47 protein-coding genes, 1 tRNA gene and 2 pseudogenes (2 of these 50 cut by a window edge) are annotated in these 57,671 nt (G+C 42.3%); 17 read left to right on the top strand and 33 right to left on the bottom strand.

Going from position 1 to position 57,671, the window contains the following annotated elements:
- The 3 genes from MA_RS09515 to MA_RS09510 form a co-directional block, all read right to left on the bottom strand.
- Positions 1 to 522, bottom strand: partial view of a transposase gene (locus tag MA_RS09515; RefSeq protein WP_226990814.1) — the 5' portion only. 285 nt of this gene lie to the left of the window's left edge; only the first 522 of its 807 coding nucleotides appear in the window; its start codon is at positions 520 to 522; its stop codon lies beyond the left edge, outside the window.
- Positions 523 to 975: 453 nt separating this feature from the next.
- Complete coding sequence (locus tag MA_RS26790; protein ID WP_226990813.1) at positions 976 to 1,245, bottom strand: hypothetical protein; 270 nt, start codon at positions 1,243 to 1,245, stop codon at positions 976 to 978.
- An 851-nt stretch (positions 1,246 to 2,096) separates the two neighbouring features.
- Positions 2,097 to 3,263, bottom strand: coding sequence for a tyrosine-type recombinase/integrase (locus MA_RS09510; RefSeq protein WP_011021830.1), 1,167 nt, complete (start codon positions 3,261 to 3,263; stop codon positions 2,097 to 2,099).
- 229 nt (positions 3,264 to 3,492) lie between these two features.
- Here MA_RS09510 and MA_RS09505 point away from each other — a divergent pair, with 229 nt between their 5' ends.
- A complete protein-coding gene (locus MA_RS09505) occupies positions 3,493 to 4,323 on the top strand; it encodes a mechanosensitive ion channel family protein (protein WP_048065231.1) in 831 nt (276 codons plus the stop codon).
- Between the two features lie 228 nt (positions 4,324 to 4,551).
- Here the strand turns inward: MA_RS09505 and MA_RS09500 are convergent, their stop codons facing one another.
- A complete protein-coding gene (locus tag MA_RS09500; protein ID WP_048065230.1) occupies positions 4,552 to 4,914 on the bottom strand; it encodes an Mth938-like domain-containing protein in 363 nt (120 codons plus the stop codon).
- 208 nt (positions 4,915 to 5,122) lie between these two features.
- On the opposite strand from MA_RS09500, the gene MA_RS09495 reads away from it, so the two are divergent.
- Positions 5,123 to 5,857, top strand: coding sequence for an AIM24 family protein (locus tag MA_RS09495; RefSeq protein WP_011021827.1), 735 nt, complete (start codon positions 5,123 to 5,125; stop codon positions 5,855 to 5,857).
- 334 nt (positions 5,858 to 6,191) lie between these two features.
- On the opposite strand, the gene MA_RS09490 is transcribed toward MA_RS09495, so the two are convergent.
- The 3 genes from MA_RS09490 to MA_RS09480 all read right to left on the bottom strand — a co-directional run bounded on the left by MA_RS09490 (position 6,192) and on the right by MA_RS09480 (position 9,910).
- Complete coding sequence (locus MA_RS09490) at positions 6,192 to 6,998, bottom strand: DUF166 domain-containing protein (RefSeq protein WP_011021826.1); 807 nt, start codon at positions 6,996 to 6,998, stop codon at positions 6,192 to 6,194.
- Between the two features lie 1,020 nt (positions 6,999 to 8,018).
- Positions 8,019 to 8,405, bottom strand: coding sequence for a 4Fe-4S binding protein (locus MA_RS09485; protein WP_048065229.1), 387 nt, complete (start codon positions 8,403 to 8,405; stop codon positions 8,019 to 8,021).
- 2 nt (positions 8,406 to 8,407) lie between these two features.
- Positions 8,408 to 9,910, bottom strand: coding sequence for an L-aspartate semialdehyde sulfurtransferase (locus MA_RS09480; RefSeq protein ID WP_011021823.1), 1,503 nt, complete (start codon positions 9,908 to 9,910; stop codon positions 8,408 to 8,410).
- Positions 9,911 to 10,240: 330 nt separating this feature from the next.
- Between MA_RS09480 and MA_RS09475 the strand changes: the two genes are divergently transcribed.
- Entirely contained in the window at positions 10,241 to 10,696 is a 456-nt protein-coding gene (locus MA_RS09475) for an adenylyltransferase/cytidyltransferase family protein (protein ID WP_011021822.1), read from the top strand.
- Between the two features lie 99 nt (positions 10,697 to 10,795).
- Here MA_RS09475 and MA_RS09470 read toward each other — a convergent pair whose 3' ends face one another.
- From MA_RS09470 to MA_RS09450, 5 genes are all read right to left on the bottom strand, one after another.
- Positions 10,796 to 11,938 (bottom strand): pyridoxal phosphate-dependent aminotransferase, encoded by a 1,143-nt coding sequence (locus MA_RS09470; RefSeq protein ID WP_011021821.1) that lies wholly within the window; start codon positions 11,936 to 11,938, stop codon positions 10,796 to 10,798.
- Positions 11,939 to 11,993: 55 nt separating this feature from the next.
- Positions 11,994 to 12,398, bottom strand: a complete 405-nt coding sequence (gene ribH, locus MA_RS09465) for a 6,7-dimethyl-8-ribityllumazine synthase (protein WP_011021820.1) — start codon at positions 12,396 to 12,398, stop codon at positions 11,994 to 11,996.
- A 40-nt stretch (positions 12,399 to 12,438) separates the two neighbouring features.
- On the bottom strand, positions 12,439 to 12,903 hold the full coding sequence (ribC, locus tag MA_RS09460) for a riboflavin synthase (protein ID WP_011021819.1): 465 nt from the start codon (positions 12,901 to 12,903) through the stop codon (positions 12,439 to 12,441).
- 90 nt (positions 12,904 to 12,993) lie between these two features.
- On the bottom strand, positions 12,994 to 14,145 hold the full coding sequence (locus tag MA_RS09455) for a pyridoxal-phosphate-dependent aminotransferase family protein (RefSeq protein WP_048065228.1): 1,152 nt from the start codon (positions 14,143 to 14,145) through the stop codon (positions 12,994 to 12,996).
- A 321-nt stretch (positions 14,146 to 14,466) separates the two neighbouring features.
- A complete protein-coding gene (locus MA_RS09450) occupies positions 14,467 to 15,030 on the bottom strand; it encodes a helix-turn-helix domain-containing protein (protein ID WP_011021817.1) in 564 nt (187 codons plus the stop codon).
- 430 nt (positions 15,031 to 15,460) lie between these two features.
- Between MA_RS09450 and MA_RS09445 the strand changes: the two genes are divergently transcribed.
- A complete protein-coding gene (locus MA_RS09445; RefSeq protein WP_011021010.1) occupies positions 15,461 to 16,747 on the top strand; it encodes a transposase in 1,287 nt (428 codons plus the stop codon).
- A gap of 351 nt (positions 16,748 to 17,098) precedes the next feature.
- On the opposite strand, the gene MA_RS09440 is transcribed toward MA_RS09445, so the two are convergent.
- From MA_RS09440 to MA_RS09410, 7 genes are all read right to left on the bottom strand, one after another.
- Positions 17,099 to 19,393 carry a CDC48 family AAA ATPase gene (locus MA_RS09440; protein WP_011021816.1) on the bottom strand — a complete coding sequence of 765 codons (2,295 nt, stop codon included), beginning with the start codon at positions 19,391 to 19,393 and terminating at the stop codon, positions 17,099 to 17,101.
- Positions 19,394 to 19,511: 118 nt separating this feature from the next.
- Positions 19,512 to 20,162 carry a flavodoxin family protein gene (locus tag MA_RS09435; RefSeq protein WP_011021815.1) on the bottom strand — a complete coding sequence of 217 codons (651 nt, stop codon included), beginning with the start codon at positions 20,160 to 20,162 and terminating at the stop codon, positions 19,512 to 19,514.
- Positions 20,163 to 20,592: 430 nt separating this feature from the next.
- Positions 20,593 to 20,913 (bottom strand): winged helix-turn-helix domain-containing protein, encoded by a 321-nt coding sequence (locus MA_RS09430; RefSeq protein WP_011021814.1) that lies wholly within the window; start codon positions 20,911 to 20,913, stop codon positions 20,593 to 20,595.
- A 175-nt stretch (positions 20,914 to 21,088) separates the two neighbouring features.
- Positions 21,089 to 21,162: transfer RNA gene (locus MA_RS09425), tRNA-Val, on the bottom strand.
- Positions 21,163 to 22,149: 987 nt separating this feature from the next.
- A complete protein-coding gene (locus MA_RS26785; RefSeq protein ID WP_157860146.1) occupies positions 22,150 to 22,323 on the bottom strand; it encodes a hypothetical protein in 174 nt (57 codons plus the stop codon).
- 638 nt (positions 22,324 to 22,961) lie between these two features.
- Positions 22,962 to 24,770, bottom strand: a complete 1,809-nt coding sequence (locus MA_RS09415; protein ID WP_048065226.1) for a replication factor C large subunit — start codon at positions 24,768 to 24,770, stop codon at positions 22,962 to 22,964.
- Positions 24,771 to 25,253: 483 nt separating this feature from the next.
- Positions 25,254 to 25,490 (bottom strand): hypothetical protein, encoded by a 237-nt coding sequence (locus MA_RS09410; protein ID WP_011021812.1) that lies wholly within the window; start codon positions 25,488 to 25,490, stop codon positions 25,254 to 25,256.
- Here MA_RS09410 and MA_RS09405 point away from each other — a divergent pair.
- Positions 25,485 to 25,670 carry a hypothetical protein gene (locus MA_RS09405; RefSeq protein WP_048065225.1) on the top strand — a complete coding sequence of 62 codons (186 nt, stop codon included), beginning with the start codon at positions 25,485 to 25,487 and terminating at the stop codon, positions 25,668 to 25,670. The genes MA_RS09410 and MA_RS09405 overlap by 6 nt on opposite strands.
- 119 nt (positions 25,671 to 25,789) lie before the next feature.
- On the opposite strand, the gene MA_RS26780 is transcribed toward MA_RS09405, so the two are convergent.
- The 4 genes from MA_RS26780 to MA_RS09395 form a co-directional block, all read right to left on the bottom strand.
- A complete protein-coding gene (locus MA_RS26780) occupies positions 25,790 to 25,954 on the bottom strand; it encodes a hypothetical protein (protein WP_157860144.1) in 165 nt (54 codons plus the stop codon).
- 451 nt (positions 25,955 to 26,405) lie between these two features.
- Positions 26,406 to 26,624 (bottom strand): hypothetical protein, encoded by a 219-nt coding sequence (locus tag MA_RS09400; RefSeq protein WP_011021811.1) that lies wholly within the window; start codon positions 26,622 to 26,624, stop codon positions 26,406 to 26,408.
- Between the two features lie 538 nt (positions 26,625 to 27,162).
- A complete protein-coding gene (locus MA_RS26775) occupies positions 27,163 to 27,342 on the bottom strand; it encodes a hypothetical protein (RefSeq protein ID WP_157860143.1) in 180 nt (59 codons plus the stop codon).
- A gap of 11 nt (positions 27,343 to 27,353) precedes the next feature.
- Complete coding sequence (locus MA_RS09395) at positions 27,354 to 27,689, bottom strand: hypothetical protein (protein WP_011021810.1); 336 nt, start codon at positions 27,687 to 27,689, stop codon at positions 27,354 to 27,356.
- A 263-nt stretch (positions 27,690 to 27,952) separates the two neighbouring features.
- Between MA_RS09395 and mtxX the strand changes: the two genes are divergently transcribed.
- The 4 genes from mtxX (at position 27,953) to MA_RS09375 (ending at position 31,884) form a co-directional block, all read left to right on the top strand.
- Complete coding sequence (gene mtxX / locus MA_RS09390) at positions 27,953 to 28,810, top strand: methanogenesis marker protein Mmp4/MtxX (protein ID WP_048065223.1); 858 nt, start codon at positions 27,953 to 27,955, stop codon at positions 28,808 to 28,810.
- Positions 28,807 to 29,400 carry a tetrahydromethanopterin S-methyltransferase subunit A gene (locus MA_RS09385; RefSeq protein ID WP_011021808.1) on the top strand — a complete coding sequence of 198 codons (594 nt, stop codon included), beginning with the start codon at positions 28,807 to 28,809 and terminating at the stop codon, positions 29,398 to 29,400. Before mtxX ends, MA_RS09385 begins: the two co-directional genes overlap by 4 nt.
- A gap of 257 nt (positions 29,401 to 29,657) precedes the next feature.
- A complete protein-coding gene (mtrH, locus tag MA_RS09380; RefSeq protein WP_011021807.1) occupies positions 29,658 to 30,590 on the top strand; it encodes a tetrahydromethanopterin S-methyltransferase subunit H in 933 nt (310 codons plus the stop codon).
- A gap of 937 nt (positions 30,591 to 31,527) precedes the next feature.
- Positions 31,528 to 31,884: a hypothetical protein gene (locus MA_RS09375; protein ID WP_048065221.1), complete on the top strand. Its 357-nt coding sequence runs from the start codon at positions 31,528 to 31,530 to the stop codon at positions 31,882 to 31,884.
- Between the two features lie 836 nt (positions 31,885 to 32,720).
- On the opposite strand, the gene ilvD is transcribed toward MA_RS09375, so the two are convergent.
- The gene (ilvD, locus tag MA_RS09370; protein ID WP_011021805.1) at positions 32,721 to 34,382 is read right to left on the bottom strand and encodes a dihydroxy-acid dehydratase; all 1,662 of its coding nucleotides are present in this window, start codon (positions 34,380 to 34,382) and stop codon (positions 32,721 to 32,723) included.
- 862 nt (positions 34,383 to 35,244) lie between these two features.
- Here ilvD and MA_RS09365 point away from each other — a divergent pair.
- The 3 genes from MA_RS09365 (at position 35,245) to MA_RS09355 (ending at position 39,580) form a co-directional block, all read left to right on the top strand.
- Positions 35,245 to 36,045 carry a class I SAM-dependent methyltransferase gene (locus MA_RS09365; protein ID WP_011021804.1) on the top strand — a complete coding sequence of 267 codons (801 nt, stop codon included), beginning with the start codon at positions 35,245 to 35,247 and terminating at the stop codon, positions 36,043 to 36,045.
- Between the two features lie 1,114 nt (positions 36,046 to 37,159).
- Positions 37,160 to 38,926, top strand: coding sequence for a PAS domain-containing protein (locus tag MA_RS09360; protein WP_011021803.1), 1,767 nt, complete (start codon positions 37,160 to 37,162; stop codon positions 38,924 to 38,926).
- Positions 38,927 to 39,130: 204 nt separating this feature from the next.
- Positions 39,131 to 39,580: a flavodoxin domain-containing protein gene (locus MA_RS09355; protein WP_011021802.1), complete on the top strand. Its 450-nt coding sequence runs from the start codon at positions 39,131 to 39,133 to the stop codon at positions 39,578 to 39,580.
- A 331-nt stretch (positions 39,581 to 39,911) separates the two neighbouring features.
- On the opposite strand, the gene MA_RS09350 is transcribed toward MA_RS09355, so the two are convergent.
- The 3 genes from MA_RS09350 to MA_RS09340 form a co-directional block, all read right to left on the bottom strand.
- Entirely contained in the window at positions 39,912 to 40,331 is a 420-nt protein-coding gene (locus MA_RS09350; protein ID WP_011021801.1) for a hypothetical protein, read from the bottom strand.
- 114 nt (positions 40,332 to 40,445) lie between these two features.
- Positions 40,446 to 41,243 (bottom strand): helix-turn-helix transcriptional regulator, encoded by a 798-nt coding sequence (locus MA_RS09345; RefSeq protein ID WP_011021800.1) that lies wholly within the window; start codon positions 41,241 to 41,243, stop codon positions 40,446 to 40,448.
- A 639-nt stretch (positions 41,244 to 41,882) separates the two neighbouring features.
- A complete protein-coding gene (locus MA_RS09340; protein WP_048065220.1) occupies positions 41,883 to 42,290 on the bottom strand; it encodes a DUF1699 family protein in 408 nt (135 codons plus the stop codon).
- A 735-nt stretch (positions 42,291 to 43,025) separates the two neighbouring features.
- Between MA_RS09340 and MA_RS09335 the strand changes: the two genes are divergently transcribed.
- Positions 43,026 to 43,220: a hypothetical protein gene (locus MA_RS09335; protein ID WP_048065219.1), complete on the top strand. Its 195-nt coding sequence runs from the start codon at positions 43,026 to 43,028 to the stop codon at positions 43,218 to 43,220.
- A 27-nt stretch (positions 43,221 to 43,247) separates the two neighbouring features.
- Here MA_RS09335 and MA_RS09330 read toward each other — a convergent pair whose 3' ends face one another.
- Complete coding sequence (locus MA_RS09330) at positions 43,248 to 44,693, bottom strand: MBL fold metallo-hydrolase (protein ID WP_011021797.1); 1,446 nt, start codon at positions 44,691 to 44,693, stop codon at positions 43,248 to 43,250.
- A gap of 345 nt (positions 44,694 to 45,038) precedes the next feature.
- Between MA_RS09330 and MA_RS09320 the strand changes: the two genes are divergently transcribed.
- The gene (locus MA_RS09320; RefSeq protein ID WP_011021796.1) at positions 45,039 to 45,446 is read left to right on the top strand and encodes a DUF3303 domain-containing protein; all 408 of its coding nucleotides are present in this window, start codon (positions 45,039 to 45,041) and stop codon (positions 45,444 to 45,446) included.
- 99 nt (positions 45,447 to 45,545) lie between these two features.
- Here MA_RS09320 and MA_RS09315 read toward each other — a convergent pair whose 3' ends face one another.
- The gene (locus MA_RS09315) at positions 45,546 to 46,043 is read right to left on the bottom strand and encodes a GNAT family N-acetyltransferase (RefSeq protein ID WP_011021795.1); all 498 of its coding nucleotides are present in this window, start codon (positions 46,041 to 46,043) and stop codon (positions 45,546 to 45,548) included.
- 565 nt (positions 46,044 to 46,608) lie between these two features.
- Between MA_RS09315 and MA_RS09310 the strand changes: the two genes are divergently transcribed.
- Positions 46,609 to 47,547: a DUF2156 domain-containing protein gene (locus MA_RS09310; protein WP_048065217.1), complete on the top strand. Its 939-nt coding sequence runs from the start codon at positions 46,609 to 46,611 to the stop codon at positions 47,545 to 47,547.
- A gap of 568 nt (positions 47,548 to 48,115) precedes the next feature.
- On the opposite strand, the gene thiC is transcribed toward MA_RS09310, so the two are convergent.
- Positions 48,116 to 49,402: a phosphomethylpyrimidine synthase ThiC gene (gene thiC / locus MA_RS09305; protein ID WP_011021793.1), complete on the bottom strand. Its 1,287-nt coding sequence runs from the start codon at positions 49,400 to 49,402 to the stop codon at positions 48,116 to 48,118.
- 911 nt (positions 49,403 to 50,313) lie between these two features.
- Between thiC and MA_RS09300 the strand changes: the two genes are divergently transcribed.
- Positions 50,314 to 52,845, top strand: a complete 2,532-nt coding sequence (locus MA_RS09300) for a DNA topoisomerase I (protein ID WP_011021792.1) — start codon at positions 50,314 to 50,316, stop codon at positions 52,843 to 52,845.
- A gap of 873 nt (positions 52,846 to 53,718) precedes the next feature.
- Here MA_RS09300 and MA_RS25385 read toward each other — a convergent pair.
- The 3 genes and pseudogenes from MA_RS25385 to MA_RS09285 form a co-directional block, all read right to left on the bottom strand.
- Positions 53,719 to 54,814, bottom strand: a protein-coding gene (locus MA_RS25385; RefSeq protein ID WP_085984840.1) for an IS1 family transposase whose coding sequence is annotated in 2 segments (ribosomal slippage) — positions 53,719 to 54,403 and positions 54,402 to 54,814 — 1,098 coding nt in all. Because the reading frame shifts where the segments join, the coding sequence is not laid out codon by codon here.
- A gap of 209 nt (positions 54,815 to 55,023) precedes the next feature.
- A pseudogene (gene tnpA, locus MA_RS25380) lies at positions 55,024 to 55,327 on the bottom strand (IS200/IS605 family transposase); the annotation flags it as partial.
- 74 nt (positions 55,328 to 55,401) lie between these two features.
- Positions 55,402 to 56,937: a transposase gene (locus tag MA_RS09285; protein WP_011021790.1), complete on the bottom strand. Its 1,536-nt coding sequence runs from the start codon at positions 56,935 to 56,937 to the stop codon at positions 55,402 to 55,404.
- 388 nt (positions 56,938 to 57,325) lie between these two features.
- On the opposite strand from MA_RS09285, the pseudogene tnpB reads away from it, so the two are divergent.
- Positions 57,326 to 57,671 (top strand): annotated as a pseudogene (gene tnpB, locus MA_RS09280) (IS200/IS605 family element RNA-guided endonuclease TnpB); it runs 767 nt beyond the window's last position.

Below are 57,671 nucleotides of genomic sequence, written 5' to 3'. Positions count from 1 at the left end.
AAGATCAGAGTTAAATTCTCGTATCTTCTGAATATGCGCAACAGCACTGATAACCGTATCAGAAAGTATCAATTGAGATATCTCATTGTAGGTAATCTTATCGTTATCTGGAATCTCTTCAATAGAACTGAATTCCTCATAATACCTCTTACTAACGTTTTTTAATTGATGAAACACACAAAAAGAATGAGTCACTTCAGGAAAGACCATTTTTACGGCTCCAATGATCGCTTTATCCTCATCAGAAACAATCTTTTTGATTTTATCTTCAGGAAATCGGTTCTTTATTCGTATAAAAAGAGGCATCAGAGCCTCAATTGTTGGTAACCTCTCAGTTACTTCAAAATCTAAAATGACCTTCTCTTTGGTAGCAACAACGTAAACAGATTTATATCGCATTTTTTTCCATTCTTTCTTTGTGAGTTTCGTTCCAATAAATTCTTCAAGCTTTTTTTTCCATCCATTCTTGATCCAATTCCCATCAACATACAATGTTTCTTCAAAGCTAACTCCTTGGTTCAAAAGTTCTTGCTTTGAAAGTTTTGCTAGTTTCTGTTCATATAACCACAATGAAGTGGGACAAGGAGCTCTTCCACAGACATTTATTACTCCTTCTGTATATGTTTCCCCAATTCGCCGAGAATTGTGCAGACTGCATCGTCCATCGTATCTGACATTTATTTGTGTATCATAATATTCAGAACTGTAATTTGCAGAACCCTGAACACCAATAACCTGATCATGATAATGTTTCTTCTTATATTCGGCAGGTCGACATTATGAATTAAATATTTTTGCTGATATTGTTTTTTAAACATTCTGCAAATTTGTAATATACTTGAAGCTGGTTAACATACGACTCAAATCTTACGCCCTATATAAGTAACGAACCATTTTTGCAGTAATGTTTAATGTGGAAGAAAATGTGTTTTCTAGCAAAAACGCTATCAGTAAAAATATTACGAAAAAAACAAGTTACCTGCCGAAAGCAGGTTTCTTACAAGTGGGACAAAGCCAGTATGTAACATTGAGAGATATAGTGCCGTAACGTGATATAATAAAACGAGTGTGATGAGAGTTAACATGTAATTTACTTCCACAACTATCACACTGAGTAGGGGAGAATATAGAGAACATAGGATAGTATCGATTTTCAACCAAAACTTTTGGCAAAGGAATTATTATTTTGCCGTCAACTATTGTTTTTATCATTGATTTATCTATTGCAATGTTTCCTTTTCCCATAAATAGAAAAAATATATCAATATAATTAAAATTTTATTGTTTTGCACGATATAGAGGGAAAACGAAAAACCAGAAAATAATAAAAAGTCTCTTAATTTTAATACATTTCCCAGTACTCATAGTAATAAACTTATTTTAATTCACCACATTTTCTTTTCAAACTTAAATCCTCCTTTTACTTGAGTCATATGATTTTTTTATTACATGATTGGTGAACAAATTATCATCTCATCCTTCAATATATAAGTATATCGGCCATTGAGGAAGCAAAAAAGTCTACCCTAAGCAGCGATTTAATGTGAATATTTTGGTAAAATATTTTCTACAGATATTTGCAATACAAATTTCGTCAATAATTTAGATGCCAACTTTTCAATTATTTTTGAGCATATGAGGTCATAGGTACCAAATTTCCACACTCTCATGTACTACTTCAAATAAAATTGTACTAAGATGGGCACTGATGTGGAAAATACTGACAGGATCTAGAAACCAAAAAAGTTATGAATTGTGCCAAAAAAATCCAAAATTTATTTTCAAATGTAGTGAATTGCAGCTCCCTCTATCAAAATCCTCTGAAGACTTATGATAAATATGGGAATACACAACCTGATATAAAATTATTATGACTGTTTGTTGACTGCTCTTTATTGCCGTGACCCCGACTTCCGGAGTAGAGTCAATTCCAGAGATTATAAGATAATTAGGGGAAATTTTATTAAAAAAAATAAACAATGTGCAAGCGAATAACATTAGCCTGAAAAAGAGAAAAATTGCGGATTATCAACCCGTAATATAAATTTCAAAAATTCTTTACTTCTGCAATTCGGTAGATTGCTTCTCTTAAGCCTTTACCCCTTGAGCTTCGTGAACTCCCTCATAAGTTCTTCTTTTAATGCAGAATTTTCAGTCAAGACTTTTAAAAGCATATCTTCCATTTCTTTGTTAACAGTTGTAACACTCTTTTCAGCTCCCTCTCTCAATGGTTGACCACATTTCCAGCAGTACATGGCTGATTCTGAATTAAGTTCTTTACATCTGGAGCATCTACCGACCCTCAAACCGTCTGCATGAGTCTCATCCATTATTATTCCATTCATCTTCAATATTGCATCATCGATATCCTTACCACTCAAATGAACATAAACAGAAGCCATGCTTGAGTTTTCAGTCCACCCTAGATATATTTTCATTTGCTGTTCAGTCAAATGCCCTGCAAGGTGTGTTGCTCTCGCATGTCTAAATGCGTGAGGATTGACTCGTTTTTTAACTCCTGCCCTCTTTGAAATTCTATCTAGACCTTCCTTAAGTGCAGTAGTAGATATTAAAGGATGGTCATCTCTTGAAGATACAAAAAGATATGAATCTCTATTATCTTTAGTGGGATGACATTCAATCCACTGCCTTAAATAAGAAGCTGCAAAAACAAGTCTAACCCTTCTTGCACCTGTTTTTCCTTCCGGCAGAGTTACAATGCATCCGTTTTCATCAAAAACTATATGCTTCAATCTAACCGAAAAAAGTTCGCCTTTTCTTGCTCCTGATTCATACAAAGTAGCTATGAGTGCTTTATCTCTAGGATTTCGTGCGGCACTTAATAATTTCTCAATATCTTCTTTACTCAGAATGTCTTCTGGAAGTTTCTTTGTTGCGGGGTTTTTACATTTAATCAATTTTGACAAACCTTCTTTTTCAATTATCCGCAAGAATTTCTTTAAAGCCATCTTATAAAGGTAAATACTGGTTTCAGAATAGTGTTTTATTTTCCCGTTCCTTTCATAGGTGTATGATTCTAAGTAATCAAAGTAATCATAAATGTCGTCTTCATCTAGTTCTGAAAAATCTTTATCGCACCATTTTGCAAAGATATTGAGCGCAACACACTGATTACGTAAGGTTGCTTCAGAAGTCGTTTCATTTTTTATTTTTCTAAGATATCTCTTAATAGATACATAGTTCTCCATAGATTCATCTTTATCTATGCTTATTTTATCCAACCACGGTATATTTTCTGTCATATATACATAATGTCCTCAAAGTATAGAAATATTCGTATTTCTTACATGTTATCTTCGATAAGTTACTTATAAAATCAATTTAACATATTTCATGCTGAATTCAATTCTAAATGGTATAGTCTTGAGCTACCAGCACAGGACTAACATCATTAGATATGCCCAACTAGCAGGATGAAAAGCCTTTTTGATCTTTTGTTTACCAGGGGATAAAAATCGAGGGAGACTAAAAATGGATAACGGAATAAGCAATGGAATAATGGGACAGGTAATCCCGTATACTGACGTAACGGTATCAAGGCTGATTTTTGCAGTAATAGTACTGATTGCAGGTTTTATTTTGGTGAAAATTCTTGTTTATATTTTCAGGAGAGGGATGCGGAAAACAAAACTGCCTGAACTTACGACTCAGTTTCTGGCAAATTTCCTGAGCATCCTTCTGTATGTGATAGTTTTCCTGATTTTTTTGAAGAGCCTGAATTTTGATGTGGATAGTTTTGTAGTGGGTCTCTCTGCGATAATAGGCTTGGTACTGGGCCTCGGGATGCAGGACACCTTTACCAATATAACAGCCGGGATATGGGTTGCGGCAATCAGGCCTATCGATACGGGAGAGGTCGTGACCGTAAACGGACAGACCGGAAAAATAAAATCCGTAAGTATTATGTCAACTGAACTTCTAACTCCTGACAACCAGCTTATAACAGTCCCTAATAAGCTCGTCTGGGGAAGCTCTATTGTTAATATGACACGAATGCCTACAAGAAGGGTTTCTGTCGATGTGGGTATAAGTTACTCTTCGGATCTTGAAAAAGCTATCCGGATAGCTCTTGACCTTATGAAAGGGCACCCTCTTGTTCTGCCTGACCCCGAACCTGCGGTTGTTACTACCGAACTTGCCAGTTCTTCCGTAAATTTGCAGCTCAGGGCCTGGACGAACACTGAGGACCTTTGGGGTGTAAAGAATGACCTGACGGCCGGGATTTTTGAAGCTTACGGAAGAGAAGGAATTGAAATCCCCTTCCCGCAGATAGACGTACATGTGAAGGAAACAAAGGAATGAAGAAAACAAAGGAAACAAAACAATAAAGGGAAAAATGCCGTAGAACAATACTGCAGAACAATGGTGCAAAACAATTCTGCGGAAAAACATAACTATACGAATTAATTGCAGGGCAGGGCTATTTCAGTAAAAATAAGACAGCTCTGCCTCGTTAAAATGAATTATCTGTTAGTTTTCTGTTAAGCCTGTAATTATGTGTTAACTATCTGCCTGTGATCTTTTTATCCCTCAGCATGTTACATGGAACATTGCAGAGACCCTGCCTTCAATTTCATTCCAGCGTTCAATTGCCCAGGGAGTCGGGAAAAGTTCGATCCCGCATTTTTTTTTCATGAAAAAGTCTTCAGCTTCTTCAGAAAGTTCCACAAAACCTGTCTGCCCCGTCCCTACGATGATTTTTTCTGTTCCTTCCTCATAGATATGTTCGGCTTCTTCAAGAGAGATTTTATGAGAAGTCCCATACTTTCCTTTTGAAAGCATTTTTTCTCGTTTTTCAACCCTGCCGTCAAGGCGGATGAGAATATCGTATTCAAAGGTCTCTCCTTCTACAGTAATTGAACCAAAACTAGTGGAATCAATCTTTGGTTTCATGGTTACCTCCTGAAATTGAAACTGAAAAAGAGATTTCATCTTTTACAATTGTTTAGTATGCTTCGTATAAATAACAGAGAGTTCGCTCGAAATGCAAAAACATGTAATTACTATTTTAATAAATAAAGAAATACTTATTTATATCTATTTAAAGATATTAAATACCGGACAGTGTAACAAATATAAGCTTGACAGGAGGTAAAAAACGATGGGAAGCTATTCATTAGAAAATTTTATCCTAATTACTGGAGAAAGAGCCCCTGGGCAGGGAGTTTTTGAACTGGAAAGGGAACATCTGCTGAAGGTATATCTTAACGGCGTGGTCTGGACCAGAATGGGATCTATGACGGCATACAGAGGGGACATAAGGTTTTCTCGCGAAGAAGCCCTCGAACACGGGACTGGGAAACTCGTGAAAATATCTCTGGCAGGAGAAGGGTTCAACCTCACAAAAGTAGAAGGAAGTGGAAAACTCTACCTTGCGGACAGGGGGAAAAAGGTCTCGGTTCTGAAACTGGAAAATGACTCCATCTGCGTAAACTGCAACAATATCCTGGCTGTTGAAGACTCCCTCAACTGGGATATCCGGATGATGAGAAAATTCTCCGGGGTAGCGGATAACGAGATTTATAACGTGAAACTTGAAGGAACAGGTATGGTTGCCATCACCACCCACCAGGACCCTTTGACCTTCAGGGCAACTAAGGATTATCCGGTCTTCACTTCCCCGAATGCCACGGTTGCCTGGTCAGGAAACCTTGAGCCGGAGATAAAAAACGACATCTCCCTGAAAACCCTCATCGAAAAAAGCAGTGGGGAATCCGTCCAGATGGTTTTCAGGGGAAAGGGCTTTGTAGTGGTCCAGCCCTGTGAAGAGGTTTATCCCCAGACTCATTCCCAGACTCAGCTCGAAAACAAAATTTCAAACGTATACATTAGCTGAATGTTAATATTTCAAAAGTGAATATTTACACTTAACTCCAACCGGCTTCTTTACTCCTGAAAATAAAGAAAGACACGGAAAAATTGTGCCTTCATATATATTTTGAACCCCGGAAGCTTAAATCTTAGAAGCTTAAATCTTAGAAGCTTAAATCTTAGAAGCTTAAATCTTAGAAGCTTAAATCTTAGAAGCTTAAATCTTAGAAGCTTAAATCTTAGAAGCTTAAATCTTAGAAGCTTAAATCTTAGAAGCTTAAATCTTAGAAGCTTAAATCTTAGAAGCTTAAATCTTAGAAGCTTAAATCTTAGAAGCTTAAATCTTAGAAGCTTAAATTTCAGGAGCCAGTAGCTTGAGCTTCATCAACGCAGCTTGCCGAAATTCTGGCTTTTTCCTTTTTCTCGCACTCCATTCCTTCTTCCACAGCTTCCCTTATGATGTATCCGGCTTTGTGCAGGATCGTATCTCCTATCTGAGGATCTTTGTCCATGCTTCCGGTACAGGGGTAAGAGTGGTGGGCGCCTGAAATTGTTTCTTTATATCCTGAAGCATCGGTCCAGCCGAGCTTTTTTGCAACAAACCATGTTGAGCCACAGGGGGCATCCCTGAGGACGCCTGCGCCTATGAACATCTTTCCGTCAGGGCTCATTTCGATCCTGAGCATCGGCTTTCCGAAGCCAAGGTCCACGAAAGCATCTATAACTGGCTTTCCGGTCTTTTCCAGGGCACAGAAGGGTTTTGGAGCCTCGAATTCGACACCCATGGCTTCAAGTTCTTTTCTGAGCTGCTCAAGGACCCCGGCAGGAGTCTTCTTTGAATCTTCAGCGGGGGCAATTACGGCTTTTGCACCCGTTTTCTCTACGACTTCGGGAAGGGCTATGAGGAGGTCGGGATGGATTCCTATGGCAAGGATCAGGTCACATTCCGGAAGTTTCGGAGGCATGAACTGGGCAGGCTCTTCGATAAACGGAGGCAGGTCTTCCGGGAACTCGTGGATTCCAACAAGCAGGTTTGCATAAGATTTCCTTACCTGACGGCAGTGGTTGCAGAGCTCACCGCATGACACGCAGAAAGTTGACGGATTTATCAAATTCTGGATAACTTTTTTTCCGAGTTCACCCGTATAAAGTACAAGGATTCTCATATTTTTGCTCCCCCTTTTTCAAGGATTCCAAAATCATTATGCAAATTCATTTTCTTTGTCTTGTAATAATTCCACCCCGCCTGTTTTTTCCCTCGGAATGAAAAAAATACCGGGAAAAACCTGTTTTTGCGGGAGTTGCTGATATGCTTTTAAAATGCATTTCTGAAAGGAGGTGTTTAGATCGAAGGTAGTTCTGAGCGCAGGTGACTTTCACCTGTTACCATCTTGATATACTCTATAATTATTTGTTTCAATCTATAAATAATGGGAGTTTCAGAATGGATATCAGTATCCACAACTATACTCCCTTGTGAACGCCCTATCCTGAATTAAAAAGCTGAAAGCAGGGAAAATGGGAAAAAAGATAGAAATACAGGGATAATAAAAAGACGAAGAAGAAAGATGAGAAAAAAAGCCAAGATGAGAAAAAAGCCCGGAAGCAAAATCAATTGATAGCACCTGATAGAGATTAACATATAGGTATCCAAGAGAATTGATAACTTCTTTTGCTTTTTCTGCTTTTTGCGAAGAGTCGTCAGACAAGCTGGAGTAGGTGCTGATATTTACATGTGAATTGAAAAACGGTTTTTGTGGTTAAGAGCCTATCCGAAAAGTGTTGTGACCTACTGTAACTTACCATTAGCAATATGCAAAACCGAAGAGGAAGCCCTGCTATTATAGACCTGCTGTAATTTTTCGATCGCATTACCGACTTTTTGGATAGGCACTAAGTACAGATTCTCCTGCCAAGGGGCATTTTTTCCAATGCATTGTTTCTCTTAATTGGGGGAATCTCTTAGTAGATCACTTTTTTATCTTGCTGGCGGACCGGCTCAGACCCGGTGCGGCGCAGGGGGAGATAACTGAAAGCATCCACCTCTGCATGCCGAAGCAAGTCAATAATTAATCTGAAAAATCAAAACTGTGAAAGAGTGAAATCTATGGCAAAAAGGGAAAAGAAAGGAAAAGAAAGGGAAAAGAAAAGGAAAAAGGAAGAAAAAACTGAGTTTCAGTCTTCTTTCATTCCCCGAGTTTTAAAGCGCCGTGCGGGCACATTTTGATACACATGCCGCACTGGATACATTTCTTTTCGTCCACGCATAAGCTCCAAGTCTCATCAAAGGAGTAAACATTCATCGGACAGACCGAGATACAGGCTCCGCATTCCACGCATTCTTCTTCGTCCCTGTGAATGGGGCGGTCCAGAATTGCAACTATTGCTCCCCTGGATTCGAGAGCTTTTTTAATTCTGGCGAACCTGGAATCTTTAACATCCGCAATCAGTTCGCCGTAAGTCGAGTCGATATTTGCGACCATAATATTAAGCAGGATTCCGGTTTCAACAATCGTCTCGGAGATGATGGGGTTTTGGATCCTTTCCGTGGGGATGCAGATCTTTATTTTCATGCTCAGTACCTCCTTGCGAGAAGCTTGCTTATATTGTCGCTCGTAATTATTCCGAGTACTTTTCTCTGTGTATCGATTACAGGCATTGCCGAAACGCCATAGCGGTCAAGCCTGCGCGCTGCAAGGTCCACGGGTTCGTTCGGGGCGCAGGTAAGGACTTTTTTCGTCATGACACTTTCTACGGAATCAAATATATTTTCGGCAACGGCTTTTGAGATATCCCAGGCCGTCAGGATTCCTACCAGTTCCCCTGTATCCGAAACCACAGCAAGGTGGTTAAAAGAGTTTTCCCAGATCTTCTTTGCAGCGTCCTGAACCGTCTGGTTCTTTTTGATCGTAACAATAAAGTCTGCCATGACGTCTTTTACGAGTGGGACTGCCTGAGTCTGTTTCATGGACTTTGCCGAGCCCTCGCGGGAAAGCTTTTCTACGGGCATGCTGACAAAGAATTTTCCGTGCTTAACCCATTCCTTTAGCTCATTTGCAATCTTTCTGGCGTTCTTGAAACTTGAGAGGGATGAGGTCGGTGTGTTCTTCCCTTCAAGCTCTATCGAGCCTGACCTGAGCTCGGCATAGTTTACCTGCTTTATCACAGGCTTATCCCTGCTGCCCACGGCATAATCAAGAATGTCAGTAAAAATGTCTTCATCACGCACCGCAGTTGAGGCTGCGATTTTTTCATTCAGAATGGGTATGGGGATTCCGATTCCCATGTAAAGAGTTGTTCCGTAGCCTGCAAAAGAAGCAGCCCTTAAATAATCGGAGCTCATTTCTTTCAGGTTTCCTTTAAGCATAAGGGTCCCAAAACTGCTTGAGGGAGAATGCTGGGTCCCATTGCCTATAATATAGCCCTGGGCTCCTCCCATGAAAATCCTTGTGCCCATCCCGATAGTTTCGTAGTCAGGATCATTTGAAAGGGGAGAAAGCACTCCTGCCCCGGAATAAGTTACGTTTCCGAAATTGGGTAGAAGCTCTCCCATATAGGTGTTCAGAATCCTTTTTGAACTGTTTGTTGCAGCGGCATATTTCTGGTAAGCGTTTCTGGGGTTGAGAAGGACTGCCTCGTTTAAGTCATCGAGGGTAATTCTCGTATCAAGCACTTTCCTGGGATAGCAGTCTGTCCCATAGGAAGTTGCATGCACGTCGAGTTCTTTCCCTCTCAGCAGGTCTTCAATAACGTGCGCTCCACCATACTGTATTCCTCTTGTATCCGATATCTGGGCAGCCCCCAGATAAGCATCCACAGCAGCAAGCCCGCTGTATGCCTCCACGTTGTTAAACCAGAGTTTCTGGATCTTGATCGGGGGTTCGGAATGTCCGAGATTAAGCATCAAACCTGAAGAGCACATGGCTCCGAACGTGCCTGTAGTGACCACATCAACTTCTCTTGCAGCACCTTCCACGCCAAGGTTTTCAACAATTCCGACCATTTCCTCGGCTGTGACTACATTGACGCTTCCATCTTCAATTTTTTTATTGATCTCATGAACCGATTTTTCAACCATGCGGTTTTCCTCTTATTATAAATTAATCTAAATAGTAATTTTTGTCAGAATTATAAATCACTTGTGACGATCCCAGAGATAACAGCTCTTCCGGAAAAGGTTAAAATTTCCGATTTCTCATTCTTTCTTGTAAGACTACAGCTGTCAGTTTGCCAATTCAATACATTTATAATCATATTTTCGTTGGGTATATATTACTTACGGTAATTCAGAGCATAGCTCTGCAAAGGCTGTCTCCTGAAATAACAATAATCTTTCACGCCATATACAGACTGAATAATATGGTATCTTTGAAGGCAGGGGGACAAGACTATTTTCAGTAAGTTTCTTATGCTTGCAGGATGTTACCCGAGACCAGGTGATTTATTGACGCGTGTACTTGCTACCGGAACTTTTGACATTCTCCATCCGGGACATGTTTATTTCCTGACCCAGGCGCGAGCTCTCGGAGATGAGCTCTTCGTTATTATTGCCAGGGATTCCAATGTGACTCATAAGCCAAAACCTATAGTGCCTGAGGAGCAGCGGCTTGAGATGGTAAATGCGCTTGGAACGGTGGACAAAGCCCTTCTTGGTAGTGAAAAAGATATGTTCGAACCCCTTAAAGAGATTAGACCGGATATCATTGTCCTGGGGTATGATCAGCATTTTGACATCGAGCTTCTGGAAGAAGAACTTACTAAAAGAGGGCTCCCTGCAAAAGTAGTCAGGGTTCCACTTTCAAAAGAGTGCCCACTCTGCAGTACCGGGGCAATAATAAAAGCGGTCCTTAAACGGTATGGGTAAACTTACCCCTACCGTCTTTAATGAAAAAACATTTTTCTGACCTGTATTTTTCTGACCTGTATTCTTCTGTCCTCTTTTTAAAAAAGTCTCCAGAATGTTTCATGCAAATATCTTTTCAAGCCTTTCAAGCGCTTCCCGGATTCTATCAATGGATGTTGCATAGGAAATCCTGATAAAGTCCTCGCCTGAAGCTCCGAAAGCAATTCCCGGAGTCACTGCCACGTGAGCTTCCTTCAGGAGCCTTTCAGCAACCTCGGTCCCGTTTCCATACTCGCTCACATTGGCAAATGCATAGAAGGCTCCGTCCGGCTTCTTACACTCAATCCCTATTTTATTCAGCCCGTCGATAAGGATATCCCTGCGCATTTTAAAGCGGTCAACCATTGCTTTGACGCCGTCCTGTGGACCCTGCAGGGCTTCAAGCCCACCGTATTGAACAAAGGTTGTGGCGCTGCTTACCGAGTGGGACTGAATCTTCTGCAGAAGCTTAAAGATCTCAGGGGGAGCGGTAAGGTATCCGAGTCTCCAGCCGGTCATTGCGTATGCCTTGGAAAAACCGTTTACAGTGATGGTCCTATCCTGCATCCCGTCAAAGCTGCCGATACTGATATGTTCCCGGTCATAAATGATTTTCTCATAGATCTCGTCCGAGACTACCAGAAGGTCGTGGTCAATTGCAAGATCGGCAATGCACTGGAGGGTCTTTTTCCCGAATACTCCGCCTGTCGGGTTGCCCGGACTGTTTACAACAATGAGCTTTGTCTTGTCATTTATGTACTCGGCGAAATTATCCGGCAAAAAGCCTCTTTCAGGGACTGTAGGCACCCAGACCGTATTTGCTCCTGAAAAACGGATGCAAGCATCATATGTTACCCAGGCAGGGTCAAAGAGGAGAGCCCGATCCCCGTCGTCAAGGGCGCCCATCATTATTTCGAAAATCGCCTGCTTTGCCCCGGGGGTGACAAGCACGTCTTTTTCGGTCACTTCAAGATGGTTTTCCGTCTTCAATTTTTCAGCAATAGCTGCCCTCAGCTCCGGAATGCCTGCTGAAGGGGCGTAATGGGTTTTTCCCTCGTACATAGCCTTTGCTGCAGCATCGCAGATGTTTTTAGGGGTATCGAAATCAGGTTCACCAAGGCTGAAATTGATTACGTCCGTACCCTCTTTTATCATTCTGGTTGCGATGTTGGAGATCCGGATCGTTGCGGATTCTTCTACACGCTTGAGCCTTGCGGATGTCATAGGGATGGTCCTGGTTTGTTACATTTTTGCTAGCTTATTAAAGCGTCAAGGAACTTCACAGCCGCCGCACCAGCTTTACTGCAGCTTCTACTGCCCTTTTAGCATAGTCGACACGTTCATGAGCAGCCATCCTGGTCATGCCCGGACCTGGAATTCCGAGAGTTACCGGCTTGTTAAACTCAAGGGAAAGGTCCATGATTTTCCTTGCGGCATGCTGCATAACCACCTGGTCATGGTCGGTCTCACCTTCGATTACCGACCCTATAGTCACCACTGCATCAATATCCTCCCTCTGGCAGAGCTTCTTGATTGCAAGGGGCATGTCAAAGACCCCGGGCACGAGAATGGTCTCTTTAACTGTTGCCCCCAGGAATTCTGCATGTTCTCTTCCAAGCAACTCCATCTGGTAGGTCAGATCCCTGTTAAATTCAGCTATAACAAATCCTAGGCTGATAGTCATTTAGTAAGGTCTCCAGTCTTGTTTTTAACTTAAAGTCGCTTCACATTCTCAAAGGACCAGCGTCCTCAAAACCCTGCCTCTGGCCGGTACCGGCTTCCCTTACCAGTTTTTCCGGCTTGAAGAGCAGTTTTATCACGTTTAAAGCATGTTCCCGGGTCCTTCTGTCCATGAGAAAAGCAAGTTCTTTTTCGTCTTTTCCTTCATCCTCGTGGACAAAGACCTCTATAATATGGGTGTTGGTCATGAGCTGAGCCATTATAAGGCCCTGAGAAGCTTCATGAGCGCACATTTTGTCTTTTTGCTGGGCACCGGGCATTCCAAGGGCCATTACGATATCGCAGCCTTCTTCTTCGATAAGCTTTTTGGCAGCTACCGGAAGGTCTTTTATCCCGGGTACTGTTACTCTTTTAATCTGTACGGATACGTTTTTCTGTATCTCGTCGATTGCTGCACGCCCCATATTATAGCGCGCAAACGTGGTATCTGCAATTCCTATTGTGGGCATGTGAATCCGATCGGAATTTAAAGGTCAATGTTCTCTGGTTTTCCTGAACTATTTATAAACTTTGGTTTTGGAGGATTTTTTAAAATCCTCTCATACCCTGTCAATAACGCGCATTGCAGCTTCGGCGCCTGCTCCTACGCTGTCAATGTAACCCTGCTTGCTAAGCACGATTTCCAGCTGCTGGATGGTGGAAAGTACATCTCTTGCAGTTACATTCCCCATGTTTCCGATCCTGAAAATCTTGCCCTTAAGGTGTTCCTGCCCTCCGGCTATGATTACACCCCTTTTCTTCATGTCGTTTTTAACGTCTTCCCCATCAACTCCTGCAGGAGCTTTCATTGCAGTGACAGTGTTGGAGTACTTGCTGTATTCGTTAAGCTGAGGGAACATCTCTATGTTCATTGCGCCAGCCGCTGCCCTTACCGCTTCGGAGAGAGCCCTGTGTCTTTTGATTCTTACTTCCATGCCTTCTTCCTTTACGATGTGAAGGGCTTCCTGCATGGCATAGAACAGAGGAAGTGCAGGCGTATAAGGTGTTTCCGGTCTGGGTTTGTCCCCGCTCTTTTTATATGCTTTAAGATCATTATAGTAGGGCCTCTTCTTCATGGAGTTTATTGCCTCAAAGGCTTTTTCGCTTACGGAAACAGCTGACATTCCTGGTGGAGCTGCAAGGCATTTCTGTGATCCCACAATTGCAATGTCAACTCCCCATTCATCAACTTTGACTTCATCTCCTCCGAGGGAGGTTACGCCGTCCATAATAAAAATAGCATCGTGTTTTTTTGCAAGTTTGCCGATTTCTACAGCAGGGTTCATGATACCTGCAGAGGTTTCGTTGTGGACAAGGGTGATGGCTTTTGCCCCTTCTTCGAGCTTTTCCTTGACCATTTCAAGGTCAACCGGAAGCCCCCATTCAAACTCCAGGGGCACCACGTCAGCATAAAGAGCTGCAAGGTCTTTGAAACGCTGTCCGAACTTCCCGTTTTCTATGGCGATAACTTTGTCCCCACTTCCGGCCACAGACCCGACTGCGGCTTCCATCCCTGCAGTCCCGGAACCGCTGAGCAAAAAGATGTCATTTTTTGTCTGAAAAACGTCAGCAAGAATCTGCCTGCAATCGGTATAAATTCCTGCAAATTCAGCACTTCGGTGGTTAATCATCGGTTTTGACATCGCCCTAAGGACCCTGGGTGTAACAGGTACGGGTCCAGGCATCATGAGAAGGGTATCTTCCAAATCCATTTTATTATCTCCACACTTTTTCAAAGATTCAATCTCTTTTTAGTTTTAACTGTCGAGGAAATTTATGTAAACTCTATAATCTTCAATCATGTAGTCCTGATAATCCAGGGTTATATCTCTACGAATACAGCGTAATATGAGGGCACGCAGCAACTCACGCCGGATGCATTTTCAACCGCGTTTGCCATGTTTCTTAGGTCATTTCAGACAAGGTTAAGCATCGAATTTAATTAAGGATTCAGGTTTAAATGAATCCTAGTATATAATTCATGTGCTTTCCATGTTCGGCCTCAGACCCGAAATTAAAGAAAATGGCTCAAATTATTTCCCCTGAAGAAGTTTCATCACATCATGTTTTGTTACAACGCCCACGACCGCTCCTTTTTCTACTACAAGTACGGCCGGGTTTCCTTCCAGGATGTGAGAAACTACTGAGATCGATATTCCTGGAGATACTGTCGGGAAAGCCTCCCCCATTATCCCTGAGACCTTTAACTGAGATATGGATTTTTTCTTGCTCTCACCCATCAGTTTTACGATCATGTCTTCCGAAATACTTCCAACCGGAATACCCCCGTCAAGCACGGGAATCTGTGAAAAACCATGGATATGCATAAGGTTTACCACTTCTTCTACCGAGTCTTCGGGGGAAACATGGAAAACAGGGGAATGCATCAGGTCTTTTATGATGATCTGCTGCTCCTTTTCAGCTTCCTCGAAAGCATCAAGGATTTTCCTGACCGTCGAAAGCCTGGGGTCTACGTCTCCCGATTCGATACGGGCTATAAGGGGCTGGCTTACACCTGCCCTTTTAGCCAGGTCGCTCTGGGTAAGCCCGAGTTCATTCCTTCTTTTTTTAAGATCTTCGGGTGTTGGAAGCTGCATATGTATTACCGATAGTAATTATGATATTTAATGTAATTGGTTAACATAATTTAAAAAGTTTATATATAAATGATTTTCGAAACTGCTTGCCTTTTTTCAGGAAAAATTTTTTGAAGCAGGTTATCAATAAATAATTAAATTTTAAAATGTCCGGATTTAAGAAATAAAAAGTTACTAAACAGTAGCAAAAAATTAATGTATTCGCGGTAAAAAAGAGCTACTTGTCTAAACAAATTAATTGTATATTAAAAATAATGGGGAATAAATACATAATAGGTTATAGGTCAAACAAAACTCAGTGAATGCTAAATAAATAGTACCAGGACTATCCATAATAGGGAGACTTTTTATTATTTTCTGGTTTTTCGTTTTCCCTCTATATCGTGCAAAACAATAAAATTTTAATTATATTGATATATTTTTTCTATTTATGGGAAAAGGAAACATTGCAATAGATAAATCAATGATAAAAACGATAGTTGACGGCAAAATAATAATTCCTTTGCCAAAAGTTTTGGTTGGAAATCGATACTATCCCATGTTCTCTATATTCTCCCCTACTCAGTGTGATAGTTGTGGAAGTAAATTACATGTTAACTCTCATCACACTCGTTTTATTATATCACGTTACGGCACTATATCTCTCAATGTTACATACTGGCTTTGTCCCACTTGTAAGAAACATTATCATGATCAGGTTATTGGTGTTCAGGGTTCTGCAAATTACAGTTCTGAATATTATGATACACAAATAAATGTCAGATACGATGGACGATGCAGTCTGCACAATTCTCGGCGAATTGGGGAAACATATACAGAAGGAGTAATAAATGTCTGTGGAAGAGCTCCTTGTCCCACTTCATTGTGGTTATATGAACAGAAACTAGCAAAACTTTCAAAGCAAGAACTTTTGAACCAAGGAGTTAGCTTTGAAGAAACATTGTATGTTGATGGGAATTGGATCAAGAATGGATGGAAAAAAAAGCTTGAAGAATTTATTGGAACGAAACTCACAAAGAAAGAATGGAAAAAAATGCGATATAAATCTGTTTACGTTGTTGCTACCAAAGAGAAGGTCATTTTAGATTTTGAAGTAACTGAGAGGTTACCAACAATTGAGGCTCTGATGCCTCTTTTTATACGAATAAAGAACCGATTTCCTGAAGATAAAATCAAAAAGATTGTTTCTGATGAGGATAAAGCGATCATTGGAGCCGTAAAAATGGTCTTTCCTGAAGTGACTCATTCTTTTTGTGTGTTTCATCAATTAAAAAACGTTAGTAAGAGGTATTATGAGGAATTCAGTTCTATTGAAGAGATTCCAGATAACGATAAGATTACCTACAATGAGATATCTCAATTGATACTTTCTGATACGGTTATCAGTGCTGTTGCGCATATTCAGAAGATACGAGAATTTAACTCTGATCTTGAACTTTCTGAAGCGTCTCATAAAGCGATTTCTTATGCCGAAGAGATTTTCAGCAAGAATGTGAGCTTCTTGAAAAAAGGTTTTACACCTGAGACAGATAATACAATGGAACAGATATTTTCTTTGATATGTGATATAGTAGACAAAGCGAGGTCATTCAAAACCAATAATGGACTAACTAATTTTTGTTACAATCTATTTACTTTTTTCAACAAACGGTGTTTCAGCACTGGAAAATGGAAAGGTTTCTCACCTTTAATGAGAGCAAGATTCCAATATGGATAATGCTAGAATTGGAGAATAATTAGTTCTTAAACTTGATGGCTTATAGCTGTAGCTGTCGGAAATTCCCACAAAAATAGTTCCACAATTTGGAAAATTTTGGTGAATGCTTGTGTAAATGAATCAACATTTTTAAATGAGTGAATTGATTTGCTCAAATTGGGATGAAATTTTGTGGTTGTCTTGAAATTGAAGAAAAACCAGAAAAAATTAAAAAGACTCACATTTTTAAATGAGTGAATTGATTTGCTCAAATTGGGATAAAATTTTGTGGTTGTCTTGAAATTGAAGAAAAACCAGAAAAAATTAAAAAGACTCCTCTATGAACACACATGATAGAGTTTCCTCTCATACTTATACATAATAGGGATTTTCTATTTCCTTAGACTTCCTTTTTCTCAGTTCCCCCTTTATTGCCTCATAGTATTTCATCGTATCAGGAGTGACCGATGGTCCCGTTTCTTCAATCGCTTGCAGGAAGTGTTTCTGTCTGACTTTTTTTGCGTGCAGATCCTCCCGCAGCGCATGCCGTCCTGCTTTTTTACACACAGCTGCAATGTCGGCACCTGTATACTGGTCTGTAAAAGAAACGAGTTTTTCAATATCAACATCCTCTGCAAGTGCCATATTTTTTGTATGGACCCTGAAAATTTCCCTGCGGGCTCCCTCATCCGGAACAGGGACAAGGATCAGCTCATCAAAACGCCCGGGTCTGAGCAGGGCAGGGTCTATTATGTCAGGTCGGTTGGTTGCCCCTATTACTACAACAGCCCTGAGTTCTTCAAGCCCGTCCATCTCGGAGAGTAGCTGGTTAAGGATCCTGGCTGTAACCTGAGGCTCGCCTACGGAAGTCCCGCGGATAGGAGCAAGCGAATCAAGTTCGTCAAGGAAAATAATGGATGGAGCAACCTGCCTTGCCCGCGTAAAGACTTCTGCAATCCTCTTTTCGGACTCTCCATACCATTTGGAAAGCAGGTCGCTGCCCTTGGCAGTTATAAAATTGGCATCGGACTCGTGGGCAATGGCTTTTGCAAGCAGGGTCTTTCCGGTACCCGGAGGCCCATACAGGAGCACGCCTTTAGGAGCTTCAACCCCTATATCCCTGTATGACTCAGGGTTCTTCAGAGGCCATTCCACAACCTCTTTCAGAAGCTCTTTTACTCTTTCAAGACCGCCCACATCTTCCCAGCTGACATTGGGGACCTCTATCAGGATTTCTCTTATGGCTGATGGCTGGACATCTTTCAGGGCATTTTCAAAGTCTTCCCTTGTGACTTGCAGGGCATCAAGGATCTCTTTTGAAATTTCAGGTTCGTTGAGGTTAATTTTCGGCAAAATCCGTCTAAGTGCACTCATGGCTGCTTCCCTGCAGAGTGCAGCAATGTCGGCCCCCACAAACCCGTAGGTTATTTGGGCAAAGTCCATCAGGTTAACATTATCGGCAAGAGGCATACCCCTTGTGTGGATCTGGAAAATCTCAAGCCTTCCTTCCGTATCCGGAACCCTCAGTTCAATTTCCCTATCAAACCTTCCCGGACGGCGGAGTGCAATGTCAAGGGCTTCAGGACGGTTGGTTGCCCCTATGACAATAACATTCTTGCGGGCCTTAAGCCCGTCCATCAGGGAAAGAAGCTGGGCAACGACTCTCCTTTCTACTTCTCCGGTCACTTCAGCCCTCTTAGGGGCGATCGAGTCAATTTCATCCAGGAAGATAATTGCAGGCGCATTCTTTTCGGCATCCTCAAAGATCTCCCGAATTGCCCTCTCGGATTCCCCGTAGTATTTGGACATTATCTCCGGGCCGTTGATGGAAATGAAATAGGCATCCGACTCGTTAGCAACTGCTTTTGCAAGCATCGTCTTGCCCGTTCCGGGTGGGCCTTGCAGCAGTACACCCTTCGGAGCATCGATTCCAAGCCTGTCAAAGAGCTCAGGGTGTTTCAGGGGCAGTTCTATCATTTCCCTTACCTTGCTGATGGCGTCCTTGAGCCCTCCCAGGTCCTCATACATAACAGTAGGGATATTTTGTTCGGAGATTATTTCCATAGCTTCCGGCAGGAGCTCTACCTGTGTCATATCCGTAATCTTAACTATTCCCGCAGGAGCGGTAGACACTACCTGTAGTTTAATTTCTCCAAGCCCGAAAGATGGTCCGAAGCCTTGCCCGAAAAAGTCCTGAAAGAAATCTTCAAACATGACCCCTTTCCCAAAAGTCTCCCTTTCCCTGGACCTTCTGAGGCTTGTGGTGGAAATGAAATCCCCTTTTGAAACCGTGCGGTTCATAAATACGGCTTTGAGGGTTTCACTTGGGGCATAGATCTGCATGCCCTGGGCTACAGGAGCAAAGGTTACACTCTTTGCCTCTTTCCAGTCTGCTTTGCGGATGTCCACATATTCCCCTATACTGGTTTTTGCATTGGTGCGGATTAGTCCGTCCATGCGGATGATATCAAGCCCGGCATCACTGGGATAAGGACGGCCTATAAGGGCGGAAGTTGATTTCCCTCCTTTAATCTCCACAACATCAAAGGGCTTCAGGCCAAGTTTTTCCCTGAATCTTTCGTCGATTCGGACAATCCCTTTTCCGACATCCCTTTGATCGGCTTCTGCAACCTTAAGTTTTATAGTCGATTTATCCTCTTCAGTCAAATAACACCCTCCGTCTCCTCATAAAATATTCCCCCTCAGTAAAGTATTCCCCTGGTCAAAAGTATAGAGGCTTTTTGAAAAAATAAAACAATTTATGGCTTTTCAGGCCGGCATGGCTTCAGTTACTTACCTTCCTAGCCTCCTCGTCAAGCTTTTTTAAATTGGTAGGGATAGGATTTTCTTTTAGAAGTTTTGCGAAGTATACAAGATTATGTGCCATATATCTTACTGTCCGGTTAGTATAAAGGTGCTTATCCCCTCCTGCATCTATATAACTGGGCCCGGGACCCGCATCTCCCACCCAGTAACAGTCCACATTTGGAGGAACGGTACAACCGAGGTGTGTAAGGCTGAAGAGTATGGTTGAACATACATCGTGTGCTCCGTCTTCGTTTCCTGTAACGATGACTCCTGTAACCTTTCCGTAGAGGGGATACTGCCCGGTTTCGGGATCTCCTTCCATATATGTCCCATCCAGCCTCTCTATTACCAGCTTGGATACCGAAGAGAGTACCCCAAACCAGATGGGAGTTGCTATAACAAGGATATCGCAGGCTTTAATTTTGTGAAGGATAAAAGGCCATTCATCGCCGTTTCCTTCATCTGAAGAAATTCCGAAGGCTACATTGTGGTCAACAATCCTTATGACCTCACTTTCAACCCCAAGCTCTTTAAAAATTATCACAGCCTTATCCACAAGCGCGCGGGTGTTCGAGATTTGAGGTGATTTTTTCAGTGTGCAGTTCAAAAAAAGTGCCCTCATCGCCATAATATATATGTTTCCAAATGCCGTTATATATACGGGGGCGCATAACTGTTCAGAAGGATTGTTCCTTAATTAATCCCAATGTGATTTACTGCCGGACTGCCGGGTCCCTTTTGAAGTCACGATTCCTATTTCTAAAGTCAGGATAACTTTTTGAAGCCACAACTCATCCCTTACCCTCACTTGGGAGAGTTGCCACTTTCGAACTTATTAATTAATATGTTGAAAAATAATGGAAGAGGTCAATGTTGAAAAATAATGGAAGACGTCAATGTTAAAGAATAATGGAAGACGTCAATATATGAATCGTGGACGATCGAAAACCGGAAAGACCGAAAAATAGAAAGCACGAAAAACAAAGAAATAAAAGAAAATAAATTAAAAGGAAAACAGATAAACAACTTGAAAAATTTAACTGAGGAAAGGAAGCTTCTTAAAGTTTAAGCTCTTTAGCCATTTCCTGGAAAACTTTCCCTTTATCTGTTGTAATGAAAACACCGTTTTCGTGCCTGATAAGCTCTTTTTCCTTTAACATTTCAAGATACTTCTGAGCAATGTTAAAGTTAAGATTTACCTCATATACGATATGTGTTTTCTTTGCCCCGTTCATCGCAACTCTTAAAATATCTACTGCTATATCCGTCCTGCTTCTTCTCTTCAATACTAACTCCTCCCCCACTGTAGATTCAAAATAATCTTTGTAAGAGTCAACGCTTTCAAAATATATTAAAGCGTATCTTTTTGTAGGTAACAAAGATTCTAATCTTTATCGTTTCCCTTTCTATATAACAATATCAGTATTATATAATGTATTAAGTTCTAAAAGGGAAATCTAACCTGCGGTTGCTATTCAATAATACAAATATGAGCTACTTCTATATAAAAAAAACTGACCAGTCCTGACAAATAGTTTTACTAAAAAAGATCAGTGGGCCCGCTGAGATTCGAACTCAGGATCCCCGCCGTGTAAAGGCGATGTCATGACCGACTAGACCACGAGCCCAGTTTGCTATTAGTGACATTTTTTAGATGCTTGCCTTACAAGCAGTTGCCTGAAATGCAACTCCAACATGTCACTAGTTATATATATGTCTTTTGTTTGGAGAAGGCTCAGAACATTACCAGCAATGATAATAATTTTATTTCCCTCGGTTCTCTCTTCCTATTCTGGATCCGGGCTGATGAAGATTGAGACAGAAGTAATATTTTTAAGTGGCCCTTTTGAGAGTATAAAAAGTTCTACCTTTGCAGACATTCTTTCTGCATCTTTTGAAACGGAGTTCTTACAAGCAAAAAATATTTATACGAGATTAGCATGATGTAATATGTGAGCGGGTCTCTCTTTTGTAAGATAACCCCAACCCCCCAACACCCCAATTCATACTCCCCAACCCGCTCATACTTCTTCTAATATAACCTACTTATTTTGTTTAATTATATTGTTTTTTATAATATACGATTTTCAGGATACTATCCGGAAGGCACTAAATTCTCATGAAATATTTATTCGGTGGAACCGTAAAAACCAATCCATAACTCAATTCAGTTTTTCCGAATTCAAGAGGACTTCAGGGTGATATCAAGTAATACTTAATTATTAATCGACTGAAAATTAGGCCCCTCTGAAAGAAGCTCGCTACTGCAACCAGTTGTTCCCTTGAGCGAATTTCACTGCAAACCCATCAAGTAGTCCTCTTGAGCGAAACGAAGTGGAGCGAAAAGGACCGCGTACTCCCGAGGCGCAATTCGGGTGGCACAACTCGGGTGGCACAACTCGGGTGGCTCATGTTTAGCAAACGTAAGATCAGTACTATTCTTTCCTACCTGTGTTTCCTACAGTGTCATTAATAACCCTGATTTTTTTGGCCGGATTACGCCTATTTTCCAGAGAAAAACTATGTTGAGAAACGGTTTGAGAAATAAACCACTATCAGACTGTAATTATAATTTATTATGAATATTATCGAAAGCTATTTATAGTATGTAATATCTACTCATGCTTAGTGAGCGGGCCTCTTTTCCATAGTATAACCCCAAACCCATATTCCCCAACTATTCCCCCAACTATTCCCCAAACTCCCCAAACCCGCTCACGAACTTTTCTCTCGACTCTTTTCTCAACTTTGTTCGATAGTAGCATTATGATCTCAACATTTCTTAACATTGTTAGACTCTTCTTAACTTTTCTTTATCATCTCATCTTTTCTTAACTATTTTGAAATTTTTCATCCGGGATATCGGTTTAATGGCTGGGATAAAGGTTTAGTAACTGGAATATATCCAGAAAAATGGTCGGAGAAACCAGAAAATCTATAAGATTACCAGTAAATAGAAGAGCATGATGAAAAAAGAGAGGAGTAAGAGAGAACTTTGCTTTCAAAATGCCTGAAATCAGGCACAAACCAATATTCCATAAATATATTAAAAAAGTTTTTATATCTACAATTATATTGTATTATATGTGAGCGAACTCCAGTCCAAACTTCCCCCGCCACCAGCAACTTCTTCTTTCATTCAAGTCAATCTCTCAGTTCCGCTCACATAAAACTTCAATTTCTCTTTAGCAGCAGTAAGTATTATTTGTAAGCTCCGAATCCGTCTGCCCGCTGTATAAATAGCAAAAAATCCAACCTGTGCCCTTGTCCTTTTAAATCTGAAGCAGAGTAAGATGCAAAGCTTAAACTTGCCTGAGATGGCTCTCTTCAGAAAGGAAGCTTTAAAGAAAGTGTGAGGCAAACAAAAAAGAATTTTTCCGAATTCTCCAACCCGGAAAAAAATAAGCGATTAACGCTCTATAATGATTTAAAAGTCAAAAAGTGTCTTCTGGTTTTTAGGCTCGGCTTTCTTTGCCCCATCTCCTGCATTATCCTGCACACTTTCGGTAGGTGTAACTTTATCCAATATCTTTTGTTTTGAAGGCTCATTGTTAGCCGGATTCCCCTTTTTCGAAGGCTTAGAGGAGGTTTTCTGCTCTACAGATTCGGAAAAGTTTTTCTTTTCCAGCAGAGAGGGGGAAAAAGAAAATAAATTCTTTTCTGCAGGTTTCGGATCATCCACCAGTAGATACCCGGAATTCTCTTTTTTCTCCGAATTTTCTTTCTTTTCGGAGGTCTCAAGCAGGGAGTCAAATCCCATGTTAAGGGTTTTCTGCTTTCTTTCCGAGCTGTGGGGGCCAGGAGGATCAGATTTGCCGGCAGAACCTTCCTTTTGAGGTTTCTCTTCTTCCTCCTGAATTATAACAGGGCAGCTGAGGGTTCTCTGCTTGTTGTCCACTGCAGGCACAGGAGCCTTAAAAAAGTCCGGGTCTGCAGTTTCATTCTTACCCTCTTCAAGAAGTTTCTGCGCCTTGTCATAAATTTTCTGCAGTTTTTTGCTTGCCTTTGCACTTCCTGTAAGGTACATCAGTTCTTCAAGCTCAAGTCCGAGATTTGCGGTAACTTCCACTGCAGATTCCTCGTCCTTCAGCATGCGGGAATAAAGCCCGAGGAGGTTGTTCCTGGAGTAGTGCATTGACTCAAAACTGTGCTCCCCGATTTTCGAAGCAATATTGTCCCGCATGTCCCGCTTCGAACGGGTCTGTCCGAGCCGTCTCCAGAGTGAAGGCTGCTGATATTTGATGAAGCCCGGATACGGTTTTGTTTTTGAAAGGGCAGCCCCGCAGACCATGAGCATGCTGGCATATCTCCACATCCTGTAATTCTGGCGCTTTTTTACACGTCCCAGATAGAGGTCTGCTTTTGAAAGGTAGCCAAATCCCGTCTTTATATCTTCGAGGTTTCCGTCCTTGCGAGCATACTGGATAGGCAAATTTTCATCAATCCAGTGCACAAGGTCTTCAGGACTTTCATCAAGCCCGTATGCCGATTCAAGCGCCTTTTTACAGTCAGTGCTTTTAAAGATCTTCTGCATCGCCTTAAAGATATTCTCCTTGACATCCCTGCCCGCAGTCCCGATATCCTCAACTTCGAGCTTTTCCTTCCCGCTCGCTGCAGCCTGAAGGTCATTTATGGCACTCCTGAAATCTCCTCCCGCATTTTCTGCAATCTGCAGGAGAGCTTCCTGGCTGCAATAAACTCCCTCAGCCCCACAGACCTTTTTCAAAGCAGGGACCATAGAACGGCTCTGTACGGATCCGAACTTTATTTCCAGGCAAAGGTTCCGGATTGTGGGTGTTAACCCATAAATGTCATTTGCAATAAGCACAATCGGCTGAAGTGTTCCTTTTATGATTCCGGAAATCGCCCTCATCCCGCCCCGGTCTGCAGTCCCGTGGATATTGTCCGCCTCATCAAGGATAATGAGCCTCTTGCTCCCAAAAAGAGTATTCATTGACGCTGCAGAGCCAGCAATCTTCTCAATAACCCCTGCAGTCCTCTGGTCGCTCGCATTGAGTTCGATAACATCCCAATCCATATCCCTGGCCAGAGCATGAGCACTTGAAGTCTTTCCTATCCCTGCAGGCCCGTAGAGGATCACTGCTCTCGTTTCAGGAATCCGGGACTGCCATTCCTCAGCCCATGCCCTGAAATCCCGCACTGCTTTCTTGTTCCCCACGACATCCTCAAGGGTCCGGGGTCGGTATTTTTCAGCCCATTCGATTGCCGACATCATCTTAAACCATACCAATAAGAAAATTTCCTTATATGAAACCTTATCTAAATTAATAAAGTTAGTGAGTAGGTGAAAACAGCATGAATACTAAAGAACTAATTGAAGATTCGTATATAAAAAATTGGCTGTCCGGTATCGGTGCAAAGAAAAAAACCAGAGAAGGGTACACCGACAGCTTATGAGCTTACACCGAGATCGTAGGGAAGACTCCAGAACAAATTATCATAGAGTCAGAAGAAGATATCAGATCCGATAAGTTGATGAGGGAAAGACGAATTTTCAATGAGTTGCGCGAGTTTCGGGAATCGCTTGAAAGTTCCGACATTGCCCCGATGTCTGTAAAAGCTAAATTAACTGGTGTCAGAGATTTTTATAATATTCAATTACCTACGCTGCCTAGATCTACCGCAAGCTCAAGGCCACTTATGGAAAATAGACGAATTCCAAAAAAGAAGACATCCGGGGAGTACTATCCGTAGCTGATCATATAGAAAAAGCGTTAGTACTTTCAGGAGTTGCAAGCGGTCTCTTGTTGCCTTCGTAATCAGTAATCTCAAAAAGTGTTCCAGAAACAACATGAATGAACGGGCTGAGAACTCTGAAAACAAGATTAGAGCTGTTGACGAGGAGCAATCTCTTCAGCTGGATAGCTAGAACTACGCTGTCAATAGGGACAGTATCTCCAGGTGAGGCAGGATCTCCAGGTTTGACTCTGTGCATGGCAATGATCCTACCGGCCGAATATACTCTGAAGTTCTGCTTGTCCTGAATCTTATACTTCTGTGCGAGCTGGTCGAAAATCTCCCTTGCCTTTTCATCTTCGAACTCCCCCTGGATGTAAGGAAGCCTTCAGGGATAAACCAGCAACCCACTGTTTTTGTAGTCGAGTCTACGGTCTAACTTTCCGGAACCTCGACGTGCTGATAGTATGCAACAATATTGCTGTCCCAGGGATCAGTATAGGTCTTCATGGATGCAGGATCTAGCTTGGCCAGTCTTGCCAGCTGCTCAGATCCTGGCTAATAGTCCCGGCGCCAGTAACTGTGACCTGTCAGGATCAGGAGGTCCTTGGCATCTTCCCGGAAGGCCTCCATCAAAGCGATTTCTTTCAGATAAGCAGTGATGTCATCTGTTGCCTGAACAAACCGTTTATTGTCGGCAGTCTTGATGTTATAGTCCTGCAACAAAACGTTCTTCATAAGGAACAATTGTGCCCTTGATCAGTGGGTCTACGTTGAAAGAGTCTTCCCTGAGAGCCGAATCTGTTACAGGCATCTTGTTGTTATAGGCATCTTGTTCTTTGTATTTTTAAGCCAGTCTAACGTTCTGGTGTAGTTTGCATACTCATCAGAACTGATTTGACCCAGGGTCGCACCGACGGGAGGGAGTTGAGATTTTTTTGGAGAAATGATAGATTTGAAGAATGAAAAAAGTTTTATGGTGTCGGTTTTGGAAACCGACTATAAAAAGGAAAGTTAACTTCAACAATGTGAGATCTCTTTTGAGTGATCGAAATGTAATATACCTCTCCACAATTAGGGCACACGAATAAATGACTTACAGTACTACAAAAGCCCCCGAGATCACATTCTATGTTGTCTGCTTCTGTTATCTGTCCGCATCTACAGATAATCTTCATGTTTTAATCAATGCTTTCATGTTATTTATGTTCTGAAACCTCCCTACCACGCCAACGCCGTCCCAGGTCATAGCAGCCTGTACGTGAGGTTCTTTTCCCATCAGTTCCGTGATTGTCCATACAAGAGTATCGATTCTATCAGGTGATTCACTTTCACCAGAGACCCAATCGCACATCTGACCCTTAAGGTAAGGATACGAACCTGCGTGATACACTCGGTCTTGTTCATATAATGAGCTTACGGATTCGGCTCAGGTGGTTTCCAGTATGAGTCCTATACAAGGAGCCTATCCCAAAAACAATATTATTTCCACATGCATAAGAGTTTCATAACTACTTTCGTAATCAATAGCTCGATTGATTATTCCAATATCGAGATTCAACGAAGCGATTTTTGAGTTTTGGGATCAGCTCAAGGAGAATTATGAACAGGTTCTGAAGGAAAATTATACGCTTCAGGGCCCGGGTGTTTGATCCGGAAGTCTGGAATGGAATGGATGCTGGTTTAGTATCCAGAGTATCTGCCGCGTCGTCATTTCATGTATCACCTTTTTGAGAAGTTTCTGCAGGTGAACGAAGCGTCAGTACTTTGTTTAGATTCCTTGCAGATCTCATCCCTGGTCCACTTTGCACAGTTCATGCAACAGATTAGCCCCTCTTATTTAATACGAGAGGTAACGTAATTTTTTGCGATTCTGTCAGACCTCATATCGAAAACGCCTTCAATCTGTTTCCAGTCAATTGTTCCAGCGTTCACTTGATCGGCAGGAGTCTCTTTGTGTTGATTATACAGCTCCTTCCGTTCCTCTGCTTTGGCTTCGTCCTCTTCTTCCTGAACTCCCCTTTCATACCTGGATTTTTCAGTGTAGTACTTCTCAGCTGCAAGAACTTCAGCCCATTAGGAACACTGTTCTTTTTGTTCAACGCGTCCAATACACAATACTTCATGCTTTTGGCATGAAGTATTGAATGATAATACACAGCCATCTTCCATTCAAACCCCCTTCTGCAAGTACAATTTCCTCGATGTCCTCTACTGTTTTCCCGTTTTTCTCTATCTGCGTTTCAAGAGTTAGAACTTCACTCAGATACTCCTCTATTGCTTCATAATCCCTTTTTTCGAAAAGTTCTATCAACCTCCCGCTAATTCTGTTTTGATTCAGGAAAATTTTAGAATGAACTATTTTCTCAAGGTTTTCAACCCGGAGTTCTGCCGACCAGATCCTGTGCTTCAATCTTGCATTTTCTTCAAGAAACTCAATCCTCACATTTTCCAGCACCCATTTCAGGAAAAAAACGTAACATATAATTCATTCCTCCACCCTAAACAACGTTAACTGCCCAAAAGTTAGTCCTTTTGAGCACATCTTGCTACTAAGACCCATTAAGTAGTCCTCTTGAGCGAAACGAAGTGGAGCGAAAAGGACAGCGTACTGCAGAGCCGCAACTCTGCTGGCAAAACTCGGGAAGGGCAAAATTAATTAATGTTTGTGTTTGTTTTTCTTTGAACTACTTCAAATCTTACATAAAAGTCTGGATAGATATGGAAAAGAACGGCATGTATGCCCTCCTCGAGGCTATCGAAGCACGAGCCCGAATGAACAGGGCAAGAGTAGCTATGGGAATCAGGGACCCGAATCCCAAAACTCTTGAGAGTGCATGGAGAGCTCAGGTCCTGGGATATGCACAGGTTGTCCTTGTGGGAGACAAAAAAGAGATTGACAGGATCGGGACAGACCTTGAGGTTGTGGATACTAAAGACCCCGAAAAAGTCCTTTCCGAACTCCTGGTTTCAAGAAAGGTGGATGCTGCCATAAGAGGCACTGCAAAGGCGTCCGGAACCCTTTCAAATCTCAAAGAAGCCCTGGGTATGAAAAGGGTTTGCCGACTTGCTCTTCTTCTGACCGCGGATGAGACCCCCTTTTTTCTCGCTCCTGTCGGAATAGACGAAGGAAACACGATTGCAGACAAACTCCGTATGATTATCCTTGGTGCAGAGCACATAAGGAGGCTGGGAGTCGAGCCTGTAGTGGGAGTGCTGTCCGGGGGCAGGATAGGAGATCTAGGAAGGGACAGGCGTGTGGACAGAACCCTCGCAGACGGGGAATTCGTAGCTGCAAGGGCTCTGGGACTCGGAATCAATGCCAAGCACTATACAATTCTTATTGAAGACGCAATAAAGGAATCAAACTTTATCGTTGCCCCTGACGGAATTTCGGGCAACCTTATTTTCCGGACCATTGCTTTCCTCGGCGGAGGCGACGGGCTCGGAGCTCCGGTATTAATGGACGATTACGTATTTGTTGACACATCCAGGGTAGGCGGACATTTCACAAAAGCAATCATGCTTGCAAGTGCCCTCTCCTATCTTCACAAGGAAAGAAAAAAGGTGATTCGCTGAAGACCATTGCAGAGAACTGGCCCCCTGTAAGAGGGGACTATGTCACAGGAAAACCGGATTCCAGGATTGCAGTCGTAACCCTTGCAAGCCACCTCGAGGCTTTCCCCAATGCAGCTATCTGGGGAAGTTCGAAGACTGAAAACCTGGGTGTAGAAAAAATAATCGTGAACGTAATCTCAAACTCCAATATCCGGTATGTGCTCGTCTGCGGAACCGAGTCAAGGGGCCATCTGGCAGGCCATTCTCTGCTTGCAATCCATGCAAACGGGATTGACGAAAAAGGCAGAATTGTAGGGTCGCAGGGGGCTATTCCCTTTATAGAAAATATCTCCAGAGAAGCAGTAGACCGTTTCCAGCGGCAGGTAACTCTCCTGGACAGAATAGGGTTAAATGACCCCGAAGAGATCCGAAAGATTGTTGAGGATTACAGGGATAAGGGCGAAGTATACCCTGAAGAGCCAGTGGTTGTTTGCGCCCCGAAAAAAAGGCAGGCGTCTTTTGCGGTTCCTTCTTCGGGGGATGTGATAATTTCAGAAGAACTCGTAATGGATTCTATGGCAGGAATTATCTGCCTGGCAGAAAGCCTCTGAAGGCAGAAAAGCCTTGGATTCTCCATCAGGAAGATTCCTCTCTCAAGAATGATGTCAGTTTGAAAATATATTTTTAATTAGTATGTATTATATGGATGTCTTGTAATTAAGAAAGTTAATTCGAATCCTGAGATCATAAGAAAGAAACCGGGAATCCAATTAAGCAAGTTGGTCACAAGAAGTAAGGGAATTAATCATAAGAAGTAAGTATAAGAAGTAAATGTATTTTGAGAAGTGTGGATTTTGAGGGCGTAAAGATGTTTAAGTTCCAGAAAGAACAGGAAATTGCTAACATTGCAGGGATAAAGGTAGGCGGACAGCCTGGAGAACTGCCTACCTTACTTGCAGGGACTATTTTTTACAATAAACACGAAATCGTGGAAGATGCTGCAAAAGGGCTCTTTGATCGGATCGCTGCCGAGAAGCTCGTAAACTTGCAGGAAGTGGGTTCGGATATGACCGGGAATCCTCATATGGTCCATATCTTTGGCACAACTCAGGAAAGCATCACTCGCTACATTGATTTTATTGCAGAAGTATCAGAATCTCCTTTTCTTATCGATTCTCCCGAAGGGACAGTGCGTGCACATGCATCACGGTATGTGAGTGAAATAGGGCTTGCAGACCGGGCGGTTTACAACTCCATAAACATGAGCATAACTACTTCTGAAATCGAGGCTCTTGCACAGTCCGATATTGACAGCTCTATTATCCTCGGTTTTAATGCAATGGACTCCTCCCTCCGGGGCAGGATGGAAATGCTTGAAACAGGAGCAGGGCTGTTGGAAGAGGGTCTGCTCTCAATTGCAGACAGATGCGGAATCGTAAACAAACTTATCGATCCGAGTATCACTCCCATGGGAAACGGAGCCGGAATAGCCCTCAGGATGACAATTACTGCTAAGGCAAAATGGGGATATCCCACAGGCTCGGGAATTCACAATGCTCCCTCAGCCTGGAACTGGCTGAACAGGCAGAAGGAAAAGAACCCTGTCCTGTATAAGATCTGCGATGTAGGCTCTACCTGTCTCCAGCAGGCGGCTGCCGGGGACTTCATCCTCTACGGGCCGATAGAGTATGCCCAGTACGTTTTCCCTATGGCTGCAATGAGCGATATCATGATTGCAGAAGCTGTGGCTGACCTTGATATAGAACCCGCAAGCAGGCACCCGATTAACCTGCTGGTTTAATTTGTTCGAATACCTAGCTTGATTCTTTCTCACTAGCCGGTCCTTTTCTCTTTTTTTCGGTTGCAGTCGGCTATATAATTAATATTTAGGAATCTGAGCTGCTCTACAGGAATTACTTTTTTTATCTGTTACACACAGGTTGGATAAAATGGCGCGCTGATTGAGCTGCAAAAAAACCAGATTAAACAGCAGCGGCTGTAGTCAAAGATAATGCATTTTTAAATCGTGAAAAAATATTTCCAAATTTTTGATCGTCCACCTTTACATGGTTGATACTTTTGAAGAAAAACAATTCTGACTCAAACTTCTGAATTCTGCCCCATATAGCCTTATACGTTATACCGTGTCATTCCTGTTCCGGAAGAGTTGCACCACCCGAATTGCGCCTCGGGAGTACGCGGTCTGTTTCGCTCCGCTCAAGCAGACTAACTTAAAAACAATGGTAAAATAAAGAGACGCAGGAGAGCGGCTTTCCTCGTGAGAAAAGAGTAAGGAAGAAAGAAGAAAAACAGTAGTTAGAAAATGACATATTCTGTAGACGCTTGTGAATGAGAAATAGAATCAAAAAGGTTAAAGTGGCAGATATGCAGTCTTTCTTACTCTTTCATTTACTCGGTTTTTTCCTTTTGTGAAGGGCCGTCAGACAAGCTGGCGGAGGCGCTTATATTTACCTATGAATTTTAATAAGGTCCCCCAGGTCAAGACATAAATTCACCTGTTTCTTTTTTGCGTTGTGGAAGGGAAAAGTTCAGCCCTGCAAGGAGTAGAATCGAAAAACAAAAGATCCCAGTTTCAGATATCTGAATAATATCAACTAATTAATACAGGACCACCAAATTTTTGCAACCGAAAGTATTTACTCTCCAGAATTAGATACATTAGATAAAATTCCTTAAAATGGGAAATTCCCAGCGGATTAAGATAGGGGAGTAGTATAATGGCTATAATAAAGAATAAAACAAACCATACCATTCGTTTTGTGGCTTACCGGGCTGACGGGACCGAAATAGCTCAGAAAGCTACCAAGATTCCGCCAGGCAGCAGCCGTTATGTAAGCAAAGACTATGCAGGAGGAATTGACTGGTTCATCATTACGGCTTTTCTTCCGGAAAGCGGTATCAGGGATCATGTAGATCTGGATATCCTGCCAGCTGTGAGAGATGGGGATGATGCGCTTACATTTGCAAAAATAGGAATCGACGAGAAATTTGTGTTTGCAGAAGATACCGATAAGAAAGAATTCCGTTTTTACCATGATGAGGAAGAACCTGAAGGAGAAATTCACGGCTGGTAAGCTAATGAAAATAAGCCAGAAGAAAGTAAGCCTGTAGGCAGGAATCTCTCATAAGTGCTTCAAAATTCAGGCTACTCTTCCCGAAATTCATTTTCGATTTTTGATTTTTTACTTAAATATCCCGGTCTCCCCCGGGCCGGGTACCGAACCTTTTCTCCCGCCTGCACAACTAATACAGATTCCTTTTCTGCGATCCATGCACTGACTGCATACGAGTTTTCCGCATAAAGGGCAGGTATGAAGTTTAGCCGGGCGCCCGCAGATTGAACATAACCCCTCTACTTCCAGAATTTCAGTCTCCTGAATCTCCCAATAAAAGATGTTTTTGGATACTGGTTTTAAACTGTTGGTTTGAATAAATAAGTTTGAATATCTCGCTTTGAATAAATGGCTTTGAATTCAGAGCTAAACCAAAGATAGTTTTCAGGCGCTATAAACGTTTCCCGGAAGCAGTATACTCTGCTCTTAAGAATATCTGGTGATTCTGATTAATCGGGTGATATTATCCAGAACATCCAAATCTGGAATCTTTTGTTTTTCTGCCCTGCTCATTTCAGAGCTAAAGTCTCGTCTTCAGCACAAGAAGAGAATAACATGCGAATCCATACTGTCACCAGGAAAACACTGAATTCAGAACTGTCTTCCTTTTGTCCAAAGAATGTTTCTCCTTACCCCGGAAACCGCATTTAAATTCACAAATACATATAAGCGCTCCTGCCAGCTTGTCTGGCGGCCCTTCACAAAAGGAAAAAATAGAGTAAATGAAAGAAAATCCATTAATTCAGAAAAGAATAAACGGAGAATAGTCCTCCGTGAAAATAAAATATTAGACTGCTTCAGTCCACTATTCCGCCAGTGTTTGCGGAATGGACGGAACGCTGGTACCTGGCAAGGTAACCCGTGACCTCTTTTTTAGGGGGCACAAAGGCAGCTTTACGCTTTTCGAGCTCTTCTTCAGTGACTTTCAGATTCAGGATCCTTTCAGGAATGTTGATTTCGATAAGGTCCCCATCTTTTACAAGCCCTATTGGCCCTCCTTCGCTGGCTTCAGGAGAGACATGCCCTATACATGGCCCGCGGGTACCTCCGGAGAAGCGCCCATCAGTTATCAGAGCCACGGACTCGAGCAGGCCCATGCCTCCGATTGCGGCTGTGGCTGCAAGCATTTCGCGCATGCCTGGTCCTCCTTTGGGGCCTTCGTACCGGATAACGACAATATCTCCGGGTTTTACATCTCCTGCAAGGATGCTCTTCATGGCGTCTTCTTCACAGTCATACACTTTTGCAGGACCCGTATGGACGCGCATTTTCGGGTCAACTGCAGCCTGTTTGACAACTGAGCCGTCTGGAGCAAGGCTGCCTTTGAGGACTGCAATTCCTCCTTCGGCATGGATTGGGTTTTCGAGGGTTGTAATGATCTCCGCATTCAGCTTCGGGTTAACTATTTCAAGCTCGTCCAGGTTTTCCCCGATAGTTTTGCCGTTGACTGTAAGCTGGTCAAGGTGGAGTTTTGAAGCAAGCCTCTGCACGACAGCCTCGACTCCGCCTGCCCTGTCGAAGTGCAACATGAAATTGGGACCTCCGGGTCGGAGGGAAATCAGGTGGGGAGTTGTCCTGCTCAGTTCATCAAAGGTCTTAAGGGGCAGCTCAAGCCCGAACTCATGGGCAAGGGCAGGAAGATGTAATGTGGTGTTTGTGCTTCCTCCGACTGCCATATCGACCATTATGGCATTTTCAAAGGACTTCTGAGTAACAATCTTCCTCGGGGTCAGGTTCTCTTTTACAAGCGCAACAATACGCTCTCCGGATTCCTTGGCAATACGAACCTTTTTTGCATCCACTGCATGGGCAGTTGCACAGCCGGGTAGGCTCAGCCCGAGGGCTTCAGTCATGCAGGCCATTGTGTTTGCAGTAAACATCCCGGCACAGGAACCTGCTCCTGCACAGGACAGGTTTTCAAGCCTTTTAAGTTCGGCTTCGGAAAGTTTGCCTGCGCTATAGGCTCCGACCCCTTCAAAGACTGAGATGAGGTCGGTGTATTTGTCATCCACGTATCCTGGGAGCATTGGCCCTCCGGTTACAACAATGGCAGGAATATCAAGCCTGCCTGCTGCCATCAGATGTCCAGGCACGATCTTATCACAGGTAGGGATAAGGACCATTCCGTCAAACTGGTGGGCTCTGACCATCAGTTCGATCGTGTCCTCTATAACCTCCCTGCTCGGGAGGGAATATTTCATACCCTCATGCCCCATTGCAAGCCCATCGCAGACTCCTATGGTATGGAACTCAAAAGGAACTCCCCCTGCGTTCCTGATCCCGGCTTTAACAGCTTCAGCAAGTTTATCCAGGTGAATATGGCCAGGGACTATTTCATTCCAGGAATTGACAACCGCTATGAACGGTTTCTTCATTTCCGAATCCGTAACCCCGGTTGCTTTCAGGAGGGAACGATTAGCAGCACGTTCAGGCCCCTCTTTAATAATGGCGCTTCTCATTGTAAGTCTCCTTGTGATCTTGATATTGGAAATTATAATTGAATTAGTTCTAATGTATAGATAGGAAAAAACTTCATAGTATAAACAGGTTGGGGAAGAAAAAGCTGTAAAAAACCACGGAGAAAAATACCGGAAATCTAAATATGAAGAGCCTGGCTAAAAAAGTACCGAAGAAAGGCCGCTGAAAAGAGTGCCGAATAAAAGTGGATGAGAAATACTGACTAAAGGTAGCTGAAAAATACTGACTAAAGGCGGCGACAAAAGTTCCGAATAAAGGTAGCTGAAAAGGACAGATCAAAAAACATCTTTCCAGGCTGTCTCAAAACTAAAGTTAATTCTACAATTGTGTCAAATTTTTCTACTACAAGGTTAATTCATGTGTAAATTTCTCTAATTTAGGTGGTCTTGTTTTTAAATTCAACGTTGCTCATTATCCAATTGTAGAAATGGTTTGAGTTTTGAGACAGCCTGTTTCAATGTGTTTTCCGGAAAGAATACCCCCGACCTATGGCATGAAAGGGTAATTCCTGGAAAAAATATCCGTTTGAGCCACTAAAATTGTCATATAATGTCACAAAAAGGGCATTTACTATAATTGTATCAAAATAATTATATAGCCCGTCAAGAATTTTGAATTTAGGACAGTGAACGGACCTACCCTACCTACATCTACAAGATCACACCCAAGAAGCACACCCAAGAAACACATCAAAAAAATTTAACCATAACAGGGTAGTTCCCGTTCACCAGATTCTTTTTCTTGCCTGTATGGCCTCTTTTACTGTATAGTTTTTCATTTTCATAGCCTTTTTCTTCTCTTTAAGACCCAAAGTTATATTTCGGGACAGAGTAGAGTCTTTTCATGTACTGCTGGAATCCCGAGCTTTATGCGTTCAGTTCTTCAGCCCAGAAAAGCTGGGGGATTGAACTCCTCACAAAATTCCCTCTCAAAGGCAACGAAAGAGTGCTTGATGTCGGTTGCGGAGATGGAAAACTCAGTGCCGAAATCGCAAAGAGACTGCCTGAAGGTTCTGTACTTGGAATTGACCTTTCCGAAGCAATGGTTTGTTTTGCAAAAAACCACTACCCCAAAGAGCAGTTCCCGAACCTTTCCTTCATGTTGATGGATGCAGGAAACGTGCCTTTTGAATCCGAATTCGATGTTATTTTTTCGAATGCTGCTCTTCACTGGATAAAGGAACCAAAAGCCATCGAAACCGTCCTGAAAGGCTTTTTGAAAAGCCTGAGGCCCGAAGGAAAGCTGCTTGCCCAGTTTGGGGGAAGGGGAAATGCTGCGGAAGTCCTTCTGGTCCTTAACTCTATGCTTGAAGATGAGAAATGGAGCCCTTATTTTGGAAATTTTGTTTTTCCATACGGTTTTTACGGGCCTGAAGAATATGGAAAATGGCTCAAAAATGCAGGGTTTTCAGTCAGGAGAGCGGAACTGTACTCAAAAGATATGACTCTTAAGGGAAAAGAGGGGCTTTCTGGCTGGTTTGCCTCAACCTGGCACCCATTTACACAGAGGGTGCCCGAGAATTTGAAAGAGGAATTCATAGATGAGCTTGCAGTTAATTTTATCAAACTTCACCCTCTGGATAATGAGGGATATGTCCACATCAGGATGGTAAGGCTGGAGATAGAAGCAGATATTGAAAAATAAAAGGAAAAAGGTAAGAACAGTTTGAAGAAACCATGATAACTGTTATCGAAAGCAAATAGGGAACAGGAAAGAAAGTCGGCAAGAGGACTGAGATAAGCAAAACTAAAGTAAACAAAACCAAGGTAAAAAAAACCTAAAGTAAACGAAACTAAGGTACAAGCGATAGAAATAAGAATAACATAAATAAGTAAATTGATTGGGAAAATAGTTTTAGAATCAAAGGAATCGCAGTAAGGCTCCCTCAAAACCTTACCGAGATCCTTTTATGGAGGTTTTATGTTTTTTGGACTATTTTTCCACTTTAACTTTTCAGACTTTAGCCATTTTTTATTTTTTAGCCATTTTTTATTTTTTAGCCATTTTTTATTTTTTAGCCGTTTTTTATTTTTTAGTCGTTTTTTATTTTTTAGCCATTTTTTATTTTTTAGCCATTTTTTATTTTTTAGCCGTTTTTTATTTTTTAGCCGTTTTTTATTTTTTAGCCATCTCAGGCTTTTGCCATTTTATGTATTCCGTATTCGCGGGTATTCACGGTACTGTATATTTTTCTGAAACCCGCTTTAGCTTAATTTTTGGTCGGTTTACATCCGGATGGATGTTGTTATTCTTTTGTTGGGGTTCGTGAAGGGTTCATGACAGATCCTGCGGGTTCACAGTTTTTCTCCAGCCAGCTGTTTATTGGTGGTGGTAATGGAGTTTTTCTGGCTGGCAGGCCCGTATCACAAATACGGAATACGGAATCTTATTACCTTTAAAGTAGTATATATAGATTTCCATTATGCTGCAAAAATGAATACAGGAGGCATAAACGGCTTTTGGAAAGCGTTATAATTTATATATAAATACTTTTCGCCTTCGCCCGGCGCCGTTAAACTGGAAAAAGAGATCCTGGGATCAAAAAAACTGATATTTGATAAAAATGCAATTATATAACTAAAATCGAACGTAAAACTACAGGCAAACATGCTGATAGCAAATATACGGACTTGTAAATTCGCATACAAGCGGAGACAGGCAATTTTGTGATCTGGCGTACCCTCAGGCGGATCTGCAGTTTACAGGTACTATCCAGGAAGAGATTAGTAAAAATTCCTGTGCAGGCGGTTGGAAGAAAATGGACAGTGAGACTTCAGAAAGCAGAGGCGAACTAAACATCTCTCCTCACGTAGCAGATGCTGAGGACGGTGAAAGGGGAAAAGCCCTCCATGCAGCTCTGGAAAGGGAAGAAGCCCTGAAAACTATAATCAATAACAGTCAGGTAGTTGTATTTCTCTGGAAAAACGAAAAAAAATGGCCTGCAGAATTTGTTTCGGAAAACGTGGTGAACTTTGGATACACGGTAGAAGATTTCATCTCGGGAAGGATACTGTACGGGGATATTATACATCCTGATGACCTTGCAAAAGTTGAGGAGGAGCTTGAAAAAAGAATACAGAGTGGAGCTCCAGATTTTAATATGGAATACAGGATTTTTACAAAAGCCGGGGAAATGCGCTGGGTAAACGAGAGGACCTTCATCCAGAGAGACCCGGAGGGAGCGGTAACTCACTTTCAGGGAGTGGTGCTTGACATCACCGAACGGAAGCAGAGCGAAGAAGAACTGGAAAAAGTTCTTAAGATGCAGAAAGTGCTGACCACGGTAATCAACAACAGCCCGGCAGTTGCCTTTCTTTGGAGGGATGAAAAATACTGGCCCGCAGTTTTTGTCTCGGATAATGTGGTACAATTTGGATATACGGTTGAGGATTTTATTTCGCAGAAAGTCCTGTACGGGAAGACAATGCATCCCGATGACCTGAAAAGGGTTGAAAAAGAACTTGATCGACGGATCCAGAAAGGCGAGGTAAGCTTCAATTCGGAATACAGGATTTTTACAAAAGCTGGAGACCTGCGCTGGGTTAACGAAAGAACCTTTATCCAGAGAGAGAGGGATGGGAAAGTGATCGGCTTTCAGGGGATAGTGCTGGATATAACCCCGCGGAAAAAAATCGAAGAAGCCCTGAGAAAATCCCTCAAAATGCAGAAAATGCTGAAAACTATAATCAATAACAGCTCAGCAGTAGCTTTCCTGTGGAAAAACATGGAAAACTGGCCTGTAGAGTTCGTTTCGGAAAATATTACACAGTTCGGATACACCGTAGCAGATTTCACTTCGGGTAGACTTCTTTACGGGGATATAATTCATAAAGAGGACATCAATTCGGTTTCCGAAAGCCTTGAACGCGCAATTCGGGAGGGCTTTGACTTTTTTGAGATGGAATACCGGATCTTAACAGGGGATGGTGAAATCCGCTGGGTTGAGGAGAGGACGTATATCCAGCGTGATAGCGAAGCCGTCCCGGTCCACTTTCAGGGAATAGTTGTTGATGTTACCGAGAGAAAGGAAGCGCAGGAAATGCTCGATATTCAACGGGAACTCGGGAAGTCTCTGAGCAGCACCATGAGTCTTAAGACCATGCTTTCTCATATCCTTGATGCCTGCCTGCACATAGAAGAGATTGATGCCGGAGGCATATACTTAAAAGACGAGCTCCTGGAGCAGATTAACCTGGTGGCGCACAGGGGGCTTTCCTCCGAATTTGTGAAAAGGGTTTCTACATACAGGGCTGACTCTCCTGAAGCAAAACAGGTCTGGATTGAGAAACCCATTTACAAACTGGATTTTTATGCTGAAGAAATGGCAGAACTGTTAAAAACTGAAAGGATCACTGCCGTTGCCGTCATCCCCATGAAGCACAGGGGTGAGATAATAGGCAGCCTGAACTTTGCATCCCATACTGTGGACAGGATTCCCCAGAACGTCCGCAATTTCCTGGAAAGCATTGCCCTTCAGGTAGTGAACTATATAGCCCCCATTCGCATAGAGGCAGACCTTAGATAAGGGCAGCTGCCTGGAGCTTGAGCTATATCCGGGAGACGAAATCCTTATTTAAAATAATTTTTATAACTATTGCTGAATTGGGGAGAGAAAGCTCCAGGGTATGCCTTCAAGCCCTGAGCTTTAGATACGCAACTGCCGGTTTTTGCTCTCCTTTTTCCGGGGTTTGCATTAATCATACATTAGATCGCTAGAGGGGGATACAGGTTGAAAGCAATAGTAGTCTATCTCAGTACCTCAGGGAATACAAAAGCTATGGCTGAGGCTATAGGAAATGGGATTGAATCAAAGAATGTGGATGTACAAGTCATCAGTTTCTATGATGTGAAACTCGACGAACTCAAAGAAGCCGAAGCAATTGCCGTCGGTTCTTCGACTTTTTACTACAAAATGTTGCTGCCCATGGAAAAATTCATGGACGAAACCCTTGTTGCCTCAAACCCACAGGGGAAGATAGGAGCTGCTTTCGGGTCTTACGGGTGGAGCGGAGAAGCTCCAATACTTATAGCTGAAAAGATGCGGGAAATGGGAATGACTGTGATGGATCCCGTACTCCGGATCCTACATAAACCCACTGACAAGGATCTGCAGGAATGCAAACGGCTGGGCATTGACATTGCAGAAAAAGTAAAGCACAAAGGCACAAAGGCAGAGTAAAAAGCAGCAATAAAATAAAGGTAGCTGAATTAAAGGCGCAATAAGGTAAGGTAGCTAAAGTAAATGTAACCTAAGGTAAGGCAGCAACAAAATAAAAAACCTCGGAAAGTAAAGGCAGCAATAAAATAAAAGCCTCAAGAAAGTAAAGGCAGCAATAAATGAGAATAAAATGGTAACCTGACTGGAGTGACGAACTAAACTTTACTCCGAAAAGAGGAAACAGACTGGGCACAAAGGAAAGCTTGACTTAAAAGAAAGCCCTGTTAAAAATGAAGACTTTTGAATTTCAAAAATAACCTATCCAGGGCTGTCAAAAAATGAGTGGCCTGAATTATTTCAGGGCCATTTCCACTCGTTTCCTGAATTCATCAGGATTTTCGGAAACCAGGATAACAGTCCTGAAAAAGCCCCTATCTTTTCTGATTGCCACAGCTTTTGCGTGCTTTCCCGCAAAAATTAGCCTGCGGCCCCAGATTCTGACGCCCCATCCCGTATACCAGGGGAATTTTTTCGTAATCTCCACCGAGATGATCTCGGAAAAGGGAATTCTGTACCTGAAAGGTGGAAAAACCGCAACCACGCTGTCGGAACTTATCAGGAATCGCATGCCAAAAAAGCTCCACATTGCAGCAAGGTAAATGAGAAGGATAAGTGGCAGAATGTACCTTTCTTCAGGATCGATCCCAAAACCGAAAAGCCCGATCAAGGAAAAGATGTAAAATTCCAGGATAAGGAGCAGCCCTGTAATCATAAGGAGTTTTAGTTCTTTACTGTAAGCTGCCTTCTGTTCGTAGAAACCTATTATACTCCTGCCTTCTGTGATCGTTTCCTGGGGAGATTTCTCCAGTTTTTCTGGCAGTTTTACTCATTTCTGAGGAATTTCGGTAACCAGCGTTGAATCCAGAAGCAGTTCGTTGAATAGTTCGGTGCCCAGCTGAATGGCTGAGGGTTCGTAACTTACAAGGTTCTCTCTGTCAAAATGCCTCTGGTTCTTTGGGAAAAGGGATATCAGGAAAAACTTCTCACTAACAGCAAGATTTGCAATCTTCATTTCTCCCGAATACCGGTAAAATTTCACGTTATCTAGAGACATCATAAGTCTGAAGTCTTCAGTATAATCTGTAGAGTACCGTTCAAACACCGACTCCGACAAGAGAAAAGTGAATTCTGTTCCCTTTTTTGCAAGCTCCTGGCAGAGAGAGATCAGAGGCTGGTTAAAGTAGGCTATGGCTTCAAGAACACTGCTGGACTTAGAAAGGTTTTCCACAACTTCCGGGTCAAGTTCAAACATGCGGTCCAGGTCAGGCTGTATCAGTTTACATTTCCCAAGTTCTCCAAGCCGCTTTCTGAAGGAAGATGGAATTCCCTGAAGGTCTTTTTCCGACCAGTAATCAAAGTTATCTTCAAAAAGTTCTACGGTGCTGATCAAGGGCTGCATTTTTTCAACGAGGACCTTGCCTATAGGAGAAAGAGCGTAGATCTTGTCTACCTGAACGACCAGGGACATATCTTTTAATTTTTTTATCTGGGGGAGGATAGAAGTGGAAGCTGCCTGAAGGGCTTCCGTGATTTCATCCATATTTTTGGGCCCGCTTTTCAGAAAAAGCAATAACTGTTTTCGCTTATCGGAAAGAAAAATCAGCTCTATCAGTTCCAGTTTCACCCTTCAGTCTCCTGTATTTTTATAAGGTTCAAAAGATCGCAGATAAGACTAAAAAGATTACAGTCGCCAAAAATATATAAGTTATTACGTTTTCTCTCCCTTTCGATCCAAAAAGCAGAGTCTTTTAATAAGCTAGGTACTCTTAATAAGCCCGGGTACCCGAAGGTAAACACTGACAAAAAGTCTAATCTGGGAAATCCAAACTCGATAACTCTGACTTTATAGGTTCAGGTTTGACATGATAGGCTCAAATCTGATAAGTCTGACCTGATAGGTCTAATTTAATTCGAAAAAACTACACAATATTGATAAAATATTATGACATGCAGGATTTACAAAAAAATAAAAAATGAGCATTTGCGAAATGAACATTTGGTTTATTTACAGCTATATTTACAGCTATATTTACAGTGAAAAAACTGATGGGGTCTACCTGAAGTTATCTGCCCTGATAGCTTTTACCAGATATATGTTAATTATTTTTCAGGACATGAAACTTCAGGCCCCTTAAACTCAAAGCTCTAAGCTGGAGATTGTAACAACAAATAAGGGTTTGAAAGATTCCTTTCAACATTTCTTATCTGCATTGAAGAGTATAAGGAAAATCCCATATAGGATAAAGTCTATGCTGACAAGACTTCAGGCCGGAGCTTCCTTTGTCAGGATGTAAGCAACCATTTCAGGGTTCAGCTTGCTTTCCCTTGCAACCTTTTCTTCGATTCTCTCAGCAGGTGTACCTTCCATCTTCAGTTCTCTGATCTTTTCAATCACTGAGGACGGGATACTGTAATATTCATTAATGTCTTTCCTGTGTCCCCAGACGTCACCCTCAATAAGCTGGATTCTCTGCATCTCAAGGAACATTTCTATGGACTTTGAAACCGTGCGCCTGTAAGATTTAGGCAGCTGAATAACCTCAATCTTCGGACAGGTTTCCACCAGTGCAAAAATGTCTTTGTTCGAAGGCCTGAAAGCCAGATGAACAACACGCTCATTAGGGTTAAGTGTAAAAATCTCTTCCCTGGAACTAACTACTCTAATTTTCATTATGTCTTCCCCCACTATAAAGTTCTTTTATGTTTTTAACTCATTATAAAGTACTTATACTTATTATAAATATTTATCTGCCAGGCCCGTTAATTTTTAGGCAGTGTTCTGCATTTTCAGCCCTCTCTCATAACTCTAAAAGTGACAGGAAAATCCCGGTAAGGAGATAAAAACAGGCCTGAAGTGTTCGGAATCAGGGAATCCTCAACCCATCCGGTGCCCCTCCCCGGAGAAGGAAAAAGAGGATAAACGCAATTGAGGGAAATTATTAAAACCATTCTGTAAACCTTGACCCATGATCTACTATTTTCAGGAGCATACTCTTTAACTTGAGATACAGTTCAACAGCTGCCCTGCCCTCAAAAATTACTGGATACACTGAAGGGCCACGCTGGAAGTTTTCATAAGATACCATAGGCATAGGATCAATTCACAGAGCCCCCCCTTGCCTCTGCATAGCCGGTAAAAGCGGATCTCATGTTCCATAAATCAAACCTGGTAAAAATCGCAACTTTCCGGAATGAAATAAACTGAAACTTTCTCTACCCGATACACATTTTATCAGCCTACTTTTCGGGAAGGATGCTCCTAAAATTAGTGAAAAAATTTCCATTACCAATTTTTCGATCTGAAAATTTTCAATAAAACCTATATAGAGGGATGCAGAGGGATATATAGAGGGAGGTGTAGGGGGACTTTGCTGATGCCATTCCTCTACATTTAAGCCGAAGCTGCATGAGTGAGGTAAAGAATGGGGGTAAAGAATGGGGGGTAAAGAATGGAAATGAAAACGGGAAACTGGTAAGAAGGGGATCAGTAGAAAAGGAAAATTGGTGGAAAGAGAATTTGGAAAAAGGGGGGTTTGTGGAAAGAGAAATTGGCAGAAAAGGGAAACCGGTCCAGAAGAGCCAGCACCCACTGCCTCAGTAAAACTTCATAACGAAAATAACCCTCTTTTCATTTCCCCTTCTGGATGGGCACTACCTCTTTCTTGCCTGCTTTTCCAGCCCAGGAAAGAGCGCACATAGGACATTCCGGTCCGAAACCTGCGGCATTGTATCCGGTCATTCCGCCTGCCGCGTTATTCACCCTGGAAAATCCGTGTTTCTTGAGAATGCTGCACCCAATACCTGACCTTTGCCCCGTGCTGCAAATTACTGCATACTCAGCTTCTGGGTCAAGTTCCCTGTACCTTTTCCTCAGGTCCTGAACCTGAATATTTAATGCATTCTCTATATGGAAGCTCTCATACTCGGAAGAAGCCCTGACATCCAGAATCAAAGGAGGGTTTTTACTTCGGACCCATTCGTAGAGTTCAGGAATCGATACCTGGGACACATGGGAAGCCCTTAATCCAGCAGTTGCCCAGGCAAACATTTCCCCGCTAAGAAAACCGGCTATCCTGTCAAGCCCAACCCGGTGCAGCCAGACCGCAGATTCCCTTGCATCTTTCTCGCTATCCGAGACGAGTAGGATCTGCCTTTCGGGAGGTAGGAGCCAGCCCGCGTAGGTAGCAAAATTACTCCTGAGGTCGATGCACCAGGCGCCTGGGACATGCTCTCCCCCGAAATTGTCATAGTGGCGGCTGTCAAGAACTTCTGTGTTGTCCCTACCGGCAAACCTGAAAAACTCCCCCGGAGGAAGCTCTTTCGGGGGCGGAATTTCTCTGAGTTTTGTGGGCCCTTTCCGGTTGATTTCGGAGCAACGGCTAAAATGGTAGGGGGCAGGAGGCATATCGGTTGTCAGGTTTTCTATGAACCCCTCCCTATCAGGGATCTGAAGGGCATAATTGTATTTGCGTTCGTATCCGATTGTACTCGAACGTTTGGCACCCATAGCCCTCCCGCATAGAGAGCCTTCTCCATGCGCAGGATAGACCTCGCAGGAATCAGGAAGGGAGAGCAATTTTTTGTGCAGGCTGTCATAAAGCGTGGAAGCCAGTTCTCTGGCTTTTCCTGGAAAGAGGTCAGGTCTGCCCACATCTCCCACAAAAAGGGTGTCCCCGCAAAAAACAGCCGTAGGGTCAGGCCCTCTGGAAGTATCCGAAACCACATAACTTATATGTTCAGGGGTATGCCCCGGAGTTTCCAGTACCTTTACAGTCATGTCCTCGATTTCGAACGTATCCCCTTCAACAAGCCCGACATGTTCAAACTCACATTTTGCAGCTTCAGGGGCGTATATAGGCGCTCCCGTAAGTTCGGCAAGGTCCATATGCCCGGAGACAAAATCTGCGTGCAGATGGGTCTCCAGGATGTGGGTAATTTTCAGACCCCTGGATTTTGCCTCTCTTATATAGATCTCTACGTCCCTTTGCGGGTCAATGATCGCACAGCTTTTCTTCCCTGCAAGAATATATGAACTGTGTGCGATGCCTCTAACAAAAAATGGAATTATTTGCATACTATTTCCCCCTTAGACAGGTTGGCAGAGTGCCAAAAGTCCTTTAAAATATGATTAACTCTGTATCATAAAAAATTATCTTCTCGATAGGGAAGATGGAATTCACCAGCTAATTATGTATTTTTTCTGGCCAGGCCATGTTTCAGGTCTTTCTCCAAACCTTTTTTCCGAACCTTTTTTTCCGAACCTTTTTTCTGAACCATTTTTCGAAAAATTCCTTCCTGAAAGTATATGCCCGTTTGAAGAGAAACAACACTTAACTTTGTGAAATGTATTCTTGAATCCGATTCAAGTTCAATAGAACAGAATTTGGATCTATTTTTAATATTGGGGGTATCAGGTACAATGTTATTGATGGACATCATCACCTGGGAGCCGAAAGACTCCGAAAAAGTCAAGAGTTGCTACGTGAACTATGAGTACCCGCAGGGTTTGAAAGTAATCGATGAGTGGATGGACCTCGCAGGCTACCGGATGTTCTTGATTTATGAAGCTGATGACGAAAAGGTTTACGCGGCTGCAAACCTTCCCTTTATAGGGCTTTGCAGGTTCGAAACTTTCCCGGTCATGAAGCCAGAAAAGTACATGGAGACGATTCAGGAACTTGCAGGAAAAACCGGTCAGAGGATTGAAACTTCAGCTTCTGGCGAAGGAGCCGCAGGAGAAGAAATCCGGGACCAAATAGAAAACCTTGAAAAAAGAATTCAACGCCTGGAACACCACTCTTTTATCCGGCAGGAAGACACAACATAAACCCTGGATGCTTAATCCGGGAAAGGGCCTTTAAGAGCTGCGTCAACAGGGTGGGAGAGGATAAGAGTTGGACAGGAGCCTGTGCAGGCTCTCTCAAACTTATTTTTCAAGCGCACTTTCGAATTTGTCCGACCCCATCCTGTAAATGTGCCAGCCGTCAACAGGGCCTGCTCCGAAGTACTCATAGAACTCTCTGGCAGGGTTCCAGTCGAGCACTGTCCACTCCATCCTTCCACAGTTCCGCTCTTTTGCAAGCTTCACGCAGTGGAGGAACATTGCTTTTCCAATTCCTTTTCCCCGGAATTCGGGTTTCACGAAAATGTCTTCGATATAGAGCCCCTGCCTCCCTACAAAGGTGGAGAAGTTGTGGAAAAAGACCGTAAAGCCCGCAGGCACCCCATCAAGTTCGGCAAAGAAAACCTCGGCATAGGCCTTTTCCCCAAACATGGACTCTGCCAGGCTCTTTTCGGTGGCTTTGACCAGATGAGAGAGTTTTTCGAACTCAGCAATGCTTTTGACAAATTCAAGAACAAGGGAAACATCTTCTTTTTTCGCAGTACGGATATTCAAACCGGTTTTTGTCTCAATTTCAGCCATTTTTATTCCTTTTTTATTCCTTTATTAAGTTGATCAATTAATATAATCCCATAAAATCTTAAGAGGCTGCATATGCTTTATTTTCTGTATTCAAACGTGTAAACTATTAGATTGAGGATCATATTTTAATGTATTTTGTAGAAGTTTAATGCATTTTGTGGAAGTGAGCTTACCCTGCATGAGTCCTGAAGACTGAACAATTATTTAGTAAAAAATTTTATCATATGGGACTTCATAAGACTGGACATATTATTAATGCCTGAATAACTGTTAATTACTGATTATACCTTTTTAGTCCACTTAAACAAATTTAAAGCCAGATGAAGATCCTGTTCAGAACTAAAAGAAGATCTGGCATTAAGAAAATATCTGGCATTAAGAAAATATCTGGCACTATTAATGGAAAGTGAAGAGCATTCCGAATTACCAGTTATTTTCTAAACCTTAACGTAATTCGAACTCAAACCGGAGAAATACTAAAAATGAGGGAACAGACGCAAACACCGGCAAATTCACGCATTGCAGTTTCAGAATATTCTTTCTCTGTTTCTAAGGGTGATTTTTGATGCTCAGCCTGGAAGATTTCAAGCCGGTCATGCTTTCAGACAGGGCCTTTTTCGAGAGTCATTATGCGTTTTTCCCGCAAACCCATAGCAGCAACACCTTCACGAACATGGTCTGTTGGAACCATTTTACACCGTACAGGTACGCATACGTAAATGGAAATGTGATTATCTCGTGCACTACCGAAGGAGTTACCAGGTTCCACCCGCCGATAGGTCCCAGGAACCCTGAACTTATGCGTGAGCTTATACGACTGGCGCTGGATGTGAGCGACGAAACTCCCATTGAGCTCATTGATCCGGATACTGCACAGTGGCTGCAGGAGCTCGATCCCGAACTAGCGCTCATGCCGGACCGGAACAATTTCGAATATGTGTACAGGGCATCCGACCTTGCGGAACTCCCGGGGAAGAAGTACCAGAAAATACGCAGCCACCTCAACCGGTTCCGGAAGAACTGCTCGAGCACGGTTGAACCGGTAACACCCGGAAACCTGAAAGAAGTAATAAAATTCCTCAAAAAGTGGTCCGAATGGAAAGGATGCAGGAAAAATTTAGTCCTTGCCAGTGAGGTCGGAGCTGCTCGCTATGCGGTAGAACATTTCAACGAACTTCCCCTGCAGGGCCTTCTGATCCGGGTAGATTCCGAGATTGGTGCCATTACCCTCTATGAGCGTCTCAACACGGACACGGCGCTCATCCACTTTGAGAAAGGTCTCCCGGACTGTGAAGGGATCTATAAGGCTATCAATGAGGAAACTGCAGCGGTTCTTGTAAGTGAGGTGGAGTACATCAACCGGGAAAGCGACCTCGGAGTAGGCGGTCTCAGAGAGGCAAAGCTGAGATATCATCCGCACCACATGATCGAAGTGTATTCGCTTAAACGCCCGAATTGCGCCTCGGGGGTACGCGGTCCTTTTCGCTGCGCTCAAGAAGACTAACTTAAAAACAATGGTAAAGTAAGAGACGCAGGAGAGCGGTCTGTCCCAAAAAGACGGTAAAGAAGAAAGAAGAAAGAGTACAAATTTCGGAAAGTAAAAAATACTGCTGATGCCTGTAAATAAGAGAGAATCAAACAGATCAAAAAGATTGAAGTTCTGTCTGATCTCTCTCAAATATGTATTTCTTTCTTTTTTGGGCAGTGCCACCAGACAAGCTGGCGGAGGCGCTTATATTTATCTGTGGATTAAATACCGTTTTTCGGGTTACTGAGAAGTTTTTCGAGTAAGGGAGACTTTTTTTCATAGTATTCAGATTCTCTTAATACAAGCCTGAATTCACCTGTTATTTTTTACCTCAGGAGACCGGCTTGATCCTGGTAGGACGCAGAAGAGAAAAATGAACGTATCATCTCCGGGTGCTCTGAATTATACAAATCGATAAATAAAGAACCGCCAATCCATTTGAGAATAAAAAAGGAATTGAAAGAAGAAAACAAATTGAAAGAGGAAATAGAATCGAAAGAAGAGGACATAAAAAAATTACTCTTCTGGCTTTACTCTTCTGGCTTCACTCTTCTGCCTTCTTTTCCCCGAAAGCTTCTTTTACGATCTTAACTGCACAGAGTTCGCCGCACATGGAACAGGCGTCGCTTTCCGTCTTTCGTGCGTCCCGGATTTTGCGGGCCCGGTCGCCATCGATTGCAAGTTCGAACTGCTTTTCCCAGTCAAGGTCCCTGCGGGCATAGGCCATGGCCGTATCCTGCCTCCATGCACGTTCTCTCGGGCCTTCTTTTATGAGGTCAATTGTGTGGGCTGCGAGCTTTGTTACGAACAGGCCCTCTTTGATGTCTTCGAGGGAGGGGAGGGCGAGGTGTTCGGAAGGGGTTACCATGCAGAGGAAGTCCGTGCCGTACATCCCGGCAACTGCACCTCCGATTGCTCCGGTGATGTGGTCAAAGCCGGGAGCGATATCGGTCACCAGGGGGCCGAGGAGGTAGAGGGGAGCTCCGTCGCAGAGCTCTTTCATGCCTCGGACGCTGAGCTCGATCTCATTTAAGGGCACGTGACCGGGACCTTCCACAAAGGTCTGGACATTGGCTGCCCTTGAGCGTTTTACAAGCTCTCCGAGGGTGATAAACTCCATAAACTTGGGGCGGTCTGAAGCATCGGCAATACAGCCAGGGCGCATGCCGTCTCCAAGGCTGAGGGTCATGTCGTATTCTTTTGCTATTTCAAGAAGATAGTCAAATTCGGCATAGAATGGGTTGTCTTCCCCGTTGTGGAGCATCCAGGCAAGGGTAAATGAACCCCCGCGGCTGACCACGTTCATGATCCGGTCGCTCTGACGCAGGCGTTCGAGGGAATTTAAGTTGACCCCGGCATGCACGGTCACAAAATCCACACCCTGTTCGGCGTGCTTCCGGACAGCGTTGAACATATCGTCCGAGGTCATTTCCACGACAACTTTCTGGGACGCTGCAGCCTGGTAGATCGGGACGGTGCCTACAGGGATGTTTACGGCTTTAAGGATGCGGGTCCGGATCTCATTCAGGTCCCCACCGGTTGAGAGGTCCATTACCGCATGAGCCCCGAAGGCTTCTGCAGCTTTTGCTTTCTCTACTTCGGCATCGATGTCGATGCAGTCCCTTGATGTGCCGACATTGGCGTTGATCTTTGTACTCATGTATTTGCCAATACCGATAGGGAGGGTTTCTCGCCTGTTATTCTTCGGAATAGCTATCAGGCCCTTTGCCACGCAGGAGCGGACAGTTTCGGCATCTATTCCTTCAGCTTTTGCCACGGCTTCTATTGAGGGGGTGACGATTCCCTTTTTAGCGTCTTCCATCAGCGTCATTGTTACTCCGTATGATGAGGGGGAATGGGTAAGTATAAGAATGTATCAATTGTACAGAACGATTCAGCTATAAGGATTACCAGTGATTAACTGCAGCGATCAACTAATATTGATTAACTATAACGACCAACTGCAACGATTAATTTCAACAATCCACTATTCCGATTCTTCACTACACCGATCATTGCACTAATCAAGCTCTATGAGCCTGGGTTGCAAAGTAGAACAAACGGTATACTGATATATAACTTTTCATTTTGCGGAAAGCCACTCAATAATCTATAAATGGCGAAATATATAAATCATGTGTAGTTCCTTACAGATATAATGTGAATATTGTGTTTGATTTGTACATTACGAACACATCACACTTGTGATGCATATATTACGTGCATATTACTTGTATATACATATTTGCCGTAAAAATCAAGAAATAAAAATCAAGAAAACTGCTTGCAGGAATTGCATTTATAAAGATCCGGTACAATGGTTCTTAACGATCCATGCGATTCAGAGTTTAAGGAGCGCGTACAGACAAACTCTGTAAGAACGGCATCAAGAAAGAATTAAGTAAAGACATCAAGAAAGATGCCAGGAAAGAGACTTGGGAAATATTCAGGAAAGAACCCGGGAATAATTCTGAAAAAAATCCGGGAAAGAAAAATAAGAACGGAAGCAAAAAAGAAACCCTTACAGGCTGTCTCAAAACTCAAACCATTTCTACAATTGGATAATGAGCAACGTTGAATTTAAAAACAAGACCACCTAAATTAGAGAAATTTACACATGAATTAACCTTGTAGTAGAAAAATTTGACACAATTGTAGAATTAACTTTAGTTTTGAGACAGCCTGCTTAGATCTTTTCACATTTCAGTTTTTATCCGTATCAAGGAGTTCAGGTTTTTCACCATGACAGTTGTCGCATTTGCAGAAAAGAATAAGGCAGCAGCCCAGATAGCGAGCATCCTGGGCGATGGGGAAGTGGATAAAATCTCGGTAGAAGGGCTGCCTGCTTATGAGTTTAAATGGAAAGGGGAAGAATGGCTCGTGATGGGGTTATCCGGGCACATCATGAACTATGATTTTCCAGAACAATACAACAAATGGAGTGAGGTTAACCCGGGTACGCTGCTCGGGGTTGACCCTGAAAAGTTCGTGACAAGGGCAGAGTATGCAACTGCAATAAAAAAACTGGCAAAAAGGGCAGACAAAATTATCCTTGCATGCGACTATGACAGGGAAGGGGAAAACATAGGGTTTGAGGCAAAGACCCTTGCCGAAGAGGTTACTGACGTGCCTGTTGCAAGGGCACGCTTTTCAGCCCTGTCCCCAAAAGAGGTAAGAAAAGCTTTTGAAAGCCCCGTAGACCCAGATCATAACCTGGCAATGGCTGCGGAAACCAGACAGATACTTGACCTGAAAATGGGTGCGGCTTTCACACGTTTTGTTACGCTTTCGGTCCGGGAGAAGGCAAGGACAAAAGATATCCTTTCAATCGGTCCCTGTCAGACGCCTACCTGCGGTTTTGTTTACGAAAGGGAAAAGGCAATCCGGGCTTTTAAGGCAAAGGACTTCTGGAAGATTACTGCAATTTTCGGAGCAAAAGGCGGGGATTTCGAGGGCACCCACAGGGCAGGAAATATTCACGACAAAGAAAAGGCAGCGGAGATCTTCAAAAGATTAAAGGGAGCAAAAGAAGGCTTTGTTGTAAAGAAAACGGTAAAGGAAGCAAAGACCAGCCCTCCGAACCCGCTCAACACCACGGAGTTTCTCAAGAGGGCTTCAAAGTTTCTGGGAATTAGCCCGGAAGTTGCTCTTGAAGTTGCCGAACAGCTTTACCTCGCAGGGTTTACAAGCTACCCCAGGACAGAGACAAACAAATATGCAGACGACTTCGACTTCAAGACCCTGTTATTTGATTTTGCAAGACAGAAAGAGTATAAGCCCTTTGCCGAATCAATCCTCTCTGCCCCGATAGTTCCGAAGAACGGGGACAAAGATGCGCACGACCACCCTCCTATCCACCCCATCCGGGTGGCTGCAAAGGGAGAAATCAGCGCTGCAGTAACCATCCCGCACGCGGCAGAGGTCTATGACCTTATTGCAAGACATTTCCTGGCAAACCTTATGCCTGCAGCAGTTTTTGAAAAGACTCACCTTCACCTGCAGGTCCGGGAAGAGCCTTTTGACTCCTCGGGGACCGTGCTTAAAGATGCGGGCTGGCTCGAAGTCTATCCCTTTGAAAACAAAAAAGATAAGCTTCTCCCCTTTGTAGAGGAAAAAGAAAAAGTGGATGTAAAAAAGCTGAGCAATACCAAGTCCAAAACCAGCCCTCCGAAGAAGCTGACCGAAGCCGAGCTCCTGACCCTTATGGACAAGCACGGGATAGGGACAAAAGCAACAGCACCGACCCATATCGAGACAAACAAAAAGCGCGGATATTTCGAGACAAAGGGAAAGACCGTCTCGATCCTGGACACGGGCTTTACTCTGATGGACGGACTTTCCCTTACCGTCCCGATCCTTGTCAGACCGGACATCCGTGCAAAAATCGAAGCCCTGATTCAGGAAGTAGAGGATGGAAAAAAAGAGTTCGAAGCTGCCCTTGCCGAGGGCACGGCCCTGATAAAAGAGATGTATGCCCAGCTTGAAGCAAACAAAAAAGAACTGACCTCAAACATTGCTGGCACGATCAAAGACGAAGCCGCCCTCGAAGACAAGAAAAACTATATCGGGACCTGCAAGGCCTGCGGGCATGTGCTCAGGATCGTGCAGACGGACACAGGGCGTTTTGTGGGTTGCACAGGCTATCCCGACTGCAGAAACTCTTTCCCTCTACCGAAAACCGGAGCTCTCACGGTGCTCCGGAGTAAGGAATGCAAGAAGGGAGGTGCAGCTGTCCTGAAGGTAGGCAATAAATACAACTGGGCTGTCGGCATAGGTCCCTGCTTTAAATGTGAGCTTGAAAAGGAATGCTACCCCCCCGAAACAGTGGGACCCTGCCCAGAATGTGACGGGAGCATGTTCCTGATCTCCTTTAAAGACAGCCGTTTCCTGGGCTGCACGAAACGCTGTGGGTACACGCATTCGGTCCCGAAGACCGGAAAACTGACCCTGCTTGATAAAACCTGTGAGACCTGCGGTTGGAAGCTGTTCCGGCTAAAAGAAGAGGAAAAACCGGAACTTGATTTCTGTGTAAACCGGCGCTGTCCGGAAGGCCGGAAATACTGGAAACAAGCAGGCTCCAGAACTGAGCCCAGGGATCAGGCAAAAGTTGCTGCTGCTTCTTCAGTTCCTGCACCGAAGGTAAGAGCAGGAAGAACACCGGAAGCAAAAAGCACACCGGAAACGAGAAGTATGCCGAGAAAAGCGGAAAGCCCGGCTTCCGGTAGAGTTTCAAAATTATCTTCTACTGCGAGCAGACGGAAAGAGAGCAAGTGAAGAAACGTATTCCGGAGCTTTTCGGTATTCTTTTTTGTTGAGGAAGAGGTTGAAGGGCTTAAATATTCAAATACACCCTTACAACAAGCCAGATAATAAACCATCCGATAGTTGAGAGCAAATTTTTCCTGAACTTTGTCATCATATTTTACAACTACCTTTATCATATTTAAATTCTTTTATATGTTTAAAAATCTTAACCGTTCTTTTCACTCCGCGTCGGTTCACTCAAGAGAACTAACTTGTGGTTAAGAAGTGAGCTTCGCTCAAGCGGACTAACTTAAAAGCAATAATTAAGTGAATAGACGCAGGAGAGCAGTCTTTCTCAAAAAAACAAAAAATAGATAGAAGAATGAAAACAACAGGTTAGCAAGTAATAGCTGCTGAAGGTGTTTGTGCGTTTAAAAGAAGCACAACAGGCTAAAACGTATCAATTTCAGTATCATTCTTCATTCATCTCTTCTTTTGCTTTTGTGCAGTGCCGCCAGACAAGCTGGCGGAGACGCTTATATTTATCTGTGAGTTTTAACAAAGTCCTCCAAGTCAAGATCTAAATTCATCTGTTCCTTTTTTGCGCTGTAGAAGAGAAAAGTTCAGCCCTGCAAGGAGTAGAATCAAAAAACAAAAGATCTTAGTTTCAGGCATCTGAATAATATCAACTGGTTGATACAGAACCACCAATATCTCTGTTTCTCTTAAAAAAGCACGTCAATAAGCAAGAGGAGAGTCTTTATAAAATCAGGATATTTTGTAAACCGTGTCATGATGGGCAAAATCTCAGAAGATTACTTTATTTTGCGGATCAACAATTTCAAAAACGAGTACAAACGACTTATCAATATGGAATCACCTCAAACCTTCGATGGTCCATCTTTATCCGATTGATGTTTTAAAACACCTGAATTTCATCAGCTCCTTTAAAGTCCATTTTGAATCCGCAATTCCTGCTTCTCTTGCAGGTGTATTTTTGCATTCAACCCCTCTTTGATCTTTGTACCCTAATCCTCCATGCCCTCTACAGAAGTTAAAATGCGTGCAATAGAGCTTCATTTGGTATTCTAACCATTCTTTCACCTTTGAAAACCCTATTGTTTTCCTTGACACTCTGTTGTTATCCTGCCTGAAGGTTAGGTTTTGTCTTTCCAGTAAAGTTGTTGAGATTTCGCTTTGTTCAATGTCTTCTCCAAAAATGATCTTCTTCTCTACTTTCTCAAGCACTCCATTTACTCTTGTTTTGACTACCTGAGCATACCTCAAATCCTCAGAGGGAACTATTTTTGGTTTCTTTGGTCTTCCTCTTTTCCCAGTTCTTGGAAACTCTTTTAAAACTCCAAATTGTTTCAAAAGCGCTTCTCTATAAAAGTTCAACCCATCTGTGACAAAAAGAGGGATTTTATCTGAAAGATGTTTATCGATTAACTCGACCAGTTTGTCTGCAACATACTGTTTTCTTGGACCTATTATAAAATCAAGTATTAGCCTACAACCTGGTACAAAAGCTACCCACATCCAAGGCCCATCATCTTCATAATTTTTCATCCTTGGAACTATTTTTTTGGATTATAACCCATAGTTCGTCCATTTCTACCTTTGACACATCCACGTTCTTCATCATAGTATCATTTACTTTATCGCATTGTTCAGCTACACGGGCTAGCCAGCGCTTTACACTGGCAGGTTGTATCTCTAAAACATCGGCAATGGCTTGAATGCTCATTCCTTTCATAGACATTTTTAAAGCTAAATCGATTGTTTTATCATCTTTGCGAAGATCATGATAGAAAGTGCCTGTATGGTCGCAAAATGCTATGCCACATTCATTGCAACGATATCTCCTTGTTTTTTCTCCACGGCTGATGTAAGTTCCATTTCCAGTAACATTGCCTTGACCAGTAAGGCCGTAGAGCTTGCAGCCTTTATTCGGGCAGGCAACGTCAGTAAATTGTGGTTTAGGACCTCTTTTCCCCATAATATAAACATATAATTCTTAATATATAATACCAATCAAATACAAATTGACCATCAAAAGAATTACTCAGTTAGAAAATAGCTAGGCCAAAACGAGAAACATCGATCTTGAATGTGATTTTCAACCATAAATGGTTCTAAATTTTAGATATGCTGCTTCGACATTTTGGAGATGAATGTAAGTTACCCACTCGAAACAGCGAAGAGCCACGTATTTTCACCCCAACAATACTTTTCCATATATTCTTTTTGTGTTTTGCATAACCTGTTAGTGGACTCTTGTTTTAGTTTTCTAACTATTGACAAAACACTAACTGGGTCCACTCTTAATTAAGAAATGTATATGGTCTTTGTCAGTGTCCATTTCAAGAATATCAAAATCTGATTCTTTTGAAATATCAAAGACAATCTGTTTAAGCTCTTCGCTAATCGGTTCAAGTATCTGTTTTCGATATTTGCAAACAAAGAGCTCATCCCAAAACCCAGTTTTAATCTCAATTGAGCCTTTGCCAATTTCACTATTAATGCTTTAAAATCAAATTAAAAGCACTAAACTTCCTTTTTTTTAAAAAAATTGCTTTTACTTGCTCAGATATTCAACCTTCTAAAAGCTCCTGGTGCTCTTATCAGATCATGTCTTCCAACTTTAAAAGCTGTAAGTGCCGTAAGTAATGCGGCAATATTGCTTATCGATACATAGATTTTAGCCCATTCACTTCCTCTGGTTGGTGTTTTTGATCTATTGTATCCAACAACATCGTTTGAATTTTTCCTTTCAACAGTGGTTCTTATATTGTACAATTTTCCAAGCAATTTATGATAAATTCTTGGGACGTATTGAGCTCTGAAGTGGTTCCCCTTTTCTGTTTTCAAGATATTTCCAACACTATTCGCTCTTGCAGCTATGACTGGAATAACCCCTTTCTCAATTACTGTTTCATTGGAAAGATGACTATCAGGTCCTGCATCAGCGACCACAAAAAACGGTTTTTCTGTTGCTGATTTCATACATTGGTTTATTGTATCCTGAAATATGGTGTTGTCATTTTTACTAGCGTTTACTGCATCCCAATAAACAGGTAAACCCCACCAGCTATCAACAATACATGTATCAGTGTATCCTGTTCCTGATAATACACTAAATTTACCTGTTTTCTTGACATAATGTCCAGCATCTGGATCGGAAAGCTGTCCAGTCTCTTTATTTTTCAAACCACTGCAATTACACTCAAAAAATCTTCGATCCCAAATCCAGATTTTGTCACCAATAAGGTTAAGATTTCTACATTCTTGGATTAGTAATTCTGCATATGTGTCCAGATAAGGATAAATCATTTTTAGGTTTCGTCGATAAGAAGAAAGAGTAATCTTTTCTCCGCTTTTGATTTTTAATTCATTCCTTAGAGCTTGGTTCTGGTTGTAATCTCTGATAAATGATTCAAGATTAGAATATCCAAGTTTGCATCTTGATAACTCTAGCTTGAAAATATTATTGAAAGATAATTCTTCAAGTTGAGGTTTATACCCCATTGATACCTGAATGTCATTAAAATAAGAACCAAGCGAAGGGTTTAATTCAAAAATGTTCCTCAAATATCCTCTAAATTTTTTAAGATTTTGAAAAGCGAGTATTTGACTCAGAGGAAGAACATTCTCCATATAGTCCTTACTCTTCACAATTAAAGGTTTAACCTTGTAAGGGACATTAATTTTCCGTTTGAGGACATTTATTATGTCCTCAAAGAAATCAAACAGTACTCTTTGATACGCAGATATGACACAATGTCTACTGTTTTCTGCTTTTTTCTTATTCTTTTTATCACTCTTCAGGAACATAATTTTAAATTTTGAATTTTTAAAAAGAAAATGGTCCTTGAAAGTGGTGATACATATCGTTTTTTCAAAAAAATTACCTATAAAGCTTGCAAGCGTTGACTGGTTAACGTGAACGGTAAGAATTCTTGAATTGTCCTTTTTGTCTTCGAATTTTCTTCCAAATATCTTTTCATATTTTTTCCTGCCTTCAACACTCTTCAAGCTTACAACTATTGTTTTTGTAATCTCTAAAAAGTCACTCAACTGAAGCAAAAAATACTTATATCCCTTACCAACAATTTTTATCATGGATTATACCTTATTAAGGTTTATTTTTAGATTGGTACCTTAAAATAGGTTTAATTAGGTATAATCCTTATTATTTGATTTGAAATGGTATTTTAAAGACCAATAAATAATATTTCGATGAAATAATCCTTTTTTATTGTTATTTTAAAAAAAGAAGTAATTTAAAGAAAAATGGTAAAACCTCAATTATCAAAATAATTCAAGATTGCTTTCGTAATCAGAAGCTTTGTTGGTTACTTAAATTAAGAGATCCAAAAAAGCAAATTTTGAGTTTTGGGATAGACTCAAAGATAATATGATACATTAACAAAAATTTGGTATGATTCCCTGCCTCTATTTTATATTTACCAGAAACTATATAAATTGTTAAAACATATAATACCTTTGTATGATGAAAGCGTTCAAATTTAGACTCTATCCTACGACTACACAAGCTGTTCAATTAAATCAGCATATAGGTAGCTGTAGATTTGTCTACAATTGGGCACTTGATCAAAAAATTAAAGCTTACGAACAAACGGGGAAATCAATTTCCAGATTTGACTTGAACAAATTAATTCCTACGTTAAAGGTTTCTAATGAATGGTTAGGAGAGGTCAATTCTCAATCCCTTCAGGGAATGACTAAACAGGTTGAGTCTTCCTTCACTCGATTTTTCAGAGAAAAGAACGGATTCCCTAAGTTTAAATCAAAAAAGAATCCGGTACAATCTTTCCCTGTACCTCAGCACTACT

The organism is Methanosarcina acetivorans C2A (assembly GCF_000007345.1).
GTDB lineage: Archaea > Halobacteriota > Methanosarcinia > Methanosarcinales > Methanosarcinaceae > Methanosarcina > Methanosarcina acetivorans.
This window is presented reverse-complemented; position numbering and strand designations above follow the sequence as displayed.

Excerpts from the sequence above, each read along its gene's own strand:
- MA_RS26785 (WP_157860146.1), bottom strand. The coding sequence starts at position 22,323 with ATGTTAAGAAATGTTGAGATCATAATGCTACTATCGAACAAAGTTGAG.
- MA_RS09470 (WP_011021821.1), bottom strand. The coding sequence starts at position 11,938 with ATGACATCCGCAAGGCTCAAGCGTGTAGAAGAATCCGCAACGATCCGG.
- ilvD (WP_011021805.1), bottom strand. The coding sequence starts at position 34,382 with ATGAGAAGCGCCATTATTAAAGAGGGGCCTGAACGTGCTGCTAATCGT.
- MA_RS09495 (WP_011021827.1), top strand. The coding sequence starts at position 5,123 with ATGGGAAGCTATTCATTAGAAAATTTTATCCTAATTACTGGAGAAAGA.
- MA_RS09335 (WP_048065219.1), top strand. The coding sequence starts at position 43,026 with ATGAGTGAGGTAAAGAATGGGGGTAAAGAATGGGGGGTAAAGAATGGA.
- MA_RS09450 (WP_011021817.1), bottom strand. The coding sequence starts at position 15,030 with ATGCAGCTTCCAACACCCGAAGATCTTAAAAAAAGAAGGAATGAACTC.
- ribC (WP_011021819.1), bottom strand. The coding sequence starts at position 12,903 with ATGCCCACAATAGGAATTGCAGATACCACGTTTGCGCGCTATAATATG.
- MA_RS09455 (WP_048065228.1), bottom strand. The coding sequence starts at position 14,145 with ATGGATTTGGAAGATACCCTTCTCATGATGCCTGGACCCGTACCTGTT.
- MA_RS09285 (WP_011021790.1), bottom strand. The coding sequence starts at position 56,937 with ATGATAAAAATTGTTGGTAAGGGATATAAGTATTTTTTGCTTCAGTTG.
- MA_RS09500 (WP_048065230.1), bottom strand. The coding sequence starts at position 4,914 with ATGAAACCAAAGATTGATTCCACTAGTTTTGGTTCAATTACTGTAGAA.
- MA_RS09320 (WP_011021796.1), top strand. The coding sequence starts at position 45,039 with ATGTTATTGATGGACATCATCACCTGGGAGCCGAAAGACTCCGAAAAA.
- MA_RS26790 (WP_226990813.1), bottom strand. The coding sequence starts at position 1,245 with ATGGGAAAAGGAAACATTGCAATAGATAAATCAATGATAAAAACAATA.
- MA_RS09315 (WP_011021795.1), bottom strand. The coding sequence starts at position 46,043 with ATGGCTGAAATTGAGACAAAAACCGGTTTGAATATCCGTACTGCGAAA.
- MA_RS09480 (WP_011021823.1), bottom strand. The coding sequence starts at position 9,910 with ATGGTTGAAAAATCGGTTCATGAGATCAATAAAAAAATTGAAGATGGA.
- MA_RS09415 (WP_048065226.1), bottom strand. The coding sequence starts at position 24,770 with ATGATGTCGGCAATCGAATGGGCTGAAAAATACCGACCCCGGACCCTT.
- MA_RS09510 (WP_011021830.1), bottom strand. The coding sequence starts at position 3,263 with ATGACAGAAAATATACCGTGGTTGGATAAAATAAGCATAGATAAAGAT.
- MA_RS09435 (WP_011021815.1), bottom strand. The coding sequence starts at position 20,162 with ATGGCGATGAGGGCACTTTTTTTGAACTGCACACTGAAAAAATCACCT.
- ribH (WP_011021820.1), bottom strand. The coding sequence starts at position 12,398 with ATGACTATCAGCCTAGGATTTGTTATAGCTGAATTTAACAGGGATCTG.
- MA_RS09350 (WP_011021801.1), bottom strand. The coding sequence starts at position 40,331 with ATGATTACAGGGCTGCTCCTTATCCTGGAATTTTACATCTTTTCCTTG.
- MA_RS09505 (WP_048065231.1), top strand. The coding sequence starts at position 3,493 with ATGGATAACGGAATAAGCAATGGAATAATGGGACAGGTAATCCCGTAT.
- MA_RS09490 (WP_011021826.1), bottom strand. The coding sequence starts at position 6,998 with ATGAGAATCCTTGTACTTTATACGGGTGAACTCGGAAAAAAAGTTATC.
- MA_RS09330 (WP_011021797.1), bottom strand. The coding sequence starts at position 44,693 with ATGCAAATAATTCCATTTTTTGTTAGAGGCATCGCACACAGTTCATAT.
- MA_RS09300 (WP_011021792.1), top strand. The coding sequence starts at position 50,314 with ATGACAGTTGTCGCATTTGCAGAAAAGAATAAGGCAGCAGCCCAGATA.
- mtxX (WP_048065223.1), top strand. The coding sequence starts at position 27,953 with ATGGAAAAGAACGGCATGTATGCCCTCCTCGAGGCTATCGAAGCACGA.
- MA_RS09475 (WP_011021822.1), top strand. The coding sequence starts at position 10,241 with ATGCTTGCAGGATGTTACCCGAGACCAGGTGATTTATTGACGCGTGTA.
- MA_RS09360 (WP_011021803.1), top strand. The coding sequence starts at position 37,160 with ATGGACAGTGAGACTTCAGAAAGCAGAGGCGAACTAAACATCTCTCCT.
- MA_RS09375 (WP_048065221.1), top strand. The coding sequence starts at position 31,528 with ATGGCTATAATAAAGAATAAAACAAACCATACCATTCGTTTTGTGGCT.
- MA_RS09445 (WP_011021010.1), top strand. The coding sequence starts at position 15,461 with ATGGGAAAAGGAAACATTGCAATAGATAAATCAATGATAAAAACGATA.
- MA_RS09485 (WP_048065229.1), bottom strand. The coding sequence starts at position 8,405 with ATGAAAATAAAGATCTGCATCCCCACGGAAAGGATCCAAAACCCCATC.
- thiC (WP_011021793.1), bottom strand. The coding sequence starts at position 49,402 with ATGACGCTGATGGAAGACGCTAAAAAGGGAATCGTCACCCCCTCAATA.
- MA_RS09310 (WP_048065217.1), top strand. The coding sequence starts at position 46,609 with ATGCTCAGCCTGGAAGATTTCAAGCCGGTCATGCTTTCAGACAGGGCC.
- MA_RS09340 (WP_048065220.1), bottom strand. The coding sequence starts at position 42,290 with ATGAAAATTAGAGTAGTTAGTTCCAGGGAAGAGATTTTTACACTTAAC.
- MA_RS09410 (WP_011021812.1), bottom strand. The coding sequence starts at position 25,490 with ATGCACAGAGTCAAACCTGGAGATCCTGCCTCACCTGGAGATACTGTC.
- MA_RS09365 (WP_011021804.1), top strand. The coding sequence starts at position 35,245 with ATGTACTGCTGGAATCCCGAGCTTTATGCGTTCAGTTCTTCAGCCCAG.
- mtrH (WP_011021807.1), top strand. The coding sequence starts at position 29,658 with ATGTTTAAGTTCCAGAAAGAACAGGAAATTGCTAACATTGCAGGGATA.